44 protein-coding genes, 1 pseudogene and 1 riboswitch are annotated in these 47,175 nt (G+C 59.2%); of the genes and pseudogenes, 7 read left to right on the top strand and 38 right to left on the bottom strand.

Annotation, left to right across the window (positions count from 1 at the left end):
- From FTE24_RS14190 to prfA, 31 genes and pseudogenes are all read right to left on the bottom strand, one after another.
- Nucleotides 1-1,673 (bottom strand): annotated as a pseudogene (locus FTE24_RS14190) (phospho-sugar mutase); the annotation flags it as partial.
- Nucleotides 1,674-1,725: 52 nt separating this feature from the next.
- A complete protein-coding gene (gene fabZ, locus FTE24_RS14195) occupies nucleotides 1,726-2,157 on the bottom strand; it encodes a 3-hydroxyacyl-ACP dehydratase FabZ (RefSeq protein ID WP_141450396.1) in 432 nt (143 codons plus the stop codon).
- Between the two features lie 229 nt (nucleotides 2,158-2,386).
- Entirely contained in the window at nucleotides 2,387-2,605 is a 219-nt protein-coding gene (locus FTE24_RS14200) for a DNA-directed RNA polymerase subunit beta (protein WP_337190054.1), read from the bottom strand.
- Nucleotides 2,606-2,697: 92 nt separating this feature from the next.
- On the bottom strand, nucleotides 2,698-3,501 hold the full coding sequence (locus tag FTE24_RS14205) for a flagellar hook-basal body protein (RefSeq protein ID WP_141447421.1): 804 nt from the start codon (nucleotides 3,499-3,501) through the stop codon (nucleotides 2,698-2,700).
- Nucleotides 3,502-3,517: 16 nt separating this feature from the next.
- Nucleotides 3,518-4,396, bottom strand: coding sequence for a flagellar hook-basal body protein (locus FTE24_RS14210; RefSeq protein WP_150235126.1), 879 nt, complete (start codon nucleotides 4,394-4,396; stop codon nucleotides 3,518-3,520).
- A 158-nt stretch (nucleotides 4,397-4,554) separates the two neighbouring features.
- A complete protein-coding gene (locus FTE24_RS14215) occupies nucleotides 4,555-5,553 on the bottom strand; it encodes a rod shape-determining protein (protein ID WP_141447423.1) in 999 nt (332 codons plus the stop codon).
- Nucleotides 5,554-5,758: 205 nt separating this feature from the next.
- The gene (gene murA / locus FTE24_RS14220) at nucleotides 5,759-7,105 is read right to left on the bottom strand and encodes a UDP-N-acetylglucosamine 1-carboxyvinyltransferase (RefSeq protein WP_150235124.1); all 1,347 of its coding nucleotides are present in this window, start codon (nucleotides 7,103-7,105) and stop codon (nucleotides 5,759-5,761) included.
- A 162-nt stretch (nucleotides 7,106-7,267) separates the two neighbouring features.
- Nucleotides 7,268-7,522, bottom strand: coding sequence for a DUF1146 family protein (locus FTE24_RS14225; protein ID WP_141447425.1), 255 nt, complete (start codon nucleotides 7,520-7,522; stop codon nucleotides 7,268-7,270).
- Nucleotides 7,523-7,853: 331 nt separating this feature from the next.
- Nucleotides 7,854-8,276 (bottom strand): F0F1 ATP synthase subunit epsilon, encoded by a 423-nt coding sequence (locus tag FTE24_RS14230; RefSeq protein ID WP_150235122.1) that lies wholly within the window; start codon nucleotides 8,274-8,276, stop codon nucleotides 7,854-7,856.
- 31 nt (nucleotides 8,277-8,307) lie between these two features.
- Nucleotides 8,308-9,708, bottom strand: a complete 1,401-nt coding sequence (atpD, locus tag FTE24_RS14235) for a F0F1 ATP synthase subunit beta (protein ID WP_150235120.1) — start codon at nucleotides 9,706-9,708, stop codon at nucleotides 8,308-8,310.
- A gap of 24 nt (nucleotides 9,709-9,732) precedes the next feature.
- On the bottom strand, nucleotides 9,733-10,596 hold the full coding sequence (atpG, locus tag FTE24_RS14240) for an ATP synthase F1 subunit gamma (protein ID WP_141447428.1): 864 nt from the start codon (nucleotides 10,594-10,596) through the stop codon (nucleotides 9,733-9,735).
- Nucleotides 10,597-10,864: 268 nt separating this feature from the next.
- Complete coding sequence (gene atpA / locus FTE24_RS14245; RefSeq protein ID WP_141447429.1) at nucleotides 10,865-12,379, bottom strand: F0F1 ATP synthase subunit alpha; 1,515 nt, start codon at nucleotides 12,377-12,379, stop codon at nucleotides 10,865-10,867.
- An 18-nt stretch (nucleotides 12,380-12,397) separates the two neighbouring features.
- Nucleotides 12,398-12,943: a F0F1 ATP synthase subunit delta gene (locus tag FTE24_RS14250; protein WP_150235118.1), complete on the bottom strand. Its 546-nt coding sequence runs from the start codon at nucleotides 12,941-12,943 to the stop codon at nucleotides 12,398-12,400.
- Nucleotides 12,940-13,425: a F0F1 ATP synthase subunit B gene (gene atpF, locus FTE24_RS14255; protein ID WP_141447431.1), complete on the bottom strand. Its 486-nt coding sequence runs from the start codon at nucleotides 13,423-13,425 to the stop codon at nucleotides 12,940-12,942. Before atpF ends, FTE24_RS14250 begins: the two co-directional genes overlap by 4 nt.
- Before the next feature lie 122 nt (nucleotides 13,426-13,547).
- Nucleotides 13,548-13,772 (bottom strand): F0F1 ATP synthase subunit C, encoded by a 225-nt coding sequence (atpE, locus tag FTE24_RS14260; protein ID WP_087798618.1) that lies wholly within the window; start codon nucleotides 13,770-13,772, stop codon nucleotides 13,548-13,550.
- 124 nt (nucleotides 13,773-13,896) lie between these two features.
- The gene (atpB, locus tag FTE24_RS14265; RefSeq protein ID WP_150235116.1) at nucleotides 13,897-14,709 is read right to left on the bottom strand and encodes a F0F1 ATP synthase subunit A; all 813 of its coding nucleotides are present in this window, start codon (nucleotides 14,707-14,709) and stop codon (nucleotides 13,897-13,899) included.
- Nucleotides 14,702-15,160 (bottom strand): ATP synthase subunit I, encoded by a 459-nt coding sequence (locus FTE24_RS14270; protein WP_150235114.1) that lies wholly within the window; start codon nucleotides 15,158-15,160, stop codon nucleotides 14,702-14,704. Before FTE24_RS14270 ends, atpB begins: the two co-directional genes overlap by 8 nt.
- The gene (locus FTE24_RS14275; RefSeq protein ID WP_141447435.1) at nucleotides 15,153-15,395 is read right to left on the bottom strand and encodes an AtpZ/AtpI family protein; all 243 of its coding nucleotides are present in this window, start codon (nucleotides 15,393-15,395) and stop codon (nucleotides 15,153-15,155) included. Before FTE24_RS14275 ends, FTE24_RS14270 begins: the two co-directional genes overlap by 8 nt.
- A 255-nt stretch (nucleotides 15,396-15,650) precedes the next feature.
- Complete coding sequence (gene wecB / locus FTE24_RS14280; protein ID WP_150235112.1) at nucleotides 15,651-16,823, bottom strand: non-hydrolyzing UDP-N-acetylglucosamine 2-epimerase; 1,173 nt, start codon at nucleotides 16,821-16,823, stop codon at nucleotides 15,651-15,653.
- 242 nt (nucleotides 16,824-17,065) lie between these two features.
- Nucleotides 17,066-17,695, bottom strand: a complete 630-nt coding sequence (gene upp / locus FTE24_RS14285; RefSeq protein ID WP_087798616.1) for a uracil phosphoribosyltransferase — start codon at nucleotides 17,693-17,695, stop codon at nucleotides 17,066-17,068.
- A gap of 309 nt (nucleotides 17,696-18,004) precedes the next feature.
- Nucleotides 18,005-19,276 carry an ABC transporter substrate-binding protein gene (locus FTE24_RS14290; protein WP_150235110.1) on the bottom strand — a complete coding sequence of 424 codons (1,272 nt, stop codon included), beginning with the start codon at nucleotides 19,274-19,276 and terminating at the stop codon, nucleotides 18,005-18,007.
- Nucleotides 19,277-19,290: 14 nt separating this feature from the next.
- Nucleotides 19,291-20,127 (bottom strand): carbohydrate ABC transporter permease, encoded by an 837-nt coding sequence (locus tag FTE24_RS14295; RefSeq protein ID WP_141447438.1) that lies wholly within the window; start codon nucleotides 20,125-20,127, stop codon nucleotides 19,291-19,293.
- Nucleotides 20,127-21,008, bottom strand: coding sequence for a carbohydrate ABC transporter permease (locus FTE24_RS14300; protein WP_141447439.1), 882 nt, complete (start codon nucleotides 21,006-21,008; stop codon nucleotides 20,127-20,129). The genes FTE24_RS14295 and FTE24_RS14300 overlap by 1 nt, the downstream gene beginning before the upstream one ends.
- Before the next feature lie 289 nt (nucleotides 21,009-21,297).
- The gene (gene glyA, locus FTE24_RS14305; RefSeq protein WP_150235108.1) at nucleotides 21,298-22,545 is read right to left on the bottom strand and encodes a serine hydroxymethyltransferase; all 1,248 of its coding nucleotides are present in this window, start codon (nucleotides 22,543-22,545) and stop codon (nucleotides 21,298-21,300) included.
- A gap of 212 nt (nucleotides 22,546-22,757) precedes the next feature.
- Nucleotides 22,758-23,336: a TIGR01440 family protein gene (locus tag FTE24_RS14310; protein ID WP_150235106.1), complete on the bottom strand. Its 579-nt coding sequence runs from the start codon at nucleotides 23,334-23,336 to the stop codon at nucleotides 22,758-22,760.
- A 134-nt stretch (nucleotides 23,337-23,470) separates the two neighbouring features.
- Nucleotides 23,471-23,553, bottom strand: a riboswitch (ZMP/ZTP riboswitch).
- Between the two features lie 624 nt (nucleotides 23,554-24,177).
- Nucleotides 24,178-24,765 (bottom strand): low molecular weight protein arginine phosphatase, encoded by a 588-nt coding sequence (locus FTE24_RS14315; RefSeq protein ID WP_150235103.1) that lies wholly within the window; start codon nucleotides 24,763-24,765, stop codon nucleotides 24,178-24,180.
- 63 nt (nucleotides 24,766-24,828) lie between these two features.
- The gene (locus FTE24_RS14320) at nucleotides 24,829-26,097 is read right to left on the bottom strand and encodes an L-threonylcarbamoyladenylate synthase (RefSeq protein WP_150235101.1); all 1,269 of its coding nucleotides are present in this window, start codon (nucleotides 26,095-26,097) and stop codon (nucleotides 24,829-24,831) included.
- A gap of 132 nt (nucleotides 26,098-26,229) precedes the next feature.
- Nucleotides 26,230-27,495 carry an FtsW/RodA/SpoVE family cell cycle protein gene (locus tag FTE24_RS14325; RefSeq protein ID WP_150235099.1) on the bottom strand — a complete coding sequence of 422 codons (1,266 nt, stop codon included), beginning with the start codon at nucleotides 27,493-27,495 and terminating at the stop codon, nucleotides 26,230-26,232.
- Between the two features lie 107 nt (nucleotides 27,496-27,602).
- Entirely contained in the window at nucleotides 27,603-28,856 is a 1,254-nt protein-coding gene (locus FTE24_RS14330) for an FtsW/RodA/SpoVE family cell cycle protein (RefSeq protein ID WP_150235097.1), read from the bottom strand.
- A 237-nt stretch (nucleotides 28,857-29,093) separates the two neighbouring features.
- The gene (gene prmC, locus FTE24_RS14335) at nucleotides 29,094-29,990 is read right to left on the bottom strand and encodes a peptide chain release factor N(5)-glutamine methyltransferase (RefSeq protein WP_150235095.1); all 897 of its coding nucleotides are present in this window, start codon (nucleotides 29,988-29,990) and stop codon (nucleotides 29,094-29,096) included.
- Between the two features lie 5 nt (nucleotides 29,991-29,995).
- Nucleotides 29,996-31,066 (bottom strand): peptide chain release factor 1, encoded by a 1,071-nt coding sequence (prfA, locus tag FTE24_RS14340; RefSeq protein ID WP_141447446.1) that lies wholly within the window; start codon nucleotides 31,064-31,066, stop codon nucleotides 29,996-29,998.
- Nucleotides 31,067-31,311: 245 nt separating this feature from the next.
- Between prfA and FTE24_RS14345 the strand changes: the two genes are divergently transcribed.
- Both FTE24_RS14345 and FTE24_RS14350 read left to right on the top strand, forming a co-directional pair.
- On the top strand, nucleotides 31,312-32,298 hold the full coding sequence (locus FTE24_RS14345) for an aldo/keto reductase (RefSeq protein ID WP_150235093.1): 987 nt from the start codon (nucleotides 31,312-31,314) through the stop codon (nucleotides 32,296-32,298).
- A 244-nt stretch (nucleotides 32,299-32,542) separates the two neighbouring features.
- Nucleotides 32,543-33,718: a DUF2087 domain-containing protein gene (locus FTE24_RS14350; RefSeq protein ID WP_150235092.1), complete on the top strand. Its 1,176-nt coding sequence runs from the start codon at nucleotides 32,543-32,545 to the stop codon at nucleotides 33,716-33,718.
- Nucleotides 33,719-33,919: 201 nt separating this feature from the next.
- Here the strand turns inward: FTE24_RS14350 and ychF are convergent, their stop codons facing one another.
- The 7 genes from ychF to cls all read right to left on the bottom strand — a co-directional run bounded on the left by ychF (nucleotide 33,920) and on the right by cls (nucleotide 43,443).
- A complete protein-coding gene (gene ychF / locus FTE24_RS14355) occupies nucleotides 33,920-35,020 on the bottom strand; it encodes a redox-regulated ATPase YchF (RefSeq protein WP_141447449.1) in 1,101 nt (366 codons plus the stop codon).
- A gap of 204 nt (nucleotides 35,021-35,224) precedes the next feature.
- Complete coding sequence (gene fni, locus FTE24_RS14360) at nucleotides 35,225-36,274, bottom strand: type 2 isopentenyl-diphosphate Delta-isomerase (protein WP_150235090.1); 1,050 nt, start codon at nucleotides 36,272-36,274, stop codon at nucleotides 35,225-35,227.
- 186 nt (nucleotides 36,275-36,460) lie between these two features.
- The gene (locus tag FTE24_RS14365) at nucleotides 36,461-37,603 is read right to left on the bottom strand and encodes a glycosyltransferase (protein WP_160441770.1); all 1,143 of its coding nucleotides are present in this window, start codon (nucleotides 37,601-37,603) and stop codon (nucleotides 36,461-36,463) included.
- 132 nt (nucleotides 37,604-37,735) lie between these two features.
- Entirely contained in the window at nucleotides 37,736-38,608 is an 873-nt protein-coding gene (locus FTE24_RS14370) for a phytoene/squalene synthase family protein (protein WP_150235085.1), read from the bottom strand.
- Nucleotides 38,605-40,080, bottom strand: coding sequence for a phytoene desaturase family protein (locus FTE24_RS14375; protein ID WP_150235083.1), 1,476 nt, complete (start codon nucleotides 40,078-40,080; stop codon nucleotides 38,605-38,607). The genes FTE24_RS14370 and FTE24_RS14375 overlap by 4 nt, the downstream gene beginning before the upstream one ends.
- On the bottom strand, nucleotides 40,077-41,630 hold the full coding sequence (locus FTE24_RS14380; RefSeq protein ID WP_150235081.1) for a phytoene desaturase family protein: 1,554 nt from the start codon (nucleotides 41,628-41,630) through the stop codon (nucleotides 40,077-40,079). Before FTE24_RS14380 ends, FTE24_RS14375 begins: the two co-directional genes overlap by 4 nt.
- A gap of 301 nt (nucleotides 41,631-41,931) precedes the next feature.
- Complete coding sequence (cls, locus tag FTE24_RS14385; protein ID WP_150235079.1) at nucleotides 41,932-43,443, bottom strand: cardiolipin synthase; 1,512 nt, start codon at nucleotides 43,441-43,443, stop codon at nucleotides 41,932-41,934.
- A 267-nt stretch (nucleotides 43,444-43,710) separates the two neighbouring features.
- Here cls and FTE24_RS14390 point away from each other — a divergent pair, with 267 nt between their 5' ends.
- From FTE24_RS14390 to FTE24_RS14410, 5 genes are all read left to right on the top strand, one after another.
- Nucleotides 43,711-44,328 carry a TetR/AcrR family transcriptional regulator gene (locus FTE24_RS14390; RefSeq protein WP_160441771.1) on the top strand — a complete coding sequence of 206 codons (618 nt, stop codon included), beginning with the start codon at nucleotides 43,711-43,713 and terminating at the stop codon, nucleotides 44,326-44,328.
- 5 nt (nucleotides 44,329-44,333) lie between these two features.
- Complete coding sequence (locus tag FTE24_RS14395) at nucleotides 44,334-44,705, top strand: DMT family transporter (protein WP_150235075.1); 372 nt, start codon at nucleotides 44,334-44,336, stop codon at nucleotides 44,703-44,705.
- A 1-nt stretch (nucleotide 44,706) separates the two neighbouring features.
- Nucleotides 44,707-45,021: a DMT family transporter gene (locus tag FTE24_RS14400; protein WP_141447460.1), complete on the top strand. Its 315-nt coding sequence runs from the start codon at nucleotides 44,707-44,709 to the stop codon at nucleotides 45,019-45,021.
- A gap of 157 nt (nucleotides 45,022-45,178) precedes the next feature.
- The gene (locus FTE24_RS14405; protein ID WP_160441772.1) at nucleotides 45,179-46,129 is read left to right on the top strand and encodes a TetR/AcrR family transcriptional regulator; all 951 of its coding nucleotides are present in this window, start codon (nucleotides 45,179-45,181) and stop codon (nucleotides 46,127-46,129) included.
- A gap of 167 nt (nucleotides 46,130-46,296) precedes the next feature.
- On the top strand, nucleotides 46,297-47,175 hold an 879-nt coding region (locus tag FTE24_RS14410), incomplete at its 3' end, for an efflux RND transporter permease subunit (RefSeq protein WP_160441773.1).

The following is a 47,175-nucleotide window of genomic DNA, read 5'->3' on the forward strand; positions in this document are numbered from 1 at the left end:
CCTACCGCCGCTTCCGCGTCCGCGAGCGAATCGCCGCGTACCGCGAAGTAGACTTTGATCTTCGGCTCGGTGCCCGACGGACGCAGCACGAACCAGGAGTCATCCTCCAGCATGTACTTCAGCACGTTCTCCGACGGCAGACCGTCGATGCCCTGCGCGTAATCGAGCGTCTGCACGACTTTGACGCCGCCCACTTCGGTCGGCGGGTTCTCGCGCCAATCGGACATGATCGACTGGATTTTGGCCAGTCCGTCCTTGCCTTTCATCGTCCGCGATTCCAGGCGTTCGACGAATGTGCCGAACTGCTCGTACAAATCTTCGAGCACTTCGTACAGCGTCTTGCCCTGCGTCTTGTAATAGGCCGCCGCTTCGGCCAGCAGCATGGAGGCCAGCACCGCGTCCTTGTCGCGCGCATAGTTGCCGGCCAGGTAGCCGTAGCTTTCTTCGTAGCCGAACAGGAAAGTGTGCTCCCCGCTTTGTTCAAACTGGTTCATTTTCTCGCCAATATACTTGAAGCCTGTCAGCGTGTTCAGCACTTCCGCGCCGTAATGACGGGCGATAACCGCCCCCATCTCGCTGGTCACGATCGTTTTGATGACCGCGCCGTTCTTAGGCAGCGTACCCGCTTCCTTCATACGGCCCAGCACGTAATCGACCATGATCGCGCCCGATTGGTTACCGCTCAGGACGACGTATTGGCCTTCCTTGTTGCGCACGACGGCGCCTACGCGGTCGCAGTCGGGGTCGGTGCCGATCAGAATGTCGGCATTGAGTTCTTCCCCGAGCTTCATCGCGAGCGTGAACGCTTCGCGTTCTTCCGGGTTCGGCGACTTGACGGTCGGGAAGTCGCCGTCCGGCTGCTCCTGCTCCGGCACGACAGCGACATTCTTGAAGCCGATCTTCTCCAGCACGCGGCGAACCGGCAGATTGCCCGTTCCGTGCAGCGGAGTGAACACGACCTGCAGATCGCTGCCCTGGCCCGCGGCCAGCTGCTCGCGGCTCAGGGACAGGCTTGCGACCGTCTCGATGAACGCTTCGTCTTCGGCGTCGCCGAGCCAGACCAGCAGACCCTGCGCTTCCGCTTCTTCGCGGGTGATGCGCTTGATCGCGGAGAACGATTGCACGCCCTGCACGAGGCTGATTACGCGTTCCGCTTCGTGCGGTACGAGCTGTCCGCCTTCGTGGTTGTACACTTTGTAGCCGTTGTATTCCGGCGGGTTATGGCTCGCCGTGACCATGATGCCGCCGTCGGCCTGCAGATGGCGTACCGAGAACGACAGCTGCGGCGTCGTGCGCAGCGAAGGATACAGCTTGGCCACGATTCCGTTCGCCGCCAGGACCAATGCCGCTTCGAGCGAAAATTCAGGCGAGAAATGGCGCGAATCGTGCGCGATGATGACGGACGGCTGCCCGTCTTTGCCCTGCGCCGTTTCGAGTATGTACTCCGCCAGGCCCTGCGTCGCTTTGCCTACCGTGTACCGGTTCATGCGGTTGCTGCCGGCGCCGATCACGCCGCGCAGTCCGCCCGTTCCGAATTCAAGCTCCCGGTAAAAGCGATCTTCCAGTTCTTCCGGCTGCGATTCCAGCGCGCGCAGCTCTTGTTTGGTCGTTTCGTCGATGCTTGGGTCTTCCAGCCATTGGCTGACCACCGCCGCGGTTTTTTCGTTCAACATAATTCTTGTACCTCCCTGTCCGGATTGTTGGGGTGAAGAGGCAACCGTGCGGTTATTCGCGGTTCGCAAGCGCAAACATCATGTCGCCTTCGGCTACCACTTTTCCGTCCACTTTCGCCACGGCGTGTCCTTTTCCGATCATCCCTTTGAAGCGGGTCATCTCGACCTCAAGCTGCAGCGTGTCGCCGGGCTTGACCTGCCCCCGGAAACGGAATCCGTCGATGCCGGCAAAAAAACCGAGCTTGCCGCGGTTTTCTTCCACGATCATCATCGCGACGCTTCCGACCTGGGCGAGAGCCTCAACTATTAATACCCCCGGCATGACCGGATAACCCGGAAAATGTCCGGCAAAGAAAGGTTCGTTAACGGTTACGTTTTTGATGCCGACCGCGCGCTTGCCCGGTTCGACCTCCAGAATCCGGTCCACCAACAGGAACGGCGGACGGTGCGGAATAATCTCTTGAATCTGCTGCGAATCCAAAATCACGAGCAAAACTCCCTTCGGCAATTTCCCCCATCATTATACAGTTTCCCGACGCAAAAAGAAATCGCGGAAAACCGGGCATCAAAAAAGCCGCCCCGGGCCGAATGGCCCGACAAGCGGCTCTGCCGTACCCGACAGGGCATGGCTTTTTCAAATATTGGACCGTGCCAAAACGCCGTTCCCGAGCGAACTTTGCGCTTGGCGCCGAAGGCTTGCGTCCCGGCTGCTGCTACGGAGCAAACACCAGATCGAACACGTGCACCCACGTTTCCGGCTGAAAAGCTTCTTCCAGCGGCTGCTTGCCGACGTACACGTAGCCGAACACCAGTCCTCCGGCCAGGCATACGATGAAAAAAAGCAGGAAAAGAGTAAAACGCAACGCCTTTCTGCCGAACTTTCTTTTACGGCGTACGGGAGCTTCGTTCTGCTCGTCCATCACCTTTTCCACTTCTACCCCTCCTTGCCGCAAAGTCCGAAGCCCCAGGCATCTGCCGGAGCTTCGGACTTATTGTTGATTACTTTTAGTTATGCGTGATTCGATTACTGACGGATGCCGTTGGCGATCGTCGCCATCGTATCGCTTGAAGTCAGCGCCTTGGCGGCCAGCTGATACGCGCGCTGCACCTGCAGCAGTTCGGTCATCTGCGCGGTCAGGTCGACGTTCGATTGCTCCACGTAACCTTGTCTGACCTGGGCTTGGCCGGCGTTGCCGAGCACTTCCGCCTCGTTCGCGCCCTCGGCAAGCACAAAGGTGTTGCCTTCCGTCTGAACGAGTCCTTCCGAACGATTCACACGCGCCAGCGAGATCTGGCCGGCCGCCGTGCTCGTGCCGTTCGGATTCAGTGCCCGGACGCTGCCGTCGCTGTCTACTTGCAGCTTGGAGTTGGCCGGGATACGGATTGGCTGTCCGTTGGTGCCCATGACCGGATGTCCCTGATTCGTCATCAGATATACGTTCCGGGCATCGTCACCGAGCGAAGCCAGTTGGAATCCGCCTTCGCGCGTCCACGCTTTCTCGCCGTTCACCTGAACTTCGAATACGGCGTTGCCTTCGATCGCGAGATCCGAAAGGCTGCCCGTTTCCTTGAGCGGCCCCTGGGTCAGGTCGATCGTGACTTCGCTCATTCGTGCGCCGAAGCCGAGGTTGTATCCGGCATCCGTGCGGCGTCCGCCCAGTTGGAACGAATCTCCCTGCTGCTGCACGCGCGTCAACACGTCCTGGAAACTGCCCTGCTTGGCTTTGTAGCCGACTGTATCCACGTTTGCGATATTGTCCGAAATGAGGTCGAGCTTCCGTTGGAGGCCGTTCATCGTTACCGCGGCGCCGATCATCGAGTTGTTCATGAATATGCCCCCTTAGTTAGACTCTTCCGACTTCGTTAACCGCTTTTTCCAAACTCTTGTCGTAGAACTGCACAACTTTCTGGTTCGCTTCGTACGCACGCAGCGCGGCGGTCATGTCGACCATCGACTGGGCCGCGTCTACCGTCGAGCGCTCCAGATAACCCTGCTTCACGTCGAACTGGTCGGCGTCCGTAGCCGCCCGGAGCGAAGCTCCGCCCTGCGTCTTCTCCGTGAACAAGCCTTCGCCGTCTCGCGTCAGTTCGTTCGGCCGTTCCGCGACCGTTATGCCGATCCGGCCTGCGGCCGCCCCTGTCGCTTTGTTGAAAATCGTTCCGTTCTCCCGCACCCAGTAGTCGTCCATTGTGCCGGCCAGCACGATCGGCTGTCCGTCCTGTCCGAGCACGCTCTGGTTCATCGAGGTCAGGAGACGTCCGTCGACGCCCAGATGCATATCGCCGTCACGCGTGTAGCTGACGCCGCCCTGCGGATTCTGTACGTTGAAAAACGCCTGCGGCTTATAGACCGTATCGCCGTTCGCCTGAACCGCTTTGCCGGAAGCGTCGAATACGAAGTTGCCGCCCTGCGGATTGGCCAGTTGAATATCGGAAGTGAGAGCCAGGTCGTCCGAAGACAGCGTCTCCGTCACGTCGCCCTGTACCATCATCGAAATGCTTTCTTCGGCGAACACGCCCGTGTTCAGCTTGCCCACGCTGCGGTTGTCGCGGCCTTCGTCACCGTTCTGCAGCGCGACCATGACTTCCGGAAAAGAACGCGCCACGCTCTCTACCTGCTTGTACCCCGTCGTGTTCAGGTTGGCGATGTTCTGCGTAACGGTGTCGTGTCTGTGCTGCTGCGTCATCATGCCTGCGGTTGCCGTGTATAATCCTCTAAGCATTCGATGTGTTCCCCTTTCCGATATCGCGGATGCGGTCTGTTCCTGCGTGTATGAATCCCGGCTGTCTCCGTCCGTTCCCCTGCCGTCGGCGCTTTTAAAAAAGCCCCTCGGCCTTGTGTTATATATATCGGCAGATTCGGAAAATAATTAAGCGAAAATCAGAATTTTTTCTTCGCGGTCTGATCGAGATGGTCCAGCATCTTCTGCGTTCCTTTGACTACGCAGTGCATCGGGTCTTCCGCGATCCAGACCGGCACCCGCAGTTCGCTGGCCAGCAGGTCGTTCAGGCCGTGCAGCAGGGCTCCCCCGCCCGTCAGCACGACGCCGCGATCGATAATATCGGCCGACAGTTCCGGCGGAGTGCGTTCCAGCACCGACTTCGCGGCGCTGACGATCAAAGCGACCGACTCGTCCAGCGCTTCCTTGACTTCGGCCGACGTGACGGACACGGTGCGCGGCAGGCCGCTTACCATGTCCCGTCCGCGGATATCGACTTCAGCCTGGCGTCCGTCCGGATGCACGGAAGCGATATTGATTTTGAGATCTTCCGCCGTGCGTTCGCCGATCAGCAGCTTATATTTATTTTTGATGTAACGGATAATCGATTCGTCGAACGTGTCGCCCGCCACTTTGATCGAGGAGGACGTCACGATGTCGCCCATCGACAGGACGGCCACGTCGGTCGTGCCGCCGCCGATATCGACGACCATATTCCCGCTCGGCTGGTAAATGTCCATGCCGGCTCCGATCGCCGCGGCTTTCGGTTCTTCTTCCAGATAAACGTCTTTCGCTCCGGTACGCTGGGCCGCTTCACGGATCGCTTTTTGCTCGACGGAGGTGATGTTGGTCGGCGCGCAGATCAAAATCCGCGGATTGCTGTACCAGCTGCGACCGCCCACTTTGTTAATAAAGTAACGCAGCATCGCTTCCGTAATGTCGAAGTCCGCGATGACGCCGTCGCGCAGCGGCCGCACCACTTCGATATTGCCGGGCGTGCGTCCGACCATGCGGCGCGCTTCTTCGCCGACAGCCAGCACGCGTTTCGACTCTTTCTCCACTGCCACAACCGACGGCTCATCGATGACGACGCCTTTGCCCTTTACGTAAATCAGCACGTTCGCCGTGCCCAGGTCGATTCCGATATCCTTGCTCAACATGTCTTTTCGCGGCCTCCAGCATCCTTGTTATTCGGCTTTTTTTACTGCGCGCTTCCGTCGGCGCCCTGCAAACTACCAGCTTTTAACATACCATATTTATACGCTCTACATCAACGGAAATTCAAGGGAAATCCCGCTCTGAAACGCAAAAAACCCAAGTTCGAATGAACTTGGGTTTTGGAACGGTGTCCGCATCTTCCCGGGCTTAGGCCCAGGTCGGCTGAACGTTGAACATCGGAGTTTCATTACGCACGGACGTTTCCGCCGCGGCGGACGTCTCGGCTGCCGCTTCCGGCATCGAAACGCGCCAGATGTCTGCGCCCAGACCGACCAGCTTCTCCGTCAGGTTGACGTAGCCGCGGTCGATATGGTGCGTGCCGCCCACTTCGGTTGTGCCTTCCGCTACGAGGCCGGCACAGATCAGCGCCGCGCCCGCGCGAAGGTCGGTCGCCGTTACTTTGGCGCCCACGAATTTGGTGTTGCCCGTCACGAACGAAGAACGGCCTTCGACTTTGATCTCGGCGTTCATCAGGCTGAACTGATCGACGTGCATGAAGCGGTTCTCGAACACCGTCTCGGTCACGACGCTCGTTCCGGTCGCACTGAGCAGCAGCGCCATCATCTGCGACTGCATGTCCGTCGGGAAGCCCGGATAAGGCAGCGTTTTGATGTCGACGGCGCGCAGAGGCTTGTCGGCGATAACGCGGATGCCGTTTTCGTCCGGCAGTACCGTTACGCCCATCTCTTCCATCTTGGCTACGACCGGACCGAGGTGGTCGGCAATCGCGCCTTCGACGTACACGTCGCCGCCCGTGATCGCTGCGGCTACCATGTAGGTGCCCGCTTCGATGCGGTCGGGAATGACGGTGTGCGGAGCGCCGATCAGCTTCTCGACGCCTTCGATCCGGATCGTGCCCGTACCGGCGCCGCGGACAACCGCGCCCATGGCGTTCAGATAGTTGGCCAAGTCAACGATTTCCGGCTCTTTTGCCGCGTTCTCGATCGTCGTCGTGCCGTCAGCCATCGTGGCTGCCATCATGATGTTCTCGGTCGCGCCCACGCTGGCCACGTCGAGATAGATTTTCGCTCCGCGGAGTCTGCCGTCGCTTTTCGCTTCGACGTATCCTTCACCCAGCGTGACAGTCGCTCCCATCGCCTCGAACCCTTTCAGGTGCAGGTCGATCGGGCGCGTACCGATTGCGCAGCCGCCCGGCATCGAGATGCGGGTAGAGCCCAAGCGCGCAAGCAAAGGCCCCATTACGAGGAAGGAGGCGCGCATTTTGCTCACCCATTCGTAAGGCGCTTCAGATGAAGTCAGATTTCGTGCATCTACGCGGATAACTTCATCCTGGTATGTAATGCCCGCTCCTAGCGATTCCAAAACTTTATTGATGGTCATGACGTCGTCAAGAGGAGGCGCATCCGAAATGATGCTCTCTCCTTCTTGTCCCAACAGACTGGCAGCGATGATAGGAAGCACCGAATTTTTGGCTCCGCTAACTTTCACGGTTCCGGTCAATCGTTTGCCGCCGCGGACGATAAATTTGCTCATCTACGTATTCCCTCCGCGCGTTTAATTTGCGTTTAATTGTGTGTTTGTTTGTGGTATTGTGCACATGCCGACCTGAAGGTCGGTTCGTCTTGTGAGTCATGAGGGCAAATAGGCCTAATCAGTGATTAACCCAAGCACTCCGACTTAAAACAATTTCGTTCTTTAGAATCCCATTCTAAGCAGTTGGGACCATCCGATATAATCCAACATGAATTTTGCGACGAAATGCCCGAGCACTATCGCCAGCAGCACATGCAGCATTTTCCCCTGCGGGCTCTGCGGATGACGGATGATCAGATCGAGCTTCAAATTCTGCAGCGCCCACCAGGACAAGAGGATACAGCCCAGTGATATGACCATGGACAAAATACCGAAAACTCCGGTTTGCGAGAAAGATGCCAGGGCGTTTTCACCCATCGTCCCCCACTCCTTTCGTTCGTCCGGTCGTACTCCGATCCGCATAACGATATTTTTGCGGACTCCTCTATAATACGGGGAAGCGGCCGAAGAATCCAGCACATTTCGAACAAATTTTGCAAAAAAGCGACCATTACTTTCCTTCACAGCCCATTAATTGGGTTTTGCTTGCTCGCTTAAAATATGTAAGCGTTTCATTGGGAAAGGCTTGTACGACAGGTCTTTTTGATTATCGGCATACGGATTTTTTTCATTAGCCTTTGCCGAAAATTATTTCCGGGGAAATAGGTGAAATAAGCAAAAAACCGATCTCCGGAGAGATCGGTCTGATTTATTTGTTGACGATGTCCATGTTGGTTACGTCGAGACGGGTAAGCGCCCGTTTGAGCGCAACTTCCGCACGCATGTAATCGACTTCGTCCTGGTGCATTTTTCCGCTTTCGAGACGCATCTCGGCTCTTTCTCTCGCCGCGCGTGCGCGGTCGATGTCGATGCTCTCCGGCAGTTCGGCGCTTTCGGCCAACACGACGACCTTGTCGCGGCGAACTTCAAGGAAGCCGCCATGCACGGCAATGTGCGAACGCTTGCCGTCATGCTGGACCGTGAGCGCGCCGATCTGAAGCGGAGCGACTGTCGGGATGTGTCCCGGCAGCACGCCCATGTCGCCTTCCACGCTTTTGGCGATGATGCGGCTGACGTCGCCGGAGTAGATCAGGCGCTCCGGCGTAACGATTTCAAGCAAAAAGGTGCTCACTTCTATCCCTCCTCACCCAAAGCTTGGCAGCTTACAGGGTTTTCGCTTTCTCGACGGCTTCTTCGATCGTGCCGACAAAGAGGAATGCCGCTTCCGGCAGATTGTCGTGCTTGCCGTCGAGGATTTCGCGGAAGCTGCGGATCGTTTCCTTGACCGGAACGTAACGGCCTTTGAGGCCCGTGAAGGCTTCGGCAACGTGGAACGGTTGCGACAGGAAGCGCTGGATTTTGCGTGCGCGCGATACGATGACTTTGTCGTCCTCGCTCAGCTCGTCCATACCGAGGATTGCGATGATGTCCTGCAGCTCGCGATAGCGGGCCAGCAGCTGCTTGACGCCTTGGGCAACATCGTAGTGCTCTTCGCCCACGACGTCCGGAGCCAGAATCCGCGAACTCGAAGCGAGCGGATCGACGGCCGGGAAAATACCCATTTCGGAAATTTTACGCTCCAGGTTGGTCGTTGCGTCCAAATGGGCGAAAGTCGTCGCCGGAGCCGGGTCGGTATAATCGTCCGCCGGTACGTAGATCGCCTGGATCGACGTTACGGAACCGGTCTTGGTCGAAGTGATCCGTTCCTGCAGCTGACCCATTTCGGTAGCCAGCGTAGGCTGGTAACCTACGGCCGAAGGCATCCGGCCCAGCAGGGCGGATACTTCCGAACCGGCTTGGGTGAAGCGGAAGATGTTGTCGACGAACAGCAGTACGTCGCGGCCTTCCTGATCGCGGAAATACTCCGCCATCGTCAGACCGGTCAACGCTACGCGCAAACGCGCGCCCGGAGGCTCGTTCATCTGACCGAATACCATGGCCGTTTTGCTGATAACGCCGGATTCTCTCATCTCGTGGTACAAGTCGTTACCTTCGCGCGTGCGTTCGCCGACGCCCGCGAATACGGAGATACCGCCGTGTTCCTGTGCGATGTTGTTGATCAGTTCCTGGATCGTAACCGTTTTGCCTACGCCGGCGCCGCCGAACAGGCCGATTTTACCGCCTTTTGCGTAAGGAGCGAGCAGATCGATAACCTTGATGCCGGTTTCGAGCATTTCCGCCTGCGTCGACAGTTCGTCGAACGTAGGAGGCTGACGGTGAATCGGGTTTTTGATCGTGGATACGACTTCGCCCGCTTCGTCGATCGGCTCGCCGAGAACGTTAAATACGCGTCCCAGCGTAATTTCGCCGACCGGCACGGAAATCGGGGCGCCCGTGTCGATGACCACGCTTCCGCGCGTCAAGCCGTCGGTGGAAGACATCGCGATGCAGCGCACCGTGTTGTCGCCCAGATGGTTGGAAACTTCCAGAGTCAATTCGATGGTTTCGCCGTTTTCCGTCGCTTTTTGGATCTTGAGCGCATTCAGGATTTCCGGAAGCTGACCGCGTTCGAATTCCACGTCGACAACCGGACCCGTGATGCTGATGATGCGTCCTGTATTCATGCTTGGTTTTCCCTCCTACAAGCTTCAGCTTTGTGCGGCACTCGCGCCCGCCACGATTTCGGTAATTTCCTGGGTAATGGCCGCCTGACGCGCCCGGTTGTAAGTAAGCGTGTATTCGTTGATCAACTTCGAAGCATTCTTGGTCGCGGATCCCATGGCGGTCATCTTCGCGCCAAGTTCGCTCGCTTTGCCTTCGAGCACCGCTTTGTAGATCAGCGTTTCCGCGTAACGCGGCAGCAGTTCGCCGAGTACGGCTTCCGCCGAAGGCTCGAATTCGTAGGCCTGAGTCGCTCCGTCGAAGGAGACCGGCTCCATCGGCAGCAGCGCATCGACCTGCGGAATCTGGGTAAGCGCGTTGACGAACTGGTTATAACATAAGTACAGCGCGTCGGTATGTCCCAACTCGTAATCCTGTACGGCACGTGCCGCGACCGCTTTGATATCCGCAAAAGAAGGCGAATCGGACAATTCCGTTACCGTCTCGGCGATCTCGATGCCGCGTCTGCGGAAATAGTCGCGTCCTTTTCGTCCGATCACGTACAGCACGTATTGGTCCGGCGAAGTATGCCGGTCGCGCAGTTCGTTGGATACGCGGCGCAGGATATTCGCATTGTAACCGCCGGCCAGGCCGCGGTCCGAAGTGATGACGAGATAAGCCGTTTTGCGCACTTCCCGCTTCTCCAGCATCGGATGACGGATCCCCGTACTGGCGGAAGCGATGCTCGCTACCACTTCACGCAGTTTCTCGGAGTACGGACGAGCCGCTTCGGTCTTCTCCTGCGCGCGGCGCAGCTTCGAAGCCGCTACCATCTCCATCGCCTTGGTGATCTGACGGGTGTTTTGGGTACTCTTGATCTGACGCTTGATCTCGCGTATTCCTTTTGCCATTTTGTTCACCTCCAGACTTTGCGAAGCAAAGTCACTTCGTAAGCATCTACTGTCAGACTTTGCGAAGCAAAGTCACTTCGTAAGCATCTACTGCCAGACTTTGCGAAGCAAAGTCACTTCGTAAGCATCTACTGCCTTGCTTCTGCTCTATGTCGCGAAGCCGGTCCGGCGGAGCTTATGCGCAAAGCCGCTCTTCCCTTGCGGAAAGGACGCGGCTTTACCCATTCGCAGCCCCGAAGGCTTCTGTTGAAGAGATGCGCTTGTACGATTAAGCCGTCGTCGCAAATCCTTTTTTGAATTGGTCGATCGCGGCTACCAACGCTTTTTCGTTGTCGGAAGTCAGATCCTTCGTTTGGATGATCGAATCGAGAATCGCTTGATGCTCGGTCGTCATGTAAGCGAGGAACTCGCGCTCGAAACGGCGAACGTCCGCAACCGGAATATCGTCAAGCATGCCTTTTACGGCCGTGTACAAGCTTACGACCTGCTGTTCGACCGACAAAGGTTGGTTAACGCCCTGCTTGAGGATTTCCATCATGCGCGCGCCGCGGTTGAGGCGCGACAGCGTCGATTTGTCGAGGTCGGAACCGAACTGCGAGAACGCCTGCAGCTCGCGGTATTGGGCCAGATCCAGACGCAGTGTACCGGCGACTTTCTTCATCGCTTTGATCTGCGCGGAGCCGCCGACCCGGGATACCGAGATACCGACGTTGATCGCCGGACGCTGACCCGAATAGAACAGGTCCGATTCCAGGAAGATCTGTCCGTCGGTGATCGAGATCACGTTCGTCGGGATGTATGCCGATACGTCCGAAGCCTGCGTTTCGATGAACGGCAGAGCCGTCAGCGAGCCGCCGCCGCGAGCGTCGCTCAGCTTGGCTGCGCGTTCGAGCAGACGGGAGTGCAGGTAGAAGACGTCGCCCGGATAAGCTTCCCGACCCGGAGGACGGCGGAGCAGCAGGGACAATTCGCGGTAAGCCGCGGCTTGTTTGGACAAGTCATCGTAGATGACGAGCGCGTGCTCGCCTTTGTACATGAAGTACTCGCCCATCGCGCAGCCGGCGTAAGCCGAGATGTACTGAAGCGGAGCCGGGTCCGAAGCGGAAGCCGTCACGACGATCGTGTATTCCAGGGCGCCGGTACGACGCAGCGTTTCTACGACCTGGGCCACGGTGGACTGTTTCTGTCCGATCGCGACGTACACGCACTTCACGTTGTTGCCTTTTTGGTTAAGGATGGTATCGATCGCGATCGTCGTTTTACCCGTTTGACGGTCGCCGATGATCAGTTCGCGCTGTCCGCGGCCGATCGGAACCATCGAGTCGATGGCTTTGATACCGGTCTGCATCGGTTCATGTACGGACTTCCGGTCGATAACGCCCGGTGCCGATCCTTCTACAGGGCGGAAATGGGTCGTATCGATCGGACCTTTGCCGTCGACAGGCTGTCCGAGCGGATTGACGACGCGTCCGAGCAGCGCTTCGCCGACCGGAACTTCCATGATGCGTCCCGTACGCTTGACCTGGTCGCCTTCGCGGATGTCCGTGTAAGGACCCAGGATAACGATACCTACGTTGTCTTCTTCCAGGTTGAGGGCCATGCCCATTACGCCGTTGGAGAATTCAAGCAGTTCGCCCGACATAACGTTATCGAGTCCGTGCGCGCGGGCGATACCGTCGCCGATTTGAATAACGGTTCCCACTTCGGCAACTTCGATTTCGTTTTGATACTGTTCAATCTGGCTCTTAATCAGCGTGCTGATTTCATCAGGTCTGATACTCAAGTGGTTTCCCCCCTGTCACTATGCTTGTCTTTCGAAAGACTTTTCGAGACGGGCAAGCTTGCCCGCCAGGCTTCCGTCGTACAGCGTATTGCCGATCACGACTTTGGCGCCGCCAAGCACGCTTTTGTCTATCACGTTGTATATCGTAATTTTTTTGCCGGTCAGCATGCCGAAACGTTCGACGGCTGCGGCTTTCTCTTGTTCGGTCAAAGGAAAAGCGCTGTATACGGTGGCATCGGCCACGCCGAGCGCTTCATTGGAAATCTGTTCGTAACTTTCGCGCAGTTCGCCGAACAGCTGGGTCCGTCCGCGCGCGATCAACAGTTCGACCGTGCGGATGACCGGTGCGGAGACGCGGCCCGCAAAAGCGCAGTTCAGCACTTTTTGCTTGTCTTCGGCGGATACGCCGGGCGAAGACACGAACTTGTTCAGAGCCGGATCGGACGCGAAAGCTTCGGCGATGGCACGCAGCTCGGCCTGAGTCTCGGCGACTTTGCCTTCGGCGAAAGTCACTTCGAAAAGCGCGCGCGCATAACGTTTCGCGACCCGCGTATCGCGGCTCACGACTTCGTTCCTACGTCTTTCAGATACTGATCGACCAGGCCTTCGTTCGATTTTTCGTCGATCTCTTTTTCGATCAGCTTGGAAGCGATCTGTACGGAGACGCGTCCCACTTCGCCGCGCAGGGCAGCCATGGCTTTGTTCTTCTCGCTCTCGATATCGCGGAGCGCTTCGTCCTTCAGGCGCACGGATTCTTCTTTGGCCTGCGCGATCAGTTGATCGGCCTGCTTGCCGCTCGTCTGTCTCGATTGTTCAATGATGTCGTAAGCGTCTTTGCGTGCTTGCTGGAGCGCTTCTTTTTGCTGTTCCACGTAAGCGGCCGCTTCTTCGCGCGTCGCCGATGCCTCGTTCAACTGGCCAAGCACCAATTCCCGGCGCTTCTCCATGACGGACATCAGGGGTCCGATCGCGTAACGGCTGAGCAGCCAGTAGAGAATCAGAAACGCGAGCAGCGTAATCCATATTGAAGACCATACAATATCCATCTGAGTCACTCCTTCCCAGTTCAATGAACGGAACATAGATAAGTTTATTTCAATACGTAAAAAGTACTCATTCCAAAAAGAAGGCGCGGAGGCTGTGCCATCCCCGCCATACTAGTTTTAAGTTATGCCGCGGCGTAGAAAATGAACGCCAGGACCACGCCGATGATCGGCAGTGCTTCGACCAGACCGACACCGATAAACATTGTCGTTTGCAGCGTCGATTTTGCTTCCGGCTGACGTGCGATACCCTCAACCGTTTTGCTGATGATCAGACCGTTACCAATACCTGCGCCGAGTGCGCCCAAACCGACTGCAATTGCAGCGGCAATCAATGCCATAGCTCCCAAACCCATTTGTGTAAGCCTCCTTAAGTATTAGAAAAATAATTGTTTATATAGCCAGCTTGGACAGCGGTTATGTACCCCTTATCCTTGCGTTGGACCCGTAAAGCGGTGAACCTGTGGAATCAGGCTAATGCTCGTCGTGCGTTTCGATCTTTTGGGAAATGTAGACCAGTGCCAGAATCGTAAAGACGAAAGCCTGGATCGCGCCTACGAAAATACTGAATCCCTGCCAGATCGCCATCAGCGGAATGGAAGCGATCATGCCTACGACGTTGACGGCTGCCAGCTTCAGGATCACGCTGATCAGAACCTCGCCGGCAAAGATATTGCCATAGAGACGCATGCCGTGCGTCAGGAGACTGGAGAACTGCTCGATCAAGTTGATCGGGAAGAATACCGGATACGGCTCGAAGTAGTGCTTGAAATAAGCCTTGGTATTTTTCGTAATGCCCAGGAAGTGGACCAGGATGAAAATCATCGCGGCCAGCGCCATGGCGACGGAAACGTCGGCGGTAGGCGATTTCCAGAACGCGATCTCCACGTGCGGTTCCTGTCCGGCAGCAGCGGCCGAGTTGAACGCTTCCACGGCGGTAATGATCGGTTGGCCGAAGATTGTCGCTTCTTCCGCGCTGTGCGGATGCATTACGATACCGAACGGAAGGCCCAGCATGTTACTGACGAAGATAAACATGATCAGCGTCACGGCCAGCGTTACGAAAGGTCTGCCTTTCTTCATGTCCATCGTTCCGGCTACCTGATTCTGAACGAATTCGATGACCCATTCCATGAAGTTCTGGAGCTTGCCCGGATTTTCGACGGACATGTTACGGGTTGCCAGCTTGGCAATCAGGAACACGACCGTGCAGCTTACGACCAACATCAGGATGATCGAAAGATCGAAGCGCATCCCTCCGAGCATAATTATTGGAGCTTCATGCATTTTTTTCACCCCTTTCTTCAGCCAGTTTCTCTTTCTCCCTCCGCTTTTGCTCAAAGTAGAGGGCTTCTGCCTTGGTATCCTTGCGCGTGATCAAAATGCCTACGATCAGCAGGATAATCGGGGCTGCAACCAGGCTTGCCATCAGCGCGATCAAATTGACCTCATGCGGAAATTCGATAGCGACGACAAGAGCCGCAATCGCCGCAATCGCTCTCCAGGCAAAGCCCAGACCGCCCCGAGCCTTTCTTCCTTCCGACACCGCGTCCGTAATTTTACGAACCCGGTGACCCAAATAATACGCGCTCATACAGCTTACGCTTGCTCCGAAAACGATGCCCAATACCACCGGGTGATGATGGGGAGCGATCAGCATCCAACAGGCGCCGATCGCCAGGAGTGTATATGTAACGCGTGTAAGCCACCGCATGTATTTCGGTAATTCGCTAGTCATCGCTTCCCTCCAAAACTTTACGGACGAGCACGACTACGCCAAACGCTCCCACGGCCAATCCGACCAACACGCCAAGTCCGATCCAGAGACCGGAACCGCCTGTTTTTTCGTTGATCCAACGCCCGAAAAAAAATCCGAGCAGCGTAAACGAAACAAGCTCGAAACCGATAGCGCTGACAAGTCCGATCGCTTTCCAGGGGCCGCTTTTTCTGTTCGGGGCCATACGCTTCACCATCGCTTGTCAATCTCATAATCCTCATTCATTTTACTGAAAAGTAAGAGTTATTGTCAATTCGCCGAACTTTTCCTTTTGTGCCGCAATCCCTTGCCGATCAAGACTTTGGCCTGCCCGAAAGAAGGTGTCTTCACCTGCGAAAAAGCGGAATCCGGCATGCCGGCAAAACGTTGGGCGATCGTCCGAAGCGCGACGGGCAAGTTTTTGAAAGCGTATCAACCGTACAGCTATACTGTATACTGTTTACCTAGTCAATCACAATGCAACTTCAGGGCCATTTGTGTCCATTGTGTGAAATTCTTCCGGCCGTTCGGTTTTGACTCCGAAACTGTGCAGAATCGCATTGACAATACGCTGCGACGCTTTGCCGTCTCCGTACGGGTTGGCAGCCCGGCTCATGGAATCGTACAAAACGCTGTCGCTAAGCAGGGCTTGGGTCCGCGCATACACCGTCTCTTCTTCCGTGCCCACAAGTTCCAGCGTTCCGGCTTCGATGCCTTCCGGACGTTCCGTCGTATCGCGCAGGACGAGTACGGGCACGCCGAAAGAAGGCGCTTCTTCCTGCAGGCCGCCGGAGTCGGTCAGAATCAGGTGGGTATGCGGATAAAAATTGTGCAGGTCCACGACGTCGAGCGGATCGATCAGCGAAATGCGCGGATGATTGCCGAGAATTTCGTGGGCAGGCTCTTTGACGGCCGGACTCGGATGGACGGGATACACGATCGCCACGTCTTCGAATTCGTCGGCGATCCGCTTGACCGCGCGGAAAATGTTGCGGTGCGGTTCGCCCTGCGATTCGCGGCGGTGCGCCGTCATCAGGATCAGCCGCTTGCCTTTGGCCCAGTCGAGCACCGGGTGGCTGTAATCGGGCTGCACGGTATATTGAAACACATCCGTGACCGTGTTGCCTGTGACATAAACGCTTGACTTCGATTTGTTCTCTTTGGCCAGGTTGCCTCCCGACCACGAAGTCGGAGCAAAATGCAGGTCGGCCAGAACGCCGGTCAGCTGGCGGTTCATCTCTTCCGGGTAAGGCGACAGCTTATTCCAGGTACGCAGCCCCGCTTCCACGTGACCGACTTTGATCTGCTGCATGAACGACGCGTAGCTGGCCAGAAACGTCGTCAGCGTGTCGCCGTGCACGAGCACGATGTCCGGCTGGGCTTCCCGCAGCACGGGCTCAAGGCCCTGCAGGACGCGGATCGAAATTTCGTTCAGCGTCTGGCGGTCTTTCATGACGTCCAGATCGTAATCCGGCGTAATCTTGAATACTTCGAGCACCTGATCGAGCATCTGGCGATGCTGGGCCGTGACGCAGACGATCGACTCGATCTCTTCGGGGTGCTTCTCCAGCTCAAGAATGAGCGGGGCCATCTTGATCGCTTCCGGCCGAACGCCGAAAATCGTCATGACTTTAATTTTTTTCATCGGTATATTCGCTCGCTTTCCGCCCGGCATCCGGCCATTTCCGAAGCCGAACCGTGGGTTGCTCAAATGGATTCCTTCATTAAATAACAAACAGGGCAAAAACAAGAAACAAGGCGAAATAAAAAAGAAGCGGCAAAACAGGAAAATCCCGCGCCGCTGCGCCCGAACTTGCCGCCCGCCGCCAACTGTCTCCCGAAAAATCGTCGGACCGCTCTGGCAAAGCGGGCAGGCTCGTCCGGCGTTTACTTCGTTCCGTACAGACGGTCGCCCGCGTCGCCGAGTCCCGGCACGATATAACCGTGATCGTCGAGGCGCTCGTCCAGCGCGGCCACGTAGATGTCCACGTCCGGATGCGCGTCCTGTACCGCTTTCACGCCTTCCGGCGCCGCGATCAGGTTCATCATCTTGATCTGCGTGCAGCCGCGCTTCTTGAGCACGTCGATCGCCGCGATCGCGGAACCGCCGGTCGCCAGCATCGGATCGATAACGATCAGCTCGCGCTCCTGCACGTCCGTCGGCAGCTTCACGTAATACTCGACCGGCTGGAGCGTGTTCGGATCGCGGAACAGGCCCACGTGGCCGACTTTGGCGGCCGGAAGCAGCTTCAGCACGCCGTCGAGCATGCCAAGGCCCGCGCGCAGGATCGGCACGAGGCCGAGCATGCGGCCGGAGATGACTTTGCCTTCGGTCTGCGTGACCGGCGTCTCTACCGGAATGGATTCCAGCGGAATTTCGCGCGTGATTTCGTACGCCATCAGCGTCGCGACTTCGTCGACGAGCTCTCGGAAGTCTTTCGTGTTCGTGTTAACGTCTCGGATAAAAGTCAGTTTGTGCTGGATCAGGGGATGATCGCAGATCACCAGTTTACTCATAAGGTTCGTCCCTCCGTACAATGTTCGGCGTCGCCGGTTCCTGCCGCAAACGCGCGCAAAAACCGGCGATGTCCGTTTTCGGGAAATTCGTCTCGAATTCCGTTCCGGGTTCTTGGCACAGCTTGATGCTGCGCCCAAAGCCCCGTAAATCTTGTCCATTATAGCATTACGAAGCCCCTTGTGCATCCGCATTGAACGGCCCGACACAAAAACGTTTCCTTTCCCCCGTTTCGCGCCGGTTCTTTTACACGCAAAAAAAAGCCCCCGACCGGAATACCGACCGGGGGCGCTGCGCGAATATTGCAATGTCTAGCGTACTTTGAGATTGTCGTAGGAAGCCTGAAGATTCTCCTGCAGCTGTTCCCGCGTGTCGCGTCCCGCGATATACGACTGCATCAGATTGGCGTAATCCTGGGGCGTTCCGATCGGGAGCTGCTGGAAATACCAGTTCAGCGCTTTGCCTTCGTCGATATATGTGGTCAAATCCGTCCCGAGCGGCCCCATGTCTTCCGGATCGGCTTCGATGTTCGTGAAGGCCGGGATAAACTGGAACTTCTCGGTCAGGAACTGCTGGCCTTCCGGCGTGCCCGCCATCCAGTCAAGCAGCTCTTTCGCTTCTTCCTTGACCGGCGAATCTTTGTTGATGACCCAATAAGTCGGCACGCCGACGAACAGCTTGTCGTTCTCTTCCGCGTTCTCGCTGATCGGCATCGGCATCATCCCCACGTTCAGGTCGGGATTGATACCGTCGAGCGTCGGCTGCACCCAGTTGCCCTGCTGCGTCATCGCCGCTTCGCCGTTCGCGAACGTGGACATCTGCGTATTATAGTCCGTCGTCAGCGGATTGGCGCCGCCGTACTTGAGCGTCAAATCGAGCAGGTCGAGCCAGCCGTCGAACACCTCGTTGTTGACGATATCCGCGTTGCCGTCGTCGAGCGCCTGCATAAACGCTTCGGGATCTTTCTGCCGGGCAAACGGCACGTTGACGTTATGGTTGCCGAGCACCCACCATTCCGCGTAGGCGTTTACGAACGGCGTGTAGCCGGCTTTCTGGATTTTTTGGGCCGCTTTTTCCAGTTGGGACAGCGTCTTCGGAATTTCGGTCACGCCCGCTTTTTTGAAAATATCTTTGTTGTACAGGAAGCCGTACCCTTCGTAGTTCAGCGGGAAGCCGTACAGTTTGCCGTCCGCGCTCATCGGGTCTTTGGACACCTGATCCATGTTCGCGACCCACGGTTGATCCGACAGGTCTTCCAGATATTCCAGCCACAGATCGCGCTCCTGGAACCCGCTGATCGTGAAAATGTCGGGCTTGGCGCCGGCGGAAAAGCGGGATTTGAGCGAAGCCGCGTAGTCCGTGCCGCCGCCGACCGATTGAATATTGAGCGTCACGCCGGGATGCGACTCTTCGTACAGCTGCTTCATCTCCTGCAGTTGGTCGGAGATCTCGACTTTGCCCTGATAAATATTGATGACTTTGGTTCCGGCCTCGCCGGTACTTCCACCCTGCGCACACCCGGAAAGCGCGGTGGTCACGGCCAGGGCGAGAGCGGGCAGCAGCATGCGTTTTTTGATCGACATCGAATACGTCCCCCTTACCCTTTCACGGCGCCGGCCGCGATGCCGGACACGATGTATTTTTGCATAGCCAGGAAAAAGATGATGACCGGCAGGATGCCGAGCACCAGAGCCGGAAGCGCCAAATCCCACTGCTTCGTGTACTGCCCGAACAGCATGTAGGTGGCGATCGGAATCGTCTGCAAATTTTCGCTCGTCAGGATCAGGGAAGGCAGCAGGTAATCGTTCCAGATCCAGAGCGTGTTCAAGATAATGACCGTCACGTACATCGGACGCATCATCGGGTACACGATTCGGAAAAAGACGCCGTACGTCCCGGCCCCGTCCACGCGGGCCGCCTGTTCGATTTCGAGCGGAATGGCTTTCATGCTGCCCTGGAACAGGAACACCGACAGCGGCGCGCCGAACCCGATATAGCAAATGATAAGCCCCCACAGGCTGTCGCTCAGGCCGAACCGGCTCGTGATGTCCGTCAGCGGAAGCATGATCGACTGGAACGGAATGACCATCGCCGCCACGAAGACGCCGAACAAAATCCGGTTGAACAGCGAAGGACGGCGCACCATCTGGTAAGCGGCCATCGAACTGAGCAGGACGAGCAGCAGATTGCTGACGACCGTGATGATAAGCGAGTTTTTGAACGCGGACGGGAAGTTGATCGCTTCCCAGCCCGCCTTGTAGTTCGCCCACTGCAGCGAGCCCGGCAGAGCCGCGGCGTCGGACAGAATCTCGCCGAACGTCTTGAGCGAGTTCGAGAGCAGGAAATAAAACGGCACGAGGAACAGCAGGCCGACCAGCACGAGCACGACTTCGAGGATCAGAGTCTGCACCCGGTATCTCGAATCTTGTTCCATTACGCTTCAACCTCCCTGCTTTTGGTCGCGCGGACCTGAATGGCGGTAATGATCGCGACGATGACGAAGAAGATGACCGCTTTGGCGGTACCGAGACCGAGGCGGCTGTTCGTGAACGCTTCGCGGTAGATGTCGAGCGCCACGGAACGGGTCGCGTTGAACGGTCCGCCGTTCGTCAGGGCCAGGTTCAGGTCGAACATTTTGAACGACCACGAGATCGTCAGGAACAGGCAGACCGTAACGGCCGGCATGACGAGCGGGAAAATGATTTTCCACAGCACCTGGGTCCGGTTCGCTCCGTCGATCTGCGCCGATTCCAGCACGTCTTTGGAGACGTTGCTCAGCGAAGCGATATAGATGACCATCAGATAGCCGGCGTACTGCCAGACGAATACGATAACGATGCCCCAGAAAGCGGTCGGTTCGTTGCCCAGCCACGGAAGGTTGAAAAATCCGATACCCGTCGCTTCGCCGATCGCGGCAAACCCGCGCACGAAGATGAACTGCCAAATAAACCCGAGCAGCAGGCCTCCGATCATGTTCGGCATGAAAAAGACGGTCCGCAGCACGTTTTTGCTTTTGAGCGGCTTGGTCAGGAAATACGCGAGGAAAAAGCCGAGCAGGTTGGTCGCCAGCACGGCCACCACCGTGAAGCGTACCGTAAACCAGAAAGCGTTGCGGAATTCCGGGTCCGCCGTAAAGACGTGAACGTAATTGTTCAGTCCGACGAATTCCAGATTCTGCGAGACCCCGTTCCAGTTCGTCATCGAATAATAGATGCCGAGCAGGAACGGGATGAGGACGATCATCACGAAAAAGATCGTCGTCGGTCCCACGAATACGAGCTGCTGCGTCAGCTGCGAAAGTTTTTTTCGGTTCAACGTAATCCCTCCTTCGTTCGTTGTCTCCAGTATGTAAGCGATCCAGCGATGAAAAACGCTCTCTGTCTATATACCCCGTTTCGGCCGTTTTCCGTCAGATGGGGTCAATATCCTTAAATATCCTTCAACTCTTGGGCCGATTGCCGAACGGGAAACGGGGAGAAAAAGCGAGGCGGAGAACGAAATAGAAAGCGAAAAACCAAGCAGAAAACGACAAAAAACCCGGCTCGGAAAGAGCCGGGTAAACAGCGGTGCAGATCCGTCCGAACAACGAACGGAAAACGGAATTCTAGTATTGCAGGTCCGGGTACAGCGGGAAGCGGTCGGTCAGTTCTTTGACTTCCGTGCTCGCTTTGGACAGGACGGTCTCGTCTTTTGGCGATTTCAGGACGGAAGCGATAATGCGTCCGATCGACTTCATCGCGTCTTGGTCCATGCCGCGCGAAGTCGCCGCCGGCGTGCCGATGCGGATCCCGCTCGTGATGAACGGGCTCGTCGTATCGAAAGGAATCGCGTTCTTGTTGACCGTGATGCCGACGGAGTCGAGCACGTGCTCGGCTTCTTTGCCCGTGATGCCCACGCCGCGCGTGTCGATCAGCATCAGATGGTTGTCGGTACCGCCCGACACGATCTCCAGGCCTTCCGCGACCAGAGTCTCGGCCAATACGCGGGCGTTGTCGATGACGTTCTGCGCGTACACTTTGAACGAAGGGTCCAGCGCTTCGCCGAATGCGACGGCTTTGGACGCGATCACGTGCATAAGCGGTCCGCCCTGCGTGCCCGGGAACATCGCTTTGTCGATCGCCTGCGCCCAAGGCTTCTTGCACAGGATCATGCCGCCGCGCGGTCCGCGCAGCGTCTTGTGCGTCGTCGTCGTCACGAAGTGGGCATGCGGCACCGGCGACGGATGCAGGTCGGCCGCGACGAGGCCGGCGATATGCGCCATATCGACCATGAACAGCGCGCCCACGTCGTTCGCGATCGAAGCCATCGCTTCGAAATCGATCGTGCGCGGATAAGCGCTGGCGCCGGCTACGAGCATGCGAGGGCGATGTTTGAACGCCGCTTTGCGCACTTCGTCGTAGTCGATGCGGAAGTTGTCTTCGCGTACGCCGTACGCCACGAAGTTGTACAGGATGCCGGAAGCGTTGACCGGGCTGCCGTGCGTCAGGTGGCCGCCGTGGGCCAGGTTCATGCCGAGGACGGTATCGCCCGCTTTGAGCGCGGCCAGATATACGCCCAGATTGGCCTGCGCGCCGGAGTGCGGCTGCACGTTGACGTGCTCCGCGCCGAACAGCTGCTTGGCGCGGTCGCGCGCCAGGTCTTCGACGATATCGACGTGCTCGCAGCCGCCGTAGTAGCGCTTGCCCGGATAACCTTCGGCATATTTATTCGTCAGCACCGAGCCCATCGCTTCGATAACGGCTTCGCTGACGATGTTCTCGGATGCGATCAGTTCGATGTTCGCTTTTTGACGGTCCAGTTCCAATCCCATTGCTTTCAATACGGCCGGGTCGCTTTTTCTCAAGTTCTCCATGTTTACGTGTTCCTCCCTGGGTTTGAAAAATATCGTCTGTATTCGCATGAGGCAAAAATCGGGCAAACGCGGACAAAATCGGACCTTGCTCTCTTCGCTTCATTGCCGCGTCGCGGCGAAGCGCTTATAGGAACTTGTCTCGCAGCCTGTCTCCAGACTTGCGGAAATCTTCCGGGCAAATTCTGCGCCGAACTTGCCCGGACCGGATACGACTACTCACAAAACGTCGAATCTTCTTTTTCCGCGATGCGGTATTGCGCCCGCTCCCCGCCGATCAGCGGTGGACGGGTCAAAGCGGCATTGACGCGCGCTTCGCCGATCTGGCGCACGGACAGCCGCAGCGGAACCGCGACGCGGCGCAGATGCATGCCGATCAGCGTCTCCCCGATATCGATTCCGGCATGCGCCTCGATAGTCTCGGCCAGCGCCGGTTCGTCCATGCCGCGGTACGCGGCGGAAGCCATCGAGCCGCCCGCTTTCGGTACCGGCACCGCCGATACTTCGCGCAGGTTCAACCGTTCGAGCACTGTCCGTTCCAGCACGAGCGCCCGGTTCAGGTGCTCGCAGCACTGGTAAGCGACGTCGAAGCCGAACTCCCGCTGCACGCTGCGGATGCCGGCGAGCAGCGACTGCGCGACGTCCAGCGCGCCCGACGTCCCGATATGGCGGCCGGCCACTTCGCTGGTGCTCGTGCCGACGACCAGCACTTTGCCGGCCTTCAGCCCTGCCGTCTGCGCCAGTTCCCTGATCGCCTGCTCCGCCTGCTCTTGAATCTGATCTGCACGTTCCATTCTGCCCACTCTCCTTCGCTGAGTCTCGTCCGCCGCAATATCGGCGTTCCTCTAACGATCATAACGCCGAACGGAAACAAAGGAAAGCCGGCAAAAAAACAAAAAGAGCGACCTCGCGCGAAAAACGCGAAGCTGCTCTTTGCCCAGGCGACCGGCCGATAACTCCGGTGCTCCATCGTGGTTGAACCCACATTTGTCGCCAGTTACACCGGATCTGTAAATTTAAATTCATCATAAGGCAACAACCGGCAAAAATCAACTTAAACTTGCGCGAAACCCGGACGAAAAACGCCGGAGGCGCAGGGGTGTTCGGGAGTGGGGTGAGCGTTAGAGGGAGCGCGAGAGAGCGGCGGGCCCGAGGGGCGAGGCGGGCGAAGCGCGGAAGGGGGAGCGCGAAGGGCGGCGCGGCGGGAGTGCGGGGCGCGGCGAAGCGGGGCGCGCGGGGGCCGGGCGTTGGGGGAGCCGCGGGCGGAGCGCGAGAAGCCGCGGGCCCGAGGGGCGAGGCGGGCGAAACCTGATTTTCCTAAAGCTAACGAATCGTCAGCACGCTAAAGGGTCGTTTTTCGCTGTTTTCGATTTCTAACGAATCGTCAGACTGTTATTCGGCGTTATCGGCTGCAAAAACCTGTTTTGCGCCCAAATAGCGTGACTAGGATTCGTTAAAATCGGAAAAACGCCAAAAACCCTCAAATAGCGTGCTGAGGGTTCGTTAGTTAGGATTTGTCGGCGTACTGTTGGAGGCGTCGGAGCGGGTCGGACCGCCTCGAACTTTGGAGGAGGCGGCTGGTGGCCGGCCGTTCGGCGATTAGCAGTTGGTGATTGCCGATTGGCGGCTGCCGCGTTACGGCCTGTTTTCGTTTTGCAGCTTGTCGAGCAGGCGGTCGAGCGCCGCGCGGATCTCGGCGGCCGTCGACTCGTACTCGTCGCGCGAGCCGCCGAACGGATCGGAGATATCGAACTGCGGAATGCGCTGGCGCAGCTCGATTATCCGCTGGCGGGCGGAAGCTTCCGGAACTTCCCCGAGCGCCCGGGACAGTTCGGCAGACGCCGTCAGGCTGTCGAACTCCTCGAGATCGCCCAGCACGTTGGGATCGTCTTCCACGTATTCTTTGAGCGTAAACGTGCGTTCGAACGTGTGCGGAAAATGGCGCAGCACGTGACTCTTGTGCGAACCGGTCAGCGTGAGAATAAGATCGGCCCACTCCACCAGATCGGCGTCGAGCGGAGAAGAAGTCAACCGGTCGTCGATGCTGTGGTCGCGCAGCACCGCTTCGGCCTGACGGGAGATCGGGACGCCGCGAGAAGCGGCCACGCCCGCCGAACGCACTTCGACTGTCACCCCGCGCTGCCGCGCCATCTGCCGCAGCAGTGCTTCGGCCATCGGACTGCGGCACGTATTGCCCGTGCATACGAATAAAATATGTGTCATGGGAACCGTCTCCTTTGCCTGAAAATGAAATTCGATCGAATCCGAACCGTTTGGCGCCTACGTCTAAAGTCGGTGAATCCGGCCGCCGGCGGCTTTCTCCATGCGGTTCATGACAGCCGCGCCGATGCCTTCCTCGCCGCAGCCTTCGGCCAGCATGTACGTCGTGCCTTCGTCGTCGAAACGCCGCAGCGCCGCGTACAGCCGCGCGGCGGCCTGCCGCAGGTCGCTGCGGCTGCCGAGCGTCAGCGCAACGTCCGCGAAGTCGCGGACGTGCTCCAGGTGCTCGTCGAACACGAGCACGCCGGTCCGCTCGCCGCGGGCCTGCGCGGCGGCAAGCAGTTCGCGGATCTTGTCCGCGACCGCGCCTTCGGCGCCGAGCACCAGTTCGAGCCGGCCGCTCGGCGCGTAGTGCGCGTACTTCATACCCGGCGAACGCGGTGCTTCGTCCGCGCCTGCCGCAGCGAAAGCGGCCGCAGACGGGTCCGCCGGCCCGGCGCCGAGTGCTTCGGGCTCCATGCCGCCCGGCCCTGCTCCGCCTTGCCCCGCGCCGCCGCCCCGCCCCATCGCGGCGGAACGCTCCCCGGCCGCAGCCGCCGGGTCAATGTCCGCGCCTTCGGCCGCGGACACGGCGCGCACTTCCGCGCCGAGTACCCGGCCGAGTGCCTCGGCCGGGATGCCGCCCGGGCGCAGCACGGTCGCGCCGCCTGCGGCGTTCGTCCGCACGACGGTCGACTCGACGCCCACGCCGGCCGGCCCGCCGTCGACGATGCCGTCGATCCGGCCGGCCAGATCTTCCCGCACGTGGCTCGCGAGAGTCGGGCTCGGGCGTCCCGATCGGTTCGCGCTGGGCGCCGCGAGCGGACAGCCCGACGCGCGGATCAGCGCCAGGGCAATGCCGTGGTCCGGCATGCGGACCGCTACCGTGTCGAGCCCCGCCGTCACTTTCGGCGACAAAGCGCCCGGCCGTACCGGCAGGACGAGCGTCAGCGCCCCCGGCCAGAACGCGTCCATCAGCTTCGAGTCCGCTTCGGTCACTTCAAGCACGAGCGCGTCCAGCTCCGCGCGGTCGGCGATATGCACGATCAGCGGATTGTCCGACGGGCGCCCTTTGGCGGCGAAGATGCCTTCGACCGCCGCCGTGTTCCGGGCGTCCGCGCCGAGGCCGTACACGGTCTCGGTCGGAAAAGCGATCAGGGCGCCGTCTGATAGCAGCCGCGCGGCTTCCGCGATGCCGGCCTGCTCCTGCGCCGAATTGTTCCCCGTGGAACCGTGCCCGGCCGGCCCTACGGTCCAAATACGTGTATATGCTTGTCCTTCAACGCCTGCGTTCATGTTTTAACCTCTTTCTTCCGCTTGAATCAACCGTTTCGAACGGGCAAAAGCCGGCACCTTTCGGAGACGGCTTTTCGCTTTTGTTTTCGCTTTTATTGTTGCCGCCGTTCGCCCTACGGGGATCGGAACGCTTTATTCGCTTTCCCCGCGCGAAGCTCTTGTACGGTTGGCGCCAAAAGACGGGAGCTTGAAGCCCCGCTCTTTGCGGCCCGCTTTTTTGTCGGCTTCGTCCAAATGGTCGGTCTGCAGCCGGTCTTCCATCTCGATCACTTCCTGGTTGTGCACGTGAATGCTCATGACGATGCCCATGCTGGCCATATTGATCAGCAGGGACGTGCCTCCGTAGCTGATAAACGGCAGCGTGATGCCGGTGATCGGCATGATGCCGATGTTCATGCCCACATTTTCAAAAATCTGATACAGGAACATCGCCACGATGCCCACGATAATAAACGGACCGGCGCGGTCGCGGCATTCCAGGGCGATGACGATCATGCGGTGAATCAAGATGAAGTACAGCAGCAGCAGAAACGCCATGCCGACAAAACCGAACTCTTCGCCGACCACCGTGATGATGGAATCGGCATACGTATACGGCACTTTTTGCGACAGATCGCCGTTCATGTACCCTTTGCCCAGCATGCCGCCGCTCGCAATCGCTTCAAGCGCGTTTTTGGCATGGTAACTGTCTTCGGCCGCGTCGGGCAGCAGAATCGGATCGAGACGCGTGAGGTAGTGACTCTGCTCCGGCATGTTTTTTTCCATAAAAGTCACGATGTCCGCATGGTACGTCTGATAGGCCGTCGTCCCTCCGTACAGACCGCCTCCGGCCAGCACGATAAAGATCAGCGCATGCGTATACTTCACGTTGCCGATCCACAGCAGCGCCGCCACGATGATCGCGTAGCAGAGCGCGTTGCCGAGGTCGTTTTGCACGATGACGATCAGGAACGGAATAAGCGCGACCAGCCCGATCGGCACGACGTCTTTCCAAAAGCGCAGCTTCTCCCGCTGTTTGCGAACGAGAAAAGCGCCGATGCCGATAATCAGGACGAGCTTGAACACTTCGGCCGGCTGGATGCTGACCCCGACGTTGATCCACCCGCGCGCTCCGTTGATGACGACGCCGAGCGGCGACCAGACGAGCATCAGCACGCCGATCCCGAACACGTACAAATACGGCGCGTACTTGATCAACAGACGGTAATTGAAAAAAGTCATCGCGACCACGAGCAGGAAGCCGAGCACGTAATACGGCACCATTTTGGTAGCGGAATTGACGATATTGGCATCGGACGAGTCCACGACCGCACTGTGGATGACCGCAATCGAAATGCCCGCGAACATCAGCAGAATGACGATGATCGTCCAATCGATGTTTTTGATCTTGCCCAGCATTGCCGCAGCCTCCCCGTTAACACGCCCGGGCCGGTTGCGGCGCCGCGTGTCGGTAGATTTCAAAACCGTTGATCGTCTTGCACGTTCACGTCATGCGGACTTCGCGCTTACGCTTTGCCCGAACGTCCCATTCTCGACAGCGCGCCGCGCATGGCCTGCATCCCGCCGTCGTCGTTTTTGGAATCTTTGATGTCGGAGAATTCGTCCTTGACGGCGTCTTCCCGCGTGCAGGCCCGGATGCTCATGACCACGCCGATACTCGCCATATTGATCAGCAGCGACGTGCCGCCGTAGCTGATAAACGGCAGCGTGATTCCCGTCAGCGGCATCAAGCCGATAAACATGCCGATATTTTCGAAAATCTGATACATGAACATCGCCACGATGCCCACGATAATGTACGACCCGACCCGGTTCCGGCATTCCAGCGCAATGACGATCATCCGGTGGATCATGATGAAGTACAGGACGAGCAGCAGCGAGATGCCGACGAAGCCGAATTCCTCGCCGATCACGACGATGATGGAGTCCGAATACGTATACGGCACGAGCGACCCGTTCGGGTTCTGCACCATTTCACCCTGCTTGAAGCCCTGTCCGGTCATGCCTCCGCCCGCGATCGCGTATTTGCCGTTCTTCGTTTGCCACGAAGCATCGCGGCTCGCCTCTTCGGGCATCAGCCACGGATCGATCCGGTCGAGCCAGTGGGCACGGTCCAGCGTGTTGGTCATGAAGTCCGAGACTTCGTCATGATAGGTGACATACCCTTTGATGCCGCCGAACAGCAGACCCGCGCCGAGCACGAAGATGATGAACGCGTGCAGGAACTTCAGGTTGCCGATCCACAGCAGGCCGAGCAGGATCAGGACGTAGCTGAGCGCGTTGCCCAGATCGTTCTGCGCCATGACGACCGCGAACGGAACGAAAGCGACGAGCCCGATCGGGACGACGTCGGCAAAAAAGCCCAGTTTGTCTTTGTTCTTGCGGGCCAGCAGCGAAGCGATCGTGATCACGAGCGCCAGCTTGAACAGCTCCGCCGGCTGCATGCCGACCGGGCCGAGCTTCAGCCAGCCCTGCGCGCCGTTCTGCGTCTGGCCGAGCGGAGTCAGCGTCAGCAGAAGCAGCAGCATGCCGAGCGCATAGACCGCCCAGAAATATTTGGTGTAGAGCCGGTAGTCGACCAGCGTCATCAGGAAGACGACGCCGAAGCCGAGAATGTAATAAAAGATCATCTGCGTGTCCAGCCCCGCGAACTTGTCGCCGTTCGAGACGGCGCTGTGCACGACGGGAATACAGATGCCCATCATCATCATCAAGATGATAACGAGAGTCCAATCGGTGTGTTTCCATTTCGTCAGCATGCTTTGCGTTTCCTCCGAAAAGCCTGTTCAAGGCCGGTTATTCCCTCTGTCGGCGCATCGATATGCGTCTTCTCTATTGTTCTCTATATTGTAGGCGATAATAAACCCCTTGTCATGTGGACGAAGTCCCGCCTGCCGACCCCTGCAGCCGCAGCAAGAAGGCGAGGCGCGGCGGAAGCATTCCGTTCGCGTTCCTCGCCCTCTTGGCCCGGCCGCTCCCGGACGGCGTCCCTGGCGTCAGGCGATCCCGATCACGTGCCGGCCGATACCGGCCAGATCGAACACGGTCTCGATCGTACGCCAACTGCCGCGCGATCGCAGCATCTCTTCGACCGCGTCCGCCTGGCCCATGCCGAGCTCAAACGCGATCAGCTTCGGATCGCGCTCCAGCAGGCCGAGCTGCTTCATGATCTCGCGGTACGGCCACAGTCCGTCCGGACCGCCGTCCAGCGCGCCGCGCGGTTCGAAGTCCCGCACTTCCGGCTGCAATTCCTCGATGTCGGCCGCCGGAATGTACGGCGGATTCGACACCAGAATATCGAAAGCCCGGCCCGCGAACGGCTCCAGCAGGCTGCCTTCGCGGAATTCCACGTCCGCGCCCAGCCGCTGGGCGTTGCGCTGCGCCACGCCCAGCGCCCCTTCGGAAATATCGCTCGCCGTAACGACGAGCTCCGGTCGCAGCAGCTTCAGGCTGACCGCGATCGCGCCGCTGCCCGTGCCGACGTCGAGCACCGCAGGCGAACCTTCCGGCCACAGCGTTCTGGCCCGGGTCAGCACCGCTTCGACGAGCAGTTCCGTTTCCGGGCGCGGAATAAGCACTTCCGGCGTCACTTCGAACGTAAAGCCGTAAAATTCCTGATCGCCCAAAATGTACTGCGCCGGTTCGCCGTCGCCTTTGCGGGTAATCGCGTTCTCGCAGCGCTCCCCGAACTCGTACGGGAACGGATCGCGCAGCGCCATGACGTACTGCGCGCCCGACAGGCCCAATATTTCCTTCAACAGCAGCCGCGTATTGTCGTCGGCTTCTTCCACGCCCCGTTCCCGCAAAAAAGAAGAAGCCTCCGCAAAGGCTTCCCGGAGCGTCAAGCCTTCGCGCAAATGAAAGCCGCCCCGGCCCGAACGTACCCTGTTCAACAGAATCAAACTCCCTTTTCGTCGATCAGGTCGGTCTGTTCGGCGATCGTCAGCGCGGATACGATCTCCTGGATGTCGCCGTTCATGATCTGGTCGAGCTTGTGCATGGTCAGGCCGATGCGGTGGTCGGTGACGCGGCTTTGCGGGAAGTTATAGGTCCGGATGCGTTCGCTGCGGTCGCCCGTTCCGACTTTGCTTTTGCGTTCGCCGGCATATTTCGCTTCTTCTTCCTGGCGCATCACGTCGTAGATCCGCGAGCGAAGCACCTGAAGCGCTTTTTCCTTGTTCGAGTTCTGCGATTTGCCGTCCTGGCACGTCGCCACGATGCCGGTCGGCACGTGCGTGACGCGCACGGCCGATTTGGTCGTGTTGACGGACTGGCCGCCCGCTCCGCTGGAGCAGAACGTATCGACGCGGATGTCTTTGTCGCTGATGATGATATCCACCGCTTCGACTTCCGGCAGCACGGCTACCGTCGAGGTCGACGTATGGATACGGCCGCCCGATTCCGTCGCCGGAATCCGCTGGACGCGGTGCGCGCCGCTCTCGTATTTCATTTTGCTGTAGGCGCCGCGGCCGTTGATCATGAAGATGACTTCCTTGAAGCCGCCCAGATCGCTTTCGTTCACGTCCATCAGCTCGACTTTCCAGCCCTGCGTATCGGCATAGCGGCTGTACATGCGGTACAGGTCCGCCGCGAACAGCGCCGCTTCGTCGCCGCCGGCCGCGCCGCGGATCTCGACGATGACGTTCTTCTCGTCGTTCGGATCTTTCGGCAGCAGCAGGACGCGAATCATCTCTTCCAGCTCGTTGCGGCGCGTCGACAATTCGTCGATTTCCATTTTGACCATTTCGCGCATCTCGTCGTCCAGCTTTTCGCCCTGCATTTCCTTGGCGGCTTCGAGGTCTGCGACGACTCGCTTGTATTCGGTGTAGGCTTCGTACGACGGCTGCAGATCGGACTGCTCTTTGGAGTAGTCGCGCAGCTTCTTGGAGTCGCTGGCTACGTCGGGATCGCACAGCAGTTCGCTCAGTTTGTCGTAACGGTCTACCAGGGCTTGCAATTTATCCAACAAGGCCGTTCACCTCTTTATCGATAATAGTGTTTGTTTGAAGAAGAATAGGAACCCTTGGTCTAGATCAAAAAGCCGTTCACACAAGGCTGTGGTGACGACTCATAATTATAGCATGAATTCCCACTTTTTCATATCCCGAATTCCGCGAGCGGCGCGGGACACCGCCTCTTCGGCGGAGCCGGTTAGAGCCGCGCCGAAATCGGGTATTAAGCGGTGAAACGCAAACGACGAGGAGGCTTCCGCAAATGGCAAACCGCAAGCTCGGAACGCAAGGACTTGAAGTATCGGCGCTCGGCCTGGGCTGCATGGGCATGTCCGAATTCTACGGCGAGACCGACGAACAGGAATCGCGGCGCGTGCTGGACCGGGCGCTGGAGAGCGGCATCACGTTCTACGACACGGCGGACATGTACGGCAGCGGGCGCAACGAAGAACTGATCGGGCCTTTTGTGCAAAAAAACCGGGATCAAGTCGTGCTCGCCACCAAATTCGGCAACCGCCGCGGTCTGAACGGGGAATACCTCGGCATCAGCGGACATCCGGAATACGTGCGCGAAGCGTGCGAGAACAGCCTGCGCCGCCTCGGCGTGGACACGATCGACCTGTATTACCAGCACAGAGTCGATCCCGATACGCCGATCGAAGAAACGGTCGGCGCGATGAGCCGGCTCGTCGAAGAAGGCAAAGTGCGCTACCTCGGCCTGTCCGAAGCGGCGCCGGAGACGATCCGCCGCGCATACGCCGTCCATCCGATCTCGGCGCTTCAGACCGAATATTCGCTCTGGAGCCGCGACGTCGAAGACGGTATTCTGCCGATCTGCCGGGAACTCGGTATCGGCTTCGTTCCGTACAGCCCGCTCGGCCGCGGCTTCCTGACCGGACAGATCCAATCGCCGGAAGATTTCGCCGCGGACGACTTCCGCCGCCACTCCCCGCGCTTCCAGGGCGAGAACTTTGCCAGAAATCTGGAACTCGTCGAGCGGATCAAGCAGATCGCCGGCGAGAAGAACTGCGCGCCGTCCCAGCTCGCGCTATCCTGGCTGCTCGCCCAGGGCGACGATATCGTGCCGATTCCCGGAACGAAGAAAATCAAATACCTGCTGGAAAACGTCGGAGCGCTGGACGTCTCGCTGACCGCGGAAGAACTTCGGCGGATCGACGAAGCCGCGCCGCAGGGCTCGGCCGCCGGCCTGCGCTATCCGGAATCCGGGATGAACACGCTCAACAAGTAAGCTGTTCCCAACGCTGCCGAGATCGGACCGTTCGCGGGCCGTTCTTCGCCTGTCCTTCTTCTCGCGCTTTCCGCCCCCGACCGCCTTCGTGCGGACAGGGGGCTTTTTGCATATCCGCTTTTCCGCCAAACAAACAAAATACAATATCGTTTAGCTTTTGACAAACAAAAGTGTGATGTGTTTATATATAGATAAAAATCATCTTGTCTGTGCGCAAGCAAACAAAAGAAGGAAGTGTCTATTCATGAGCTGGACTGATCTCTTGGCGACCGCTTCGGTCGAAGAACTGAAGCGGGGCTATATCGAACAAAATGAAATATTGACCTGCCTGTTCTGTGGAACTTCGGCGGAGACGGGCATCGTGTATGCGGAAGACGGCGTGTTTTACGAAGCGCGCAAGTTCATGCAGCGCCATATCGAAGCGTCGCACGCTTCGCCGTTCGGCGCGTTGATCGCTCTCGGCAAGAAGGCGACCGGCCTGACCGATCACCAGAACGCGCTGCTGCGGCTTTTTTATGCGCACAAAAGCGATACGCAGATCAAGGATGAACTCGGTATCGGCAGCGCTTCGACGATTCGCAACCACCGCTTCGCCCTCAAGGAAAAAGAGCGGCAGGCCCGGATCTTCCTCGCGCTGATGGAACTGCTGAAAGAGCAGGATACGCGGGCGACGGCCGTGATCGATCCGCATCCGCAGGCCCGCCTGGTCGACGATCGCTACAACATGACGGCGGAGGAAGAAGCAGCGATCGTGCGCCGCGTGTTCCCGGACGGTCCGGACGGCCCGCTGAAGACGTTCGACCTGCGGGAAAAGCAGCGGCTCGCCGCCTTGCGGCAGATCGCGCGCCGTTTCGGCGACGGAATCCTGTACAGCGAAAAAGAAGTCAATGCCAAGCTTCAACCGATCTATGCCGATTACGCGATTCTGCGCCGTTTCCTGATCGAATACGGCTTTCTGGACCGCGAACCGGACGGCAGCGCCTACTGGACGACGCGCGGCGGACGGCCGACGGCGGAACGCAAGCGCGATTCCAACCCCAACCCCCAACAGGAGGACCTTCCCGTGAACCGAAAAAAAGAACTGCAGCAGATGTACAAGGAAATCAAGCCGGAAGCCGGCGTGTATCGCATCGTCCATACGCGCAGCGGCAAATGTTACGTCGCCGCGCTGCCCAATCTCAAATCGATCAGCGGACGGCGCTTCGAGCTGAACAACGGCAGCTTCCGCAATTCCGGCCTGCAGCAGGATTGGAACGAATACGGCGAGGACGCTTTCGAATTCGAAGTGCTTGAAGTGCTGGAACCGTCCGAGAACGTCTACGTGACGCTCAAGGAGCAGCTCGCCGAACTGGAATCGAGATGGCTGGCCGAGCTGCGCCCTTACGGAGAGCGCGGCTACAATCGCCCGCCGAGTCAATAACGGCCGACGGGACGGCCGACCGCCGTGCCGTCCCCGCGCCGCCGACGACGCTTCCGCAGCAAAAAGACCCCGGTTCCGCCCAGGCGGAATCGGGGTCTTGCTTATAGGCGAACGGAACGCCGATTGCGTTCGGCAGGCCGGGTGCGGGCTGCCGAAGCGACGTGTGTGCCGGCGGCGATTTTTTTTATGCGAAGAAAGCTTTTAGACGTTGAAACGGAAATGCATGACGTCGCCGTCCTGCACGAGGTATTCTTTGCCTTCGAGGCGCAGTTGGCCGCGCTCTTTGGCTCCGTTCATCGAACCCGCGTTCACGAGGTCGTCGTAGCCCACCACTTCGGCGCGGATAAAGCCGCGTTCGAAGTCGGAGTGGATCACGCCCGCGGCGCCCGGCGCCTTGGTGCCTCTGCGGATCGTCCAGGCGCGTACTTCCTGCACGCCGGCCGTGAAGTACGTGTACAGGCCGAGCAGCTTGTAGGCCGCTTTGATCAGCAGATTGAGGCCCGACTCTTCGATGCCCAGTTCTTCGAGGAACATCTGCTTGTCTTCGCCTTCAAGCTCCGCGATCTCTTCTTCGACTTTTGCGCTGACCGGAACGACTTCCGCATTCTCGGCTGCCGCAAAATCGCGTACCTGCTGTACGTAAGCGTTGTTCGCCACGTCGGCGATCTCGTGTTCGGCCACGTTGGCCGCGTACAGTACCGGCTTCAGCGTCAGCAGATGCAGTTCGCGGATGATCTGAAGCTCGTCTTCCGTCAGATCGATGCTGCGCGCGGGTTGGTCGTTGTACAGCGCTTCCTTGACCTTCTCCAGCACTTCGACTTCCTGCGCGGACTGTTTGTTGCCGCCTTTGAGATTTTTCTTGGAGCGTTCGATTCTTTTGTCGACGCTCTCGATGTCGGCGAGAATCAGCTCCAGGTTGATCGTCTGGATATCGCTCACGGGATCGATCTTGCCGTCGACGTGCGTAATGTTCTCGTCGACGAAGCAGCGAACGACGTGCACGATCGCGTCCACTTCGCGGATATGCGCCAGGAATTTGTTGCCCAGACCTTCGCCCTTGCTCGCGCCGCGCACGAGACCGGCAATATCGACGAACTCGAATGCCGTCGGTACGGTCTTCTTCGGCACGACCATTTCGGTCAGCTTATCGAGGCGCTCGTCCGGTACTTCGACGATCCCCACGTTCGGGTCGATCGTACAAAACGGATAGTTGGCAGACTCCGCGCCCGCCTGCGTGATTGCGTTGAACAACGTGGACTTGCCGACGTTCGGCAGTCCTACGATACCGGCTTTCAATGCCATATGAATACACAACTCCTCTGAGTTTGATCTTAATCATAAAAGAGAAACAAACGAAGACGTAAGAAAACATCGCTTTTCATTATATCAGCATTTGCCTGAAACGGATACAGCGGCCCTATACCACGATAGAAAAATAAGAATAAATATGCTGTGCAGGCATGAAAAAGACCCGCTTTCCGAATGGAAGCAGGGTCTGTCTGCGTTTTATCTGTGAATCAACCGCTGCGTACCCTGAAGTTCCCCCAAGCTGCCGACGCCGATCCCGAACATGACCGTGCGCAGTTCGAACTCGGCCTGTTCCATGGCCTGCGCCGCGCTTTCGGCCGAATCGACGGCCGGGCCGAGCAGCGCGCGGCCGAAGCCGGCCAGGTCTGCGCCCAGCGCGATCGCTTTGGCCGCGTCGACGCCGCCGGTCAGACCGCCGCTGCCGATCAGCGGCAGGTCCGGCAGTTCGCGGCGAATCTCCGCGATGCAATCCGCCGTGCCGGTGCCCCAGCCGGCGAATGCTTCGGCCGCCGCCCGGCGCATGGCGTCCGAGCTGCGGAACTTCTCGACCTGGCTCCACGACGTGCCGCCCGCGCCCGCCGCATCGATAAACGCGATGCCGGCGTCCGCAAGCCGCGCCGCCGTCTCGCCGTCGATGCCCCAGCCGACTTCCTTGACCCCGACCGGCACGTCCAGATCGCGGCACAGCCGCGCGATCTTGGGCAGCAGGCCGGCAAAGTTCGTGTTGCCTTCGGGCTGGAACACTTCCTGCAGGCTGTTCAAATGCAGCACCAGCGCGTCGGCTTCCGCGATGTCCACCGCGCGCCGGCACTCGTCCGCGCCGAACCCGTAGTTCAGCTGGACCGCGCCCAGATTGGCGATAACCGGAATGTCCGGCGCCTTGTGCCGGACTTTGAACGTCTCCGCCAGTTCCTCCCGCTCGACGGCGGCGCGGACCGAACCGAGTCCCATCGCCCAGCCGCGCGCCTGCGCCGCTTCGGCCAGCCGCTCATTGATCCGGCCCGTGCCGGCGCTGCCGCCGGTCATCGAGCTGATCAGCAGCGGCGCCCGCAGCGCACGCCCGAGAAAATACGTGCCCAGCTCGATCTGTTCAAAATCGATTTCCGGCAGCGCATTGTGGCGGAACGCGTACCGTTCGAATCCGGTCGTGACGCCTACCCCCGCTACCTGCTCTTCGAGACACAGGCGGACATGCTCGCTTTTGCGGTCTCCGGTCGACGGACCGGGCCGTTTGATTTGTTCCGTCATGGCCGCTCCCCTCTTCTCCTTCAAACTGCTTGCGTCCTCGAATGCACGCCGGAACGCATGGAGCCTCGCGATCGTGCCCGGTCCGCGATCAGACCGATAGCACAATTTGCCCACGCGCTTCAGCTTGCCCCCGAGTCCTGCTCTTTACGCGGCGAATTCCGGCGGCTGCGCCTTGATCTGATCCTTTTACCCGTAATGCCGGCCTTTCCAGGCCGAGCCTTTGCCGCTCAGGCTGCCGAACGCGCTGGACAGCGCGATCGCGATCGTGCAGACAATCGTCGCGAAGACGAATACGCCGTGCCAGGCCGGCAGGCCGCCTCTCGCCCCGCAGACCGCCTTGATAGCCATGCCGATCAGCATCGCCAGGGCGCTGAAAGCCGCCAGATGCGGATTGCCGCCGAACAGTCCGATCAGCAGAGCGATCGGCGGCAGCACGTACAGCGCCGCATACCACGTTAGCAGCAACAGCAGCAGCGCGTAATTGCGTCCGAGCCCCGCGAACAGATTTTTGCTGAAGCCTTCCCATACTTCGCGGGTGCCGTGATACATCCGCATTTCGGCATGTTTGCTCATGTCGGCCAGCATCATTTTGTAGCCGGCTTTTTTGACTGCGCGGGCCATCGCGATATCGTCCACCATCTCGTTTTTGACCGCTTCGTAGCCGCCGACGGATTCGTAGGCGGAACGTTTGATCAGCATGTAGGCGCCGTGCGCCGCGACGAACATACTTTTGCGCGCGCGATACACGAGCGGAATCGGCACATGGCACAAGATGGAGAATTCCATCATCGGCACGACCAGCTTCTCCATCCACGTCACGGTCACCTGCTTCGGAAATCCGGTCAGCAGGCCGACCTTTTTCTTCATTGCGGAACGCAGCGTATCGCGAATGGCCAGCTTGCCAAGCTTGACGTCGGCATCGAGCATCAGATACCAGCTGCCGTTAGCCTGTTCGGCCAGGCGGTGGCAGGCATAGCATTTGCCCTGCCAGCCCGCGGGCAGCTCGTCGCCGTGCATCAGCCGGATGCGATGGTCTTCCATCGCCATCCGGCGTACGATGCCGCCGGTATCGTCGCTCGAATCGTCGTCGTAGACGATGACCTCAAGCCGGTATTCCGAATCGTCGGAGTCCAGTACGTGCCGCAGGCAGTCCGCAATATTGCGCTCTTCGTCGCGGGCCGGAATGAGGACCGACACCAGCGGACGATTCTCGATCGTGCGCGTACGCCGGCCGGGGACCGGCAGCGAGCGTCCGTTCATCAGCGCGAAGACCAACTGCGCGGCGAGCAGCACGCAGACGGTCGTCAAGATCCAAGTCAGAATCAACAACGTGCCGTCCTCCCTTTTCGACGAATCGGATCGTGTTCTTGAGCCTATTCTAAAGCGTATTTTCATTAAAACAAAGTTTCGTGAAAGCAAAATTCCGTGCGCAGCCTCTGACCGGAGCGCCGGCCGGGCCGGTTAAGACACGGCGGCATTGTCCGCCGAGTCGCCCGGCGCGCCGAATTGGGCCAGCACGTGCCGCAGCAGCACGCCTTTTTCTTCGTCCGGCACGATCGCGCGGCGGCCGAACACGTCGTAGCCGTTGCGGCGTACCTGATCGAAGATCGCGCCGTAGAACGCCGCGGCGAGCGCGACCGACAACCCGCTGCGCTTCGGGTAGCTGTCGAGATTCGACAAGCCCTGCTGCAGCCAGATCGCGGCCTGCGCGTGCAGTTCGTCGATCATCGCGACGAACCGCGCGTCGATGACGCCGCGGGACAGATCTTCGTCCGTGTAGCCGTGACGCAGCATCAGTTCCGCCGGAATGTACCGGCGGCCGCGGCCCAGGTCTTCGCCGACGTCGCGGATGATATTGACGATCTGCATCCCCTTGCCGAGAGCGATGCCGGATTCGGCCGCTTCGGCATGCAGATCGTCGCGCAGAACAGGCAGCAGCATCTCGCCGACCGTGCCGGCCACGAGATAGCAGTACCGTTCAAGCTGCTCCATCGTGTCGTAGCGCAGCAGCGTCAGATCGGACAGCTGGCCGTCCATCTGGTTGAGAAACGGCTGCCGGTCCAGGTTCGGGAAGCCGTCGAACAGCCAGCGCAGGGCGGGCCAGATAAAATGGCCATCGGCCCGATCCAGATCGACGAAGCGCTCGCGCAGCTCGTGAATGGTAAACGGCGACGTGTCCGGCTCGTCGACGCTGTCGTCGATCAACCGGCAGAACGCGTAGATGACGTAGACGGCGTGACGCCTCTTCTCCGGCAGATCCCGGAAGGCGTGGTAAAACGAGGACGAGCCCCGTCGCATCGAATCCTCGCACTGCTGCATGATATGTTCGTTCATGGATTCCACTCCTTCAAAAGCTGATTTACGGCCATTCTCGCCCCCTGCATCACGATCGGCACCCCGCCGCCCGGATGCACCGAAGCTCCCGCCGCATACAATCCGTCGATACTTTTGAACGGCTTCGGCTGCGGCCGGTACGGACCGGACTGCGTCAGGATCGGTGCGATGCCGAAACTGCCCCCGACGTAATTGCCGTCTTGGCGCGAGTCTTCGGGCGTTCGAAGCTTGATCCATTTGATCGATTCCCGCAGTCCCGGGAAGCCCCGGCGTTCGGCGGCCTGAAGCACTTTGCGCGCCAGCCGGCGGCCTTCCTTGGACCAGGCCGTGCTCGAAGCGTCGGGCGCCGGAATAAGGAAATACAGCACGCTCTCCCCTTCGGGAGCGGCCTGCGGATCAAGCTCGATCGGGTTAAACACGTAGAAGGACGGATTGGCGGGAATCATCCCCCGCTCGAACACGGTCTTCAGGCTGTCGGTCAGGCTGTCCGGCAAAAAGAATTGATGCGCCGCCGTATCGGTCCAGCGCTTGGACGTGCCGAGATAGACCATCACGCAGCCCGACGAAGGACGGTACGGATTTTTGCGCTTCGCTTCCGGCTGTCCTTCGAGCAGCGGCAGCAGGTTCGGGAAGTCGCCGTTGAACAGTACCGCGTCGTACGTCTCGGGCACGCCGCCCGTCACGATTCCCCGGCAGCGTCCCTGCTCGACCGTCAGGCGTTCGACCCGCGTGTTCAAGCGGATCTCGATGCCGCGCGAACGCAGCTCCTGTTCGAGGATGACCGGCAGGCGGGCATAGCCGCCCTCGATCATCCAGATGCCGAAATCGTGCTCCGCGTACGGCAGGATCGAATAGACGCCCGGCGTTCCCGCGGGCTGGCCGCCGATATAGAGCGATTGCAGCGAATACGCGTCGATCAAATCTTCGTGCTTGAAATAACGCGAAGCCGCCGCGCGCACGCTGCGATGCGCCTGCAGCTTGCCGAGCATGCGCACCTGGCGCGGCGCGAAGAAATCGCGCTTGCGGGGAAATGTCCGCTCCAGCACCGAAGCTTTGGCGCCCGGATACATTTCCCGCATTTGGTTCATATACCGGATATACCCTTCCGACTCCCCGGGAAACAGCCGTTCGATTTCTTTGGCCTGATCTTCCGGCTTGCGGCGCTTCGTCATCATCCGGCCGTCCGAATAATGAATGCGGTACAGCGGGTCGGCTTCGATCAGCTTGATCCGCTCGCGTTCGACGCCGCCTTCTTCGAGAATCGACAGCAGCATCTCCGGCAGCAGCACGATTGTCGGTCCCTGATCGATCCGGCGGCCGTCTTCTTCGTTGCGCTCGAACGCGATCCGGCCCCCGAGCCGGTCGCGGCCTTCGATCAGCGTAACCTGCGCGCCCTGGCGGCTGAGCAGCAGCGCAGCCGTCAGCCCGCCGATGCCGCCGCCCACGATGGCGACTTTCGGCCCGCGGCTCATTCGCTTCCTCCCGCGGCGCCCAGCGGCTGCGGTGCAGGCCGGGCCTGCTTGGCACGATCCGTTTTTTCGATCAGATCCACGCTGATGCGCGCCGATTCGAAAATGGTCGGCAGGCCGCTGCCCGGATGCGTGCCGCCGCCCACCAGCCAGACGCGATCGACTTCCTCGAACTTGTTGTGCGGGCGGAACGCCATCATCTGCCCGAGGTTATGCGACAGGTTGAACGTCGCTCCGCGGTAGACGTCGAGCGAATCCTGCCAATCCAGCGGCGTGAAGAACGCTTCCTGTTCGATGCGTCCGCGCAGCCCTTTGAGCTGGTCGATCGCCTCTACCCGGTCCAGCATCCACTCTTTGAGTTCCTCGCGGCGGCCGCTCCAATCGGCGTCGCCTTTGAGGTTCGGCACCGGCATCAGCACGTAAACCGCCGATTTTCCGGCCGGCGCGAGCGTCGGATCGAGCTTTGACGGGTTATGCACATAGATGGAAGGGTCTTCCGACAGCTTCTGGCTGCCCGTGATCTCTTCGACATTTTTGGGATAGTCGTTCGCGAAATGGACCGAATGGTGCGGAAGATCGATCTCGCCGTCGATGCCCAGATACAGCATGGCCGTCGAGCACGAATATTTTTTCGCTTCGAGCTTTTCCGGCGTATACTTTTTGAGCACGCCCGGTTCGAACAGCCCGTTCATCGCCGTAGCGAAGTCCGCTCCGATCACGACATGGTCGGCTGTCCGCCGCTCGCCGCCCTGGACGCTCACGCCGACGGCGCGCCCTTTTTCCGTCAGGATGCGTTCTACCGGAGTGCCGAGATGGAAGCGCACGCCGTGTTCTTCCGCGACCCGGACCATCGCGTCCCACAGCGCGGAGATGCCGCCCTTCGGATGCAGCAGGCCGTAACGGTGCTCCATGAACGAGAGAATGGTAAACGTACCCGGACATTCCCAGGCCGACATGCCCAAATATTTCGACTGGAACGTAAAAGCATATTTAAGCCGCTCGTCCTTGAAGTAACGGGACAATTGGCCGTAGACGGTATCGGTTATTTTCAGGTGAGGCAGCGCTTTGATCGCGTCCGCTTTCATGTAATCGCCGAAGCCGCCGAAAGGCCGGCGCAGCAGCGGTTCCACATGCGCGTACTTGACTGACTCATCGGTCATAAATCGGTAAAATCCGGCTTCTTCTCCCGGGAACAGCGCCTGGATGCGTCTGGCCGTCTCTTCGTTGTCGCTCGAAGGCATCAGCACGGTGCGTCCCTGGTCGAAGTACAGTCCGTACAGTGGGTCAAGCTTGTGAAGTTCCACGTAATCATGCACGGAACGTCCCGCCTGCTCGAACAATTCCTCCAGCAGCTGCGGCATCATCAGGAAAGTCGCGCCCCGATCAAACGTGTAGTCGCCGAGCTTCAGCCTGCCGGAACGTCCGCCGGGGACGGGCTGTTTTTCGTACACGTCGACTTCGTACCCCTTCGCGCCAAGCAGCATCGCCGCGGCCAATCCTCCGGGTCCCGCGCCTACGATCACTGCGGTCTTGCTGTTTTCATTTCGCCCCATGCCGATTCACCTTTCCTCATTTCAGACTTGCCCCATCGTCTTTTATTACCCAACAACCGGCCGAATTTCTCGCTTTGCGAATGGCGTATTGTGTAAAATCGGTGCGAACGCGATCTTTTTGTATCAAATTTTAATTTTCAAAGCCTAAGATTCTCTCTTTAGCCTATCACAGCAACCATCATCCCACAAACGTCTTTTCGGGGTTTTCCGGCATGCAAAAAGAAAAGAACGCGCCGCGGCGGCACTTCCTCTTCTTTTTGAGAGCTGCAATTTTTTTCCGGTGATATGCCAGGCCTCCCATTTATAGCAGAGGAGACAGCAAACGCGCGGCCGATTCCATAAAACGCAGAGCAATTCGTTTGCTGCCGAACACCGCCGGATCGATCATCGTCGTGTTCAGCAGGTCGCGCTCGAAATCGGCCGTAATCCGCGCCACGCTGGCATTGTTCATCAGCAGCGCGTTGACTTCGAAGTTGAGGTGGAAGCTGCGCATGTCCATGTTCGCCGTTCCGATGCTCGCCGTCTCCCCGTCCACGATCAGCAGCTTGGAATGCAGGAAGCCTTTTTCGTATTCGTAAATCTTCACCCCGGCATCGAGCAGGATCGGAAAATACGAATGCGACGCCCAAAACGGCAGCTTTTTGTCGGGCTTCGCCGGGAACAGCAGCCGCACGTCCAGCCCCGACAAAGCGGCGGTGCGCAGCGCGGTCAAAATGTCTTCGTCCGGGATAAAATACGGCGTCGCGATCCAGACCGAACGTTTGGCCGTCGTAATCATCGTGAAAAAGATATGCTTGAGCGTCCGGCGATCGTTGTCGGGGCCGCTTGCGATGATCTGCACGGCGCCGAGCTCGGGGTCGGGTTTGCTTTTGGATTGAAAATAACCCGGTCCGGTCGGCTGCTCATTCGTCATATGCCGCCAGTCCCGCAGGAAAATGCGCTGCAGCGTGCTGACCGCGTCGCCTTCGATCCGCATATGCGTATCGCGCCAGAACCCGTACGTCTTGCTGCGGCTGAGGTATTCGTCGCCCACGTTCAGCCCGCCGATAAACCCGATACTTTTGTCGATGACGACGATCTTGCGGTGGTTGCGGTAATTGACCCGGCTCGTCGCGAGCAGGAACTTCGTCGCGCCGAACAGCGCCACCTTCACGCCCGCCGCCCGCATCTCGTCCAGAAATTTGCGCGGAAGCTGGATGCTGCCGACGGCGTCGACCATGAAGCGGACTTCCACGCCTTCGCGCGCTTTTTGGATCAGCAGCTTCTGGATCTGCGTGCCGATCTCGTCGGCGCGGTAAATGTAGTATTCCATATGGATATGGTGGCGCGCGCCGCGCATCGCGTCGAGCAGCGCCGAGAACGTGCTGCCTCCGTTCGTCAGAACCGCGGTCGGGCTGGAATACGAGACCGGCGTCAGCGACAAACGGCGCGACAAGCGCAGGATACGCTGCTGTTCGTCGCTGAAATGCGCTGTGTTCTCGATGCCGGCCAGCGTGTCTTTTTCGCTCCATTCGTAGATGCGGCGGTCCCACTGGGCTTTTTTGTCGTACTTGCGGCGGCGGAAATAATTTTGTCCGAACAGAAAATAGAAGATCAGCCCGACGACCGGCAGCAGGCCGAGCACCAGAATCCACGACAGCGTGCTCGACGGATTGCGGTTGTCCATAAAGATGACGAACGCGATCGAGACGACGGTCAGGGTGGAAAAAATGCTCATGACGGCAGCGGCGGTCGTGCCGAATAAATCGACGCCGAAATAATAGAAGACGAACAGCAGTGCGGCGAGCAAAAATACGATCAACCCGCGTCTCATCTCAAAAACCCCCTCTTGCGGCGAAATGCCGGACGGAATGCGGGTGGATACCCGAACGTGCCCATCCATACGGTCTTTGTCGTTACGGTCATTACGCTCTGCGCGCGCCGCGGTTTCATTCCTGCGCAAATCCGCGGCGCGCTCCATCTGTGTTCTCCCTGCAATTGACATTCCGAACTCTTCATGTTAGGTTTTAACCTACCGATCGTTAGTTTTTCCGTTTATAAAAAAGACGAATCGACCGAGCACGCCAAAGGAGGATCCCGGATGACCCGCAAACCGGCTATTGAAGATATCGCGCTGGACCTGTTCGCCAGCGAAGGCTTCGAAGGCGCTTCGCTTGGCCGGATCGCGGACGTAGTCGGCATCCGCAAGCCTTCGATCTACGCCCATTTTCGCAGCAAGGAAGAGCTGTTCCTGTCCGTGTTCGAACGGGCGCTGCGCCGCAAGAAGCGGGCGCTGTTTCGCTTCGTGGGCGAACGGCGGTTCGACCCGTTCGACGACGTGCTGCGCGGGCTGGCCGAACGCCTGATGGACGATTACGAACAGGACGCGGAGACGCGCTTCCTGCTGCGCATGTCGTATTTTCCGCCAAGTTCGCTGCACGACCGGGTGATGGACCTCGTCAATCCGTTTTTCGAACAGGGCGAACGCGGGCTGACCCGGCTGCTGCTGAGGCCGGGCAGCGCCGAGCGCCTGTATCCCGACGGCGCTCGCGAAGCGGCGCTTGCCTATCTGACGATCCTCGACGGCGTGCTCGCCGAAGCGATCTACAGCAGCCGCGCCAACGCGGCGCGGCGCTTCGAAGCCGTCTGGCCGGTCTACTGCCGCGGCGTACTGCGTCCGGTCAGGCCGGACGAACCGATTCACACACAAGGAGAGTGAATGCCATGAGCCGCACGAATCGCGGATGGCTGTACGTATTGATCGGAGGAGTGTTCGAAGTGGCCTGGGTATCCGGGCTGAAGCACTCCTCGAATATTTGGGAATGGCTGCTGACGGTAATGGGCATCGCCATCAGCTTCTGGCTGATGATCGGCGCTTCGAAAGTGCTGCCGATCGGCAGCGTCTACGCCGTCTTCACCGGCCTAGGCACGGCGGGCACCGTCGTGGCCGAGACGCTGCTGTTCGGCGAACCGTTCAGCCTGGCCAAGACGCTGCTCATTCTGCTGCTGCTGTCAGGCGTCGTCGGCCTGAAGCTCGTAACCGACGCTTCGCCGGCGGAAACGCCGCCGGTCGTCGACGGAAAGGGGGCGGTGTAACATGCCGTGGATCGCTCTCGTTCTGGCCGGATGCTGCGAAGTGTTCGGCGTCATCGGCTTGAAGCAGGTCTCGCTGCGCAAAGGACTGCCGGCCTACGCCCTGCTGATTGCCGCTTTCGCGGGCAGCTTCTCGCTGCTCACCTACGCGATGCAGCATATTCCGATGGGCACCGCCTATGCGATCTGGACCGGTATCGGCACTGTCGGCGGCGCGCTCGTCGGCATGTTCCTGTACGGCGAGCCGAAAGAGACCCGGCGCATTCTGTTCATCTCGATGATTTTGGCCGCTGCGGTCGGACTCAAGCTGATCTCGTAAAGATCCCGCTTTTTTTATAATCTTTTTTTCCACCGAACGGACGCTTTCGACCCCGGTTTTCCGGTAAAGTTGAGGCGGCCGTTTTTTTCGTTTATACTACGTTTGACTCTACAGTCGATTACGGAACCCAATGGTCAAAAAAGAAAGGGGATTTCGCTTGCTGATCGATAAATCCGCGGAACGCAGACAAACCATTTTCACGGTCGCTCTCGGTTTGTTTTCGGAACGGGGCATTCAAGAAACGTCCATGCAGGACATCGCGGAACGCTGCGGCTTTTCCAAAGGAACGCTATACCAGCATTTTCGTTCCAAGGAAGAACTGATCGGCGCGATTCACCAGTATGCGCTCGGCACGCTGCACGAGAAGCTGGAGCTTGCCGCTTCGGCCAACCTTCCGGCGCGCGAAGCTTTTTACGCCCAGATCGAAGTGCTGCTGCACTCGCTGATCGAATTCAAGGCGTTCATGATGATGCAGATCCGCGAACGCGAATTCAGCGGTATCGGCGAAGAACGCACCGACGGCAGCGGCGAACCGGTCTGCGGGCCCGCGGGACACCATCCGATCCTGTCTTCGGCGTTCGTGCAGATCCGCCGCAGCCTGATCGGGATCTACGGACCGGAGATCGATCCGTATTCCGGCGATTTCGCGATCGTCGTCGGCGGCCTCGTCTTCTCGTATTTGCAGCTGACCGATTGGGGCATGCCGGAGATTCCGATTCCGCAAGCGCTGCGCCATCTCGAACTGATGCTCGACGCGACCGCCGAACGTGTGCTGGATCGCAAGCCCGAACCGCTGATCGCGCCGGCGCTGTGGACGACCTGGGTCGAAGACGCCCCGGAAGATCCGTCCGCCTCCAAGCGCCCGTTCATCCTGATGCGCCAAATGCGCGACACGCTCGCCTGGAGCCCGATCGGGCGCAGCGAGCGCGAAGACGCCCTGGAGACGCTCGACGTGCTCGAGGAAGAGCTGTCCGCCGAAGCGCCGCGCCGCTCCGTCGTCCGAGGCATGCTGGGCAATCTCAAAGACGTGCACGTGCTGCACGGGGCGCTGGAACAGCTGTCCCCGCTCGTGCTGTACCGGCTGGACGAACTTCATTCCCGCCGATAAGCCTGGCGGTTACGCGATCGAACGCTTTATTTTTCCGAATCCTTCAACCCGCCGTTACAGAGACAAGGAAAGTCCGCCGCGCGTGGGCCGCATGAAAGTTCGGGCTGCCGAACGCGGCCGATGCGCCGGACGGATCTATCCCATTTAGAGGAGTGGAGAATCTTTTTATGAAAAGTATCATCGGCTTTTCCCTGCGGAACAAGCTCGCCATCTGGTTCCTGACGATCGTCATTACCGCGGCCGGCATCTACGCCGGTCTTACCATGAAGCAGGAAACGATTCCCGATATCAACGTCCCGTTTCTGAGCATCACCGCCGTCGATCCGGGCGCCGCTCCCGAGACGGTCATGAACGAAGTCGCCATTCCGCTGGAGCAGATGCTCCGCAACGTGGCCGGCGTGCAGAACGTGACGTCCACGTCGATGGAGAACGTCGCCTCGATCGCCGTCGAACTCGACTTCGGCGCCAATCTGGACGAAGCGACCGCGCAGATTCGCGAAGGCCTGAACCAGGTCACGCTGCCGGAAGGCGTCGAGCGGCCGCAGATTACCCGCTTCAGCCTGAACTCGTTCCCGGTCATCTCGCTGAGCGCATCCGCCAAAGAAGGCACGGACGATCTCGAAGAGCTGTCCCGGATCGCCCAGGAACAGGTGCTGCCGGAGCTTGAGAAGATCGAAGGCATCGCCTCTGTCCAGCTGTCCGGCCAATACGTCCGCGAAGTACAGCTGACGTTCGACGCGGAGAAGATGGCACAGTCCGGCCTGACGCAGGAGACGGTGCAGAACATCGTGAACGCTTCGGCCGTTCGCGCGCCGCTCGGCTTGTTCACGCTGGACGATTCGCAGTCCGCGGTCGTCGTGGACGGCAACGTCACGACGCTCGAAGATCTCGAAGCGCTTGAGATCCCGGTCGTGCCCGCGCAGAGCGGCACGGCCGCAGGCGCCGGCGCGGCGGGTGCCGGCATGGAAGGCGCTGCGGCAGGTGCGCCGAGCGCAGCAGCGGGCGCGGAAGCGCCGGCGGCCGGCGGTACGGCCGCCGGCCAGGAC

This window comes from Saccharibacillus sp. WB 17 (assembly GCF_008634075.2).
In the GTDB taxonomy this organism is placed as follows: Bacteria; Bacillota; Bacilli; order Paenibacillales; family Paenibacillaceae; genus Saccharibacillus; species Saccharibacillus brassicae.

Excerpts from the sequence above, each read along its gene's own strand:
- FTE24_RS14315 (WP_150235103.1), bottom strand. The coding sequence starts at position 24,765 with ATGACACATATTTTATTCGTATGCACGGGCAATACGTGCCGCAGTCCG.
- FTE24_RS14290 (WP_150235110.1), bottom strand. The coding sequence starts at position 19,276 with ATGTCGATCAAAAAACGCATGCTGCTGCCCGCTCTCGCCCTGGCCGTG.
- atpD (WP_150235120.1), bottom strand. The coding sequence starts at position 9,708 with ATGAATACAGGACGCATCATCAGCATCACGGGTCCGGTTGTCGACGTG.
- wecB (WP_150235112.1), bottom strand. The coding sequence starts at position 16,823 with ATGAAAAAAATTAAAGTCATGACGATTTTCGGCGTTCGGCCGGAAGCG.
- FTE24_RS14330 (WP_150235097.1), bottom strand. The coding sequence starts at position 28,856 with ATGCTGACGAAATGGAAACACACCGATTGGACTCTCGTTATCATCTTG.
- glyA (WP_150235108.1), bottom strand. The coding sequence starts at position 22,545 with ATGGAGAACTTGAGAAAAAGCGACCCGGCCGTATTGAAAGCAATGGGA.
- atpB (WP_150235116.1), bottom strand. The coding sequence starts at position 14,709 with ATGCATGAAGCTCCAATAATTATGCTCGGAGGGATGCGCTTCGATCTT.
- fni (WP_150235090.1), bottom strand. The coding sequence starts at position 36,274 with ATGACGGAACAAATCAAACGGCCCGGTCCGTCGACCGGAGACCGCAAA.
- FTE24_RS14325 (WP_150235099.1), bottom strand. The coding sequence starts at position 27,495 with ATGCTGGGCAAGATCAAAAACATCGATTGGACGATCATCGTCATTCTG.
- FTE24_RS14275 (WP_141447435.1), bottom strand. The coding sequence starts at position 15,395 with ATGGTGAAGCGTATGGCCCCGAACAGAAAAAGCGGCCCCTGGAAAGCG.
- FTE24_RS14320 (WP_150235101.1), bottom strand. The coding sequence starts at position 26,097 with ATGAACGCAGGCGTTGAAGGACAAGCATATACACGTATTTGGACCGTA.
- FTE24_RS14295 (WP_141447438.1), bottom strand. The coding sequence starts at position 20,127 with ATGGAACAAGATTCGAGATACCGGGTGCAGACTCTGATCCTCGAAGTC.
- FTE24_RS14370 (WP_150235085.1), bottom strand. The coding sequence starts at position 38,608 with ATGAACGAACATATCATGCAGCAGTGCGAGGATTCGATGCGACGGGGC.
- atpF (WP_141447431.1), bottom strand. The coding sequence starts at position 13,425 with ATGGATATTGTATGGTCTTCAATATGGATTACGCTGCTCGCGTTTCTG.
- FTE24_RS14390 (WP_160441771.1), top strand. The coding sequence starts at position 43,711 with ATGACCCGCAAACCGGCTATTGAAGATATCGCGCTGGACCTGTTCGCC.
- FTE24_RS14380 (WP_150235081.1), bottom strand. The coding sequence starts at position 41,630 with ATGGGGCGAAATGAAAACAGCAAGACCGCAGTGATCGTAGGCGCGGGA.
- FTE24_RS14345 (WP_150235093.1), top strand. The coding sequence starts at position 31,312 with ATGGCAAACCGCAAGCTCGGAACGCAAGGACTTGAAGTATCGGCGCTC.
- FTE24_RS14375 (WP_150235083.1), bottom strand. The coding sequence starts at position 40,080 with ATGAGCCGCGGGCCGAAAGTCGCCATCGTGGGCGGCGGCATCGGCGGG.
- FTE24_RS14270 (WP_150235114.1), bottom strand. The coding sequence starts at position 15,160 with ATGACTAGCGAATTACCGAAATACATGCGGTGGCTTACACGCGTTACA.
- FTE24_RS14210 (WP_150235126.1), bottom strand. The coding sequence starts at position 4,396 with ATGCTTAGAGGATTATACACGGCAACCGCAGGCATGATGACGCAGCAG.
- FTE24_RS14205 (WP_141447421.1), bottom strand. The coding sequence starts at position 3,501 with ATGAACAACTCGATGATCGGCGCCGCGGTAACGATGAACGGCCTCCAA.
- FTE24_RS14215 (WP_141447423.1), bottom strand. The coding sequence starts at position 5,553 with ATGTTGAGCAAGGATATCGGAATCGACCTGGGCACGGCGAACGTGCTG.
- FTE24_RS14225 (WP_141447425.1), bottom strand. The coding sequence starts at position 7,522 with ATGGGTGAAAACGCCCTGGCATCTTTCTCGCAAACCGGAGTTTTCGGT.
- FTE24_RS14395 (WP_150235075.1), top strand. The coding sequence starts at position 44,334 with ATGAGCCGCACGAATCGCGGATGGCTGTACGTATTGATCGGAGGAGTG.
- ychF (WP_141447449.1), bottom strand. The coding sequence starts at position 35,020 with ATGGCATTGAAAGCCGGTATCGTAGGACTGCCGAACGTCGGCAAGTCC.
- FTE24_RS14310 (WP_150235106.1), bottom strand. The coding sequence starts at position 23,336 with ATGGAACGTGCAGATCAGATTCAAGAGCAGGCGGAGCAGGCGATCAGG.
- FTE24_RS14350 (WP_150235092.1), top strand. The coding sequence starts at position 32,543 with ATGAGCTGGACTGATCTCTTGGCGACCGCTTCGGTCGAAGAACTGAAG.
- atpG (WP_141447428.1), bottom strand. The coding sequence starts at position 10,596 with ATGGCAAAAGGAATACGCGAGATCAAGCGTCAGATCAAGAGTACCCAA.
- FTE24_RS14400 (WP_141447460.1), top strand. The coding sequence starts at position 44,707 with ATGCCGTGGATCGCTCTCGTTCTGGCCGGATGCTGCGAAGTGTTCGGC.
- cls (WP_150235079.1), bottom strand. The coding sequence starts at position 43,443 with ATGAGACGCGGGTTGATCGTATTTTTGCTCGCCGCACTGCTGTTCGTC.
- murA (WP_150235124.1), bottom strand. The coding sequence starts at position 7,105 with ATGAGCAAATTTATCGTCCGCGGCGGCAAACGATTGACCGGAACCGTG.
- upp (WP_087798616.1), bottom strand. The coding sequence starts at position 17,695 with ATGAGTAAACTGGTGATCTGCGATCATCCCCTGATCCAGCACAAACTG.